We start from the raw sequence: 55,810 nt of genomic DNA, 5'->3' as shown, positions 1-55,810 counted from the left end.
AAGGCCCGTGGCAGCGGCGCAGTCGGGAGCCGTTCTCCGATCGCCTCATAGAGCCGGAAGGTCAAAGGGTCGGGGTTGTCGGGCAAGGGCAGGGGCGGGGCAAGATCAAAAACATCCGGGTTCAGGAACCGGTCCAGCAGATCCAGCTGCGCCTTTGGCAACAGCTCAAGCGCGTGAGCCGATTCAAACATCAAAGCTGCGGTTGGCCAATCGCTGCGACGGGCCGCGCAAAAAATGCTGGTTCGGTAATCCGGCGCCAGAAACGGGGCTGCAACCAGAGCAGCGCAGGCCCTGTCCTCGTCGCCGCTTAGAAGGGTGGTGAAGAACCAACGCCGAAACCGCGCTGTCGTGGCGGACGGGCCTGCCTGTTCCACCAGTGCCTGCGCCGGATCAGAGGCGCCCAGCGAGATCAGCCGATCCAGGCGCGCCAGCAATATGACATCGCCCTGAGGCTTTAGCGGGCGGCTTTCAGAAAGCAGCAGGGTAAACAATAGCGACTGCATCGCCGGGTTGCCCTGCACGGAAACGGTGCGGATGAGCGCAGCAATATCGTTGGGATCACTGCCGTGCCACAGATCAATCGGCAGGCCAGTGGCAGAGGGCGCCACCAGTCCAATAGAGGGCAACAGCGCCTGAAGCGGCGTTACGGTGATCGCGGGCCGGGCCGCACTGCCGGTGACCGGGGGCTCCAGCAAGACCGTGCTTGGAAGCGGCGCCGCGCTGTCGGGCTGGCCGAGCCAATCAATCACCGTCAGTGGGGCCTGCGTCAGTGCAGGGCCGCCATAAAAAGTGCTGATAAGGAATGCCGAAAGGGCCGCCTTTTGTCTGATTTTATGGCGCTGCCTATTCTGCATCTAGCAACACCGGTTTGCGAATCTCCTGCACCGGAACGCTAAAATCTGCTCCGAACCAGGGGCCGATATAGGCATAGGCCACCAGTCCCAGCACTGCCAGAACACCGAAGATTACTAGATATTTGATCAATCGCACCATTGCGCACCTGTTGCCTGCTTCTTTGTATTTTGCTCAAGTTATATATGGCCTTTTTTGCAATATCACGTCATTCACGGAAGAATGAGCGAAAAAGAGCAAATAGCCGAAGTGGATGTCGCAGCTTCTAAGCCTGGGCGACTGAAAAAGACCGTTGTTATGGTGGGCATGATGGGAGCTGGCAAGACGGCCGTGGGGCGCGCTTTGGCGGCGCGACTGCAGGTGCCGTTTTTAGATAGCGACCACGAGATCGAAGCGGCCGCCAATAGGACAATACCTGAGATTTTTGCCCGCGATGGAGAGGCCTTCTTTCGATTGAAAGAGCGTCAGGTGATTGCGCGGCTGCTGACTGAGGAATGTGGCGTGCTGTCCACCGGAGGCGGCGCATTTCTGGCGGCGGAGAATCGCGAGACCATTACCCGCAATGGGGCGTCGATCTGGTTGCAGGCGGATCTGGATGTGTTGTGGAATCGGGTGCGATACCGCGACACTCGCCCCTTGCTGCAAACCGCAGATCCCCGCGCCACCCTGGCGCAGCTTTATGAGGCCAGAGTGCCGCTCTATGCCAAAGCGGATTTGGCGGTGGTCTCGGACGGCAAGGCCTCGATTGAAGAAATGGTGGACCGGGTGTTGGAGGCCTTGCGGTCTCGCCCCGATGTATTGGAGAGCTGAGGATGGAACAGATCGTGCATGTCCCCCTGGAGGGGCGGGCCTATGATGTGGTGATCGGGCCTGGATTGTTGCAGACTGTTGGAACGCGGATCGCGCCCTTCCTTACACGGCCCCGCGTTGCGGTTCTGACAGATGAGACAGTTGCGGATCTGCACCTTGAAACCCTGCGGCAGGGGCTGCGCAGCGCCGGGATCGACATGGTATCGTTGGCTTTGCCTGCGGGGGAAAGCACCAAGGGCTGGCCGCAGTTCACCCGCGCAGTGGAATGGCTGCTGGAGCAAAAGGTGGAGCGCAACGATGTTGTGGTGGCTTTTGGCGGCGGTGTGATTGGCGATCTGGCCGGATTTGCGGCATCGGTGCTGCGCCGGGGCGTGCGGTTTGTGCAAATTCCCACCTCGCTATTGGCGCAGGTTGACAGCTCTGTTGGGGGCAAAACCGGTATCAATGCACCGCAGGGCAAAAACCTGATTGGCGCTTTTCACCAGCCCACCCTGGTGCTGGCAGATACCGAGGTTCTGGGCAGCCTTACGCCGCGGGATTTCCTTGCGGGGTACGGTGAAGTGGTCAAATACGGCATGTTGGGCGATGCCGAGTTCTTTGCCTGGCTCGAAGACATGGGGCCCAAACTGGCCTCCGGCGATATGGCTGCTCGGGTAGAGGCTGTCGCCCGTTCGGTGCAGATGAAGGCCGATATCGTGGTGCGTGACGAAACCGAACAGGGCGATCGGGCCCTGTTGAACCTGGGCCACACCTTTGGCCACGCGCTGGAAGCGGCCACCGGCTATTCTGACCGGCTGCTGCATGGGGAAGGCGTTGCCATTGGCTGCGCGCTGGCGTTTGAGCTCTCTGCCCGGTTGGGCCTGTGCAGCCAGGAAGACCCAAGCCGGGTGCGCGCGCATCTGAAAGCCATGGGAATGAAAACGGATCTGGCGGATATTGCAGGTACTCTGCCGGATGCGCAGACACTGCTGGATCTGATGGGGCAGGACAAAAAGGTGGTGGATGGTCAGCTGCGCTTTATTCTGGCGCGCAGCATTGGCGATGCTTTTGTGACCGCCGAAGTGCCCGAAGCGGCGGTGCTTGCGGTGTTGCAGGATGCCTTGGCGGATTGTTCAGGGGCCTAGAGACGCGCCCCAGAATTTTGCAGCAATTTTACGGTTCTGGCTGAGCTGTCGACTGAACTGTCCCAAGGGCTTTTGAAATTGCTGCCAGCAAGTCACTGCGCATGATGGGTTTCATCAGCCGGATGTCTTCTGGGCGCAGGCCGTTTCCATGCACAGTGGCCTCGGCCGCGTAGCCAGACATGAAGACAACCGGGAGGTCGGGATTGATGGTACGCAGCGCAGTCGCCAGGGCGGTTCCTTTTAGCTGACCCGGCATGACAATATCCGTGAGCAGCAGATCAAATTCCTGATCGACTTCAAAGATCTCTTTTGCCTCATCCCCACTGGCGGCGGTGGTCACAGAATACCCGGCCTTTTCCAGAATGGATTTCAGAACCAGCAGCACTTCTTCCTCATCCTCGGCGAGCAAAAGGCGTTTGCCCTGGAGTGTCGCAGCCTCGGCAGTTGCGCTATGGGCTGGGGCTTTGCGTGGGTCGGGGGCCATGGCAGGGAAATAGAGCTTGAAAGTGGTGCCAACGCCAGGCTCTGAATAGACTTGGGCGGTGCCTTCGGATTGGCGCATAAAGCCGAGAACCATGGAAAGCCCCAGGCCTGAGCCCTCGCCGGAAGATTTTGTGGTGAAAAACGGGTCAAAGATATTGTCCAGAATCTCGGCGTCTATGCCGTCTCCGGTGTCTGAAACAGCAATCATCACATAGCGCCCTGGCTTCAGGACTTCGTGGCGACTGTCCTGATAGGTGTGGTCAATCCTGACATTTGAGGTCTCGATGGTCAGTTTGCCGCTGTCCGTCATTGCATCGCGGGCGTTCAGGATCAGGTTCAGCAGGGCGCTTTCGGCAAGGCCGGGGTCCACTTCGACATTCCAAAGCCGTGCCAAAAGTGAGGTTTCAACCTCAATATGCGAGGGCAGGGTGCGCCCGGCCCAGTTTTTTGTTTCCAGTACCAGCTTGTTGAGGTCCAACACCTCCGGCTGTAGGGGCGTGCGCCGGGCGTAGCTCAACATGCTTCTTGTCAAGTCCGCCCCGCGCATGGTGGCACCGATGCAGGAAGCTATGTAATCTGTCCGCTTTTCTGTGTCTGGCTCCTCTTGTAGCAGCTCAAGGTTGCCCAGGATGACCGCGAGAAGATTGTTGAAATCATGCGCCACCCCTCCTGTCAGTTGGCCAATGGTTTCAAGCCGTTGCGAGGCGGCCAGCTGTGATTGCAAATCTTCACGTTGCTTTTGATCCGCCAGCCGTTTGGAAATGTCGGCGATATTGGCCCGGATGAGTTTTTGCCGAAAGGGCGGCATACGGGTTAGAGAAATTTCACAGTCTATTTCCTCACCGGAAGCCTTGAGGTGACGCCAATGGAAAATGGGGTTCTCGCCGTTAAGGGCAGCCTGTAGGCGTTGCTGGGCTAGTGTCGCGCTTTCCTCGCCTGAAGGTTGCTTTTCTGGACTAAGTTCCACCAGGGTAAGTCCGCGCACCAATTTGTCTCTGTCGTACCCAAAGAACTCTGCCGCCCGGGCATTGGCCAAGATGAAATGGTTTTTCTCGATGTCATAAATCACAATGGCGTCCGGGGCATAGTCGACCAGGGTTTCAAACTGCTGGGACTTGTCGGTCGCCTCATTTTGGGTCTCTTTCCAGTAGCGACTGAGATTGGACACCAGCGTAATGATCAACAGGTTGGTGGCCATGAGCGCGACGAGCAGGACCACCCAGTTTCCGACCGCCCGATTCCATTCCGCGACCTTGGGATCGGGGGAGACCAGGACCCCTGTGACAAACAGATAGGCAATAAGCGCAATTGCGCAGCCGAGGGCCCCTAGGAGCAAGAGTGACAATTTTCGGCTGAACATGGCCGCACAGAGTGCCATGTAGAAGGGGAAGGCCAAGATGGCTGCCGCACCCAACCCAAGGTGTGTCATGCTGAAAAAGTTGGTGACGACAAGCCCTGCAACGGTCAGGCCCCCACTCAGAGCCAGGTATTTGCTGTTACGCAGGAAAATAGCCGGAAGAATACTGAGAGCGACAAGGAGTAGGGTGGTAACAATAAAGGCGGGACTAAATTGGCCCAGGCGAAAGAGGTTCACCATCGCCACCAGGCCGGCAATGATCGCCAACAGGTCAATAACCGCCCGTAGTGTTTTGCGAACGCCTTGGCGATAGGTGACAGGGATTTCAGTGCTCATGTCGTCTGTCATGGGGAGCCGCTTTTATGTTGTCTTTACGCACCATAGCCTGAAATGGCCCACTGGGGATACTGAAACAAAAACCTGTTTGCCGATTTTTTGAGCACCCTTTCCAGAGCTGGATTTGTTCTGCACGGGTTGCTTGGACTTGGGTCTGGGGGCGTGCAGCAGGAATGGGGCCGGGCCTCTTGCCTTGGGCGCCTGTTGGTCTTGCGGCATATGCACCCCGTCTTGGCGCGGTCTTGGCTCCGTTTTGGCCCGTCTTGCAGCGTACGCAGGGCTTACCTCCTCTCAAACCCCGCTCCCTAAAGTGTCCGGTCACTGACCTGGATTTTTCTTGGAGGAAACGGATGAAGCTCATTTTCAATTGGCGAGCTGTGCTCACCAGAGCTGCGAGCGTCTGGTTTATTCTGGCTGGTCTGCTGGCGCTCATTGGGTTTTTCTTTGCCACACTCAGCCCGGACATGACCCGTTGGTCGCCTGTCTACTTTGCGGTGGCCTCGGCGGTGTTTCAGACCTTGGCGATTCCGGCGCGGATTGTGTTTCAGGCGGGGCTTGCGGATCTGGGAGAGTTTCGCCGCAGTCAGGCGGGGGCGATGCGGAACCGCAGTTTGGGGATCATCGCCGGCAGCGGTATTGCGCTTTCCACTGCCCTTGCCTTTATCGGCGGTTGGGAAGGGCTGCGCCAGGAGGCCTACCGCGATGTGGTTGGTGTCTGGACCGTCTGTTACGGCAAAACCCAGCAGGTGGCGCCTGGCGACCGCTACAGCAAGGCGGAATGCGACCAGTTGCTGGCGGCTGAAATTCTGTCCTATGAGGCCGCGTTGGATCGCTGTCTTAAGGTGACAGTGCCGCTGGGTATGAAGATTGCCCTGGTGTCCTGGACCTACAATGTGGGGGCCAGGGCGGCTTGCCAATCAACCTTGCTCCGGCTTGCAAATGCAGGGGACCTGGAGGGGGCCTGCAATGAGTTGCCGCGCTGGAACCGGGCAGGTGGCAAGGTCTGGCGTGGCCTGACCCGGCGCCGGTTTTCGGAAATGGAAATGTGCCATGCAGCTCTGAAAGACGCCAGATGACCCTGGTCTGGCTGCTGCGGAATCTGCCTGTTTTGGCGGTGGCACTGGGGGGCGCGGTACTGGTCCTGTTGGTCTTGCGGCTTATGCAGGAGCGAACCCGGCTGAGTGCTGAACTGGGACAGCTGCAAAGGCAGTTGTCCACGGCCCTGATTGAGCTGGACCGCGCACAAGAGGCCGCGCGCATTCACCGCGCCCATTTGGCCCGTGCCGAAGACGCGGCGCGGCGCTGGTCTGGAATTGCCAATGATCTGCAACGGATGGAGGGCCAGGATGCGCCTTTGTCACCTCTGCTTGGCCATACTGCTGAGCGCCTGTACCAAACCCGCCCCTAGGGCCATTCTCGCCCCGCATCCGGTACCGCCCGACCTGTTGCGCCCCTGTGCCGGATATCAAGGCCCGCTGCCACACACCGAAGGCGCCCTTGCCAAAGCGATCATTGCCGAAGCCCAGGGGCGGGCCTGTGCAAATGCCAGACTGGCGGCGGTGGCAGAGATCCTGTCGAAACCGGATCCAAAGGACGGTTGAAGTTTTTTTGCCTGAACCGGCTGAAATAAAGCGCAGCGCAGGCCCAAAGAAACGGGGCACCTACCGTTGTGGGAAAACAAAACGATTCCGTGATCGGCGAAAAAAAAACTGATCAATTCACAGTGCGTCTCGCTGGGCGCAATGCTGCTTTGATCTGAGTGCAGGCGCTAAGTGACATAGTTCACTTAACTGTGTTTGGCATTTGCAAAAAGTGACCGAATATATTGGCAGGAAAGCAAAATATTGCCAATTTCTGCCCCCTGGCAAAGCGAAATTAATTTCAAGACTGCGCGCCAAAAAAACTGATTGTTATATGTCAGGCGAGGAACGGATCCCTGGGATGGGGGGAGTACGGGCCACATACGTTCAACCAGGAGACTCTAGATCCATGAGCACCAAATTCGTATTGCGCAGCAGCGCGGCTGTCGCCGCAGCTTTGCTCGCAGCCCCGGCATTTGCGGGCCCCACCTACACCAATGACAACGGCGGCAGCTTCCGCTGGTATGGTCAGTTTAACCCATCCTTCCAGTCTTTCGACGATGGCGTCGAAGAGTACAACCGCCTGTCTGACAACTCATCGTCGAACTCGCGGATCGGTTTCTGGGTTGAACAAGCCTTTGGCGAGAACACCCTGAAGTTCCGTTTCGAAACGGCCTTTGGTTTCCGCGCCTCCGATGGCACTGACCAGACCTCCAAAGGGGATGTTACCAGCTGGAGCCGCACCAACCTGCGTCACGTTGATCTGCAGTATGAGACAGCCAACTTTGGTACCTTCTCGGCTGGTCAGGGCTCGATGGCCTCTGACGGCATCACCGGTGCTGACTATTCTGGAACCGGTCTTGGCGCCAACGCATCGATCGCTGACATCGGCGGTGGCTACCTGTTCCGCGACGGCGCCGGTAACCTGACCAGCGTGTCCGTGGGCGATGTCAGTGCGACATATGACGGTCCGCGTCTGGGTCGTGTGCGCTATGACAGCACCAACTATGGCGGTTTCACCTTTTCGGCTTCCTACGGGACCGATATCTTGAAAACCAATAACGACCGTGAAACCTACGACATTGCGGTTCGCTACAACAATGATGAGCTGGGCGCCTTTGCTCTGGACGCAGGGCTTGCTGCGGCCTGGACCGAGGAAACCGGCAAACAGGACAGCCGTGACATCTCTGGCTCTGTTGCGCTTTTGCACAAAGACACAGGTATCTCCCTGGCGCTGGCTGCGGGTGAACGCGATATCGCTGGCACCTACACCTATGCCAAGCTGGGCTATTCCGCTGATCTGATCGCTGCAGGTAAAACCTCCTTCTCGGTGGACTACTATGATGGCTCCGATCAGGTAACAGCAGGCGATTCCTCTGAATCCTGGGGGATCGCTGCGGTTCAAAAAATCGACCGTTTCAACGTGGAAACCTACATTGCCTACCGCGATTACTCCTACGCGGATACTTCAGCCACCGCCTATCAGGATGCAAATGTGATCCTGGCCGGCGCGCGCTGGAAGTTCTGAAGACAGATTTTCCCCTCGGGTCTTCAGCTCGGTTTTCAAAACAACACGCACGTCCCCTTCCTGGGGGCGTGTTTTTTTGTGGGAAGATAAAAAAATTCCTAACGAATTGCACCTTTGAGAGGGGGAAACCGGCAATGGCTCTTGCACCGCGCCGCCAGTAACAATAGAAGGCCACAAATTGTCTGGGGGCGGTGCCTGCGCACGCGCTCCGAATCTCTATGGGGTATAACATGCAGGTCACCGAGACGCTGAACGAAGGTCTGAAACGCGGCTACGCCATCACGGTTACGGCGGCCGAGCTGGACGCCAAGGTCAATGAAAAGCTGGTCGAAGCCCAGCCGGAAATCGAAATGAAAGGTTTCCGCAAAGGCAAGGTGCCTATGGCGCTGCTGAAAAAGCAGTTTGGCCAGCGCATGATCGGCGAAGCCATGCAGGAAACCATCGATGGTGCCATGAACGAGCACTTCGAAAAAACCGGTGACCGTCCCGCGATGCAGCCCGACGTCAAGATGACCAATGAAGATTGGAAAGAAGGCGACGACGTTGCCGTTGATATGTCCTATGAGGCACTGCCAGAAATTCCTGAGGTCGACCTGTCTGGTGTGACCCTTGAAAAGCTGGTTGTGAAAGCCGAAGACGAAGCTGTCACCGAAGCGCTGGAAAACCTGGCTGAAAACGCCCAGGAATTCGAAGCCCGCGATGAAGCAGCGGCTTCTGAGGACGGCGACCAGGTTGTCATCGACTTCCTGGGCAAGGTTGACGGCGAAGCCTTTGAAGGCGGTGCGGCTGACGATTACCCACTGGTTCTGGGCTCCAATTCCTTCATCCCCGGCTTTGAAGAGCAGCTGGTTGGCGTCAAGGCTGGCGACGAAAAAGACGTCTCCGTGACCTTCCCCGAAGAGTATCAGGCCGAGCACCTGGCGGGCAAAGAAGCCGTGTTCTCTTGCACCATCAAAGAGGTCAAGGCGCCTAAAGCTGCCGAGATCAACGACGAGATGGCCAAGAAATTCGGCGCCGAAGACCTGGAGGCTCTGAAGGGTCAGATCCGCGAGCGTCTCGAATCTGAATATGCCGGTGCAGCCCGCGCTGTGATGAAACGCGCCACCCTGGACAAGCTGGACGAGCTGGTCTCCTTTGATCTGCCCCCATCGCTGGTCGAAGCCGAAGCCAAGCAGATCTCGCATCAGCTGTGGCACGAGGATCACCCAGAGGTCGAAGGCCACGATCACGGCGAAATCGAAACCACCGAAGAGCACACCGCCCTGGCTGAGCGTCGCGTTCGCCTCGGTCTGCTGCTGGCAGAGCTGGGCCAAAAAGCCGAGGTCGAAGTGACCGATGCGGAAATGACCCAGGCCATCATGGCACAGGCCCGTCAGTACCCAGGTCAGGAACGTCAGTTCTTTGAATTCATTCAGCAGAACGCTCAGATGCAGCAGCAGCTGCGCGCGCCTTTGTTTGAAGACAAAGTCATCGACCATCTGTTTGATCAGGCGACTGTCGCTGAAAAAGAAGTCTCCAAAGAGGAACTTCAAAAAGCTGTCGAGGCGCTGGAAGAAGAATAAACTCAATCCTTTTGAGTATTACGGGGTCGCCTTTTGGCGGCCCTTTTTTGTTTTAAAGGAATAGAACTGTTTGATGTTTCGGATTTTGGGCTCACGCTAATTTCGTAATGGAAAAATATCTTCACAACCCTTGCGGTAAATAAGACTATCGTAATTCTTTTATCCGATCGTGAATCCTATATTGATTCACACGGGATGAAACGATGGTTGGTAGTTCTGCGAAGAGATTGCGGAGATTTTCTCCTGCCAATGCGAAGACCAAAACAAAGGTCATGTCTGTGGCATTGTTTCCTTTGGCTCTCATTGCTGCAGTAGGCGCATTGGCGGTTTATGATCTGCAACGGATGGAAGAGACCTCTCATAAGGTCGATCATTCGCAACAAATTGTGGACCAGGTTGCGACCCTCAACGCAGCGGCGTTTGAGATGGAGGCAGGTCTGCGCGGCTATGAGTTGGCGGGTCAAGAACGCTATCTGGAACCCTATGAAAAAGGTTCGGCCGAGACCTTTGCCGCCCTTGAGGAACTGTCTGTATCCGTCCGTGACGATCCCGCGATGGCAGAGCGTTTGAGCGAGGCTGAAAACACACTGCGCGCCTGGCAGTCCGATGTTGCTGAACAGGCCATCAATCTGCGACGTGACATTGGCGATGCCATGACCATGAATGACATGGCCTCAGAGGTTAAGATGGCCAAGGGGACAGTGTTCTTCGACGCGTTTCGCTCTGAAATCGAACAATTCATCGAAGAGGAAGAGGTTCGTCTGGCTGATCGCCGTCAGGTTTTTATGACCATGGTTAAAACTGGCATTGCCAGCCCAGATTTCATGAACAGTTCGCTGATCGCCGTTGAACAGGCCCATTCAATTATCAGTGAGGCCAAGGATCTCTTGGCGGTTGCTGTGGATATGGAATCCAGCATGCGCGGCTATCTGTTGACCGGAGAAGAGGCTTCTCTGGAGCCGTATAACATCGGCATTGAGACCTTTGATCGCTTGGTCGCCAGCCTGACTGAGAAATCCAGTGAGAGCCTGATGCAGGAGATCCGCATCACCAAATTGGCAAAGATCATAGCGGATTGGCGTCAACAGGCGGTTGAGCCCCTGCTGGCGCTGCGCCGTGAAATTGGCGATGCCAAGACCATGGATGATATGGCTGATTTTGTAGCCGAGGGGCGCGGTGCGGCCTATTTTGCAGAGTTTTCCGAAATCATGGCTTCTTTCGAAGCAGAGGTGCTGTCCACGATGCGGGCGCGACAGGCTGAAAACGCCGAAATTTCAGCGCTGACCCAAACCATGATTCCTGCAGCGATCTTTGTTGCCATTCTGCTGGGCGGTGCCTTTGCCTTGATCGTGGGCGGCAGCCTGGCCCGCGCGGTCAATCGCATTACGGTGTCGATGAAAGGTCTGGCCGATGGGAACAACACGGTCGAGATCCAGGGGCAGGATCGTGGTGACGAGATTGGCCAGATGGCCCGGGCGCTGGATGTTTTCCGCGATGCGCTGGTCGAAATGCAGGCTCTGGAGAAGAAAAAGGCCGAAGGCCGTGATGCAGAGCTGAACCAGATGGTAGAGCACCTGAGCCGGGTGTTGTCACAGCTGTCGGATGGCAATCTTATGGTACAGATTGAGGAGCAGTTCCCAGAGGGATATGAAAAGCTGCGCGGTGATTTCAATCAGACTGTCATAACCTTAAAGAGCATCGTTGGAGACGTTATGGCCACCTCCAGCAGCATCGGTAATGGCGCCGTTGAAATCAGCCAGGCCTCGACGGACCTGTCCCATCGCACCGAGAGCCAGGCGGCAACCCTGGAAGAAACCGCGGCTGCCTTGGATGAGCTTACACAGTCGGTGAAATCCGCCGCCGAAGGGGCAAAAGCGGTCGAACAGACCATGGAGGCGGCCCGCGTCGAGGCTGAAAGCAGCGATGTTGTGGTTCAAAAAGCGGTCGCGGCGATGACCAAAATCGAAAGCTCCTCTCAAAGCATAGCGCAGATTATTTCTGTGATTGATGACATCGCCTTTCAGACCAATCTGCTGGCGCTGAATGCCGGGGTGGAAGCCGCCCGTGCTGGTGAGGCGGGGCGTGGGTTTGCCGTGGTGGCGAGCGAAGTACGTGCCTTGGCTCAGCGGTCTTCGGCTGCAGCGATGGAAATCAAAACGCTTATAGAAGACAGCGGAAAACAGGTCGGTGAGGGCGTGGATCTGGTGGGGCAGGCGGGCGACGCGCTGCAAACCATCGTGAAACAGGTGAGCCGGATCTCGACACAGGTTTCCGATATTGCCGAAGGTGCCGTCGAACAGTCCACAGGGCTTAACGAGATCAATACTGGCATGATTCAGCTTGATCAGGTGACGCAGCAAAATGCCGCGATGGTGGAAGAGGCCACAGCGGCCAGTATTCTGCTCAAAACCGATGCGGGAAAACTCGCTGATTTGATGGGGAATTTTCAGATCTCGCATCAACCCCGCTCCTTGGGGGCGGACGCCAGCCCTGCGGCTGCTGCGGCAACTGCGCTGCGGGATGTTGAGCCGACAGAGAGCTGGGACAGTGTCGCCGAGGTCGCGCCGATGATGGCTGCAACCGGGACGGATGGCATCCGGGCGTAGGGGGGTCGCTGATATCCAGGATTGCACCTGATAAATAATAAGGGCCCGCCAGATCTGCGGGCCCTTTTCTATTTTGTTTACTGGCGGGGTCAGCCGCCCGGACGGTCGCCCCTATTAGAGGTCAATGCGGAAGCGGGCAAAACCGTCGGGACCGTCGCCTGCGGCTGACAGGGTGACACCCTGAACATCCTTGGCGTAGTCGCTTGCTTTGGGGCCGGTATCGAACAGAACACTGGTGCCGGGCAGGGGCGCAAAGCTCCAGTTGGCATCGGCGCGGGGGCTGATGGTGCCCTTCTCCACAATGTAGCGCACAATCACATCGCGGTTGGTGTCAGGCCCTTCAAAGACGATGGTGTCCCCCATAGCGCCGGGGAAATCGCCGCCGCCGCCGGCACGGTAGTTGTTGGTGGCAATGATGAACTTGGCCGCTGGGTCGATTGGCGCGCCGTTGAAGGTCAGGTTGACGATACGATTGGCTTCCGGGTTCTGCAGAACGCCCTTGCTGCTGAATTTTGACGGCTGGCTCAGGTCGATCTGGTAGCGCACCCCATCCATCACATCAAAATTGTAGCTTGGGAAGTCAGGGTTGAGCAGGATCTGGTCTGCCTTGCCCGGCTCTACCTGATTGAACATGCCGGCCGAACGCTCCAGCCAGTCCTTGACCTGGGCGCCGGTTACCAGAACCGCGCGGGCGGTGTTGGGGTAAAGATATAGGTCCGAGACATTCTTGATCGCCACATCGCCTTTTGGCACATCGGTGAAATACTCAGGCCCGCCACGGCCACCGGCCTTGAACGGTGCAGCGGCTGATAGAATTGGCAGGCCTTCGTATTTGGTGCCCTTTAGCATCTGGGCGATGTACCAGCTTTGTGCAATCGACACGATCTGCACCGAAGGGTCATCCGCAACCAGGGCAAAATAGCTATGCAGCGGCGCATCGGTTTTCCCCACCGCGCGGCGCACATAGGCCAGGGTTTCCTCGTGCTGCTGGGCGACAGAGGCCAGCACCTGTGCGTCGCTTTCCACCAGCGCGGAGATCGAGCGATCCTCATTACGTTTGGAAATGGGGCGGGCTTCAGCGGCATGGCCGACAACGCGCCAGCCACCTGCGTCGCGTTCCAGCATCAAATCAATCAGCCCCAAGTGGCTGCCCCAATAGCCGCCCATGGTGGCGGGTTTGCCCTGCAGGGTGCCTTTGGCCACGTCGATACCATCCAGCCCGTCATATTTGGAGGAGGGAAACACCAGGTGGCTATGGCCAGTCATGATGGCGTCAATGCCGTCCACACCGGCCAGTACCAATGAGGCATTCTCCATGCCATCAGTTTCCTGCCCCCCGCCAATGCCAGAGTGGGACAGCGCGATGATGATATCGGCGCCTTTCTCCTTCATTTCCGGCACATAGGCACGGGCGGCCTGCAGGATATCACGGGCCTGGACGCTTCCCTCCAGATGGCGGCGATCCCAGTTCATCACCTGCGGCGGCACAAAGCCAATGAGGCCAATTTTGATCGCATGTTTAACGCCGGCACCATCGGTCAGTTCGCGGTCCATCAGCACATAGGGGGGCAGCAGGGTTTTATCGTCACGCGGGCCAGCCCCGGTTTCTTTGGCGATATTGGCGCAGACCACCGGGAACTGCGCCCCCGCAAGGGATTTCATCAGGAAATCAAGGCCATAGTTGAACTCGTGATTGCCCAGCGTCGAGGCGTCAAAGCCCACGGTATTCATTGCGGCAATCACTGGATGCAGATCTCCTTCGCGCATTCCGCGTTCATAGGCGATGTAGTCCCCCATCGGGTTGCCCTGCAAGAAATCGCCATTGTCCAGCAACAGCGCATTGGTGGCCTCTGCCCGGATGTCATTGACGATCGAGGCGGTGCGGGCCAGCCCTACCGTATCGCGTGGTTTGTCGGCGTAATAATCATACGGAAAGACATGCACATGCAGGTCGGTGGTTTCCATCAATCGCAGATGCACCTGGTTCGAGGCGGCCTGCAGAGAAAACGGGTGCAGCGCGATGAAGCCGGCGCTGCCAGCGAGAAAAGACCGGCGGTCAAGTGAGATCGGCATGAAGAAACTCCCAGTGTCAGTTTGCAGCCTAGCTATCCGGTAACGATAACAACAAAATGACAGGAGTCCCGGCGAATTTGAGCCACAGTACCGACCAAAGCTTGTTGAACTGGGAGGCGGGTTATTTCACCAATCCGGTCTCTTTCAACATGCCGCGCCGTTTGGCCTCGTAGTAGTAGCCGCGCGAATAGTGTTTGACCGCAGTATCAAAACTGCCATCCGACAAGAGCCAGGCGCCGCGCAGGTATTTCACTGAAAACTCAAGGTTTGTATCCGCATCCAGCAAGTCCTTCGGCGCGCCGGAAAACCCCATGGAACGTGCGGTGGCCGGCAGGATCTGCAACAGGCCATAGTAGGGGCGGTTGATGGCCTTGGGGCGATGGGTGCTTTCGCGGATTGCCAGGCGATGTACCAGGGCGCGCGGAACCTCATAGTGGTCTGCCCAATGGTTGATGCTTTGCCGCAGTTGCGGTGTTTCATTGGGGTAAAGCGGCGGGGTGATTTGGGTTTCTGCCCCACTTGGTTTGACCGGGCTGCAGGCTGTAGATGCCAGCGGCACGGCCAAGCTCAGCAAAAGAACCATAGTTTTGCCGCTGTTTCTGAATGTCATCATGCAGAGAAATCCACCAGTTGGAATGAAGTGTCGGGGGGGGCATTTGGGCATCCTAGGCATTCCATTGGGAAAGGAAAGAAAGCCCCGCCTGGATCGGCGGGAACTTACTCATTCAGATACGGAGCGGGGTTAGCCGATAACGGGATGGTCCCGGTTCTGCATGCAGCGAATGATCATCTCGCGTTGCTTTTCTTCCTTGTCCATTGTGCCTTCTGCGGCGCCGATCAGCCCGCCAATGGCGGCTCCGGCAATGGCATCCTCGTGGGATTCCCCGGCGCCGGTTGCGGCGCCAATCAAAGCGCCGATCATGGCCCCTTCTGATGTCAGCTCATTGTCGTATCGCATCGCGATTTGGCGGCACTCCACCAGATCACTGTTGTAGCTGGCTGAGATCGGGCCACTGGTGCGCAGCGGTTGCGCGGCCGGCGACAGGCCGCAGGCGCTCACGCCTAGGCCCAGGGCGGTGACGGCGGCGGTCAGGATCAGTTTTGGGGTCACAAATTTGTCGGTCATTACCAGAGTCCTTGTTTGAAATTCAGCAGCAGGTTGCCTGCTGTTGCGATCGGCCTGGAACATAGGAGGGAATTTTTAATCTGCAACAAAATTTTACTGTAAAACGATAAAAGATACCAGTTAAACAAAAAACTCTTGCCATCGACTGTGTCGGCTGCGATGACCGCAAGACAGGACGGAGATTGGAAGGGAAAGCCGATGGCCTTGGTCGCACGAATATTGATGGGGGTGACCAGCGTTCTGATGGTGGCCTATATGGTGCTGATCTGTAGCCTGGTGATGATCGGAAACTATGACGAGATCTGGGAGCTGGCAGATTTCCCGCCGCAGGATTTTGCCCCGTCGTCGATTGGCATCGCTCTGGGATTGTTTTTTGCTGTCGTTGTGGTCGGCGGACTGCTGATGACCTTTTGGCAATCACATCTGTTGCTGAAACTGGGACGCACGCATCTGTTTCGCGCCTTGGCGCACCGGCTGCGTCTTTGCGGTGTTGGTCTGACCCTGATGTGGGTGGGGCTCTATGCCTTTATGAACCTGGTGCCGCTGACCCTGTCGATGGGACGTGTCGCACCTGATCTTATGGACATTGAATGGTCCCCGTTTGAGATCGAAACAGTGTTTCTGGTTCTTGCGGTGGTGATGGTTGCCTTGTCAGAGACCTTGACACGCGCGGCAGAGATTGAAGACGAAAACAACCAGTTCCTATAAGGGGATAGGCATGCCGATCCGTGTGAACCTTGATATGATGCTGGTCCGTCGCAAAGTGAAATCCCGGGAACTGGCCGCCGCGGTTGGCATCACCGAGGCCAATCTGTCCCTGCTCAAATCCGGCAAGGTCAAGGGCGTGCGCTTTGCAACGCTGGATGCGATCTGCCAGTTTCTGGAGTGCCAGCCCGGCGACATTCTGGAATATCTGCCGGAAGAGGACGGGTAAAGCTACCGACCGCTGAGAGCCAGCGCCAGGCCGGAAAGCCAGCCCAGGGGAGGCTAGCCCGTTACGGGATGACCGCGCTGCTGCATACATCGAACCAGGTAGTTGCGCTGCGCCTGCTTGACTTCTGCATCGCCAATCGCAGCTCCAACGGCCGCCCCGACGACGGCACCTGCCAGTGCCTTGTCGTGGCCTTCAAGCGCACCGCCCAGAGCGCCACCTGTTCCGACGATGGCTGCGGTCTTGCCGATATGGCCCTGGCCAACTCGGCGCGCTTCGGCGCGGCACTGGGTCTCATCATTTGCATACCCACTTGGCAGAGCGCCGCTGACCTGCAGCGGAGCCTCCAGCGGAACGGTGTCGCAGGCGGAGACTGCCAGGACAAGAAAACCACCACAAAGACCAGTCCAAATTCGGCTATTCATCTGTTTGCTCCCTGAAAATCCAAAGGTGACACAGCCCCAGCGTAGGGCGGAGCAGTGGATTGAGCCAGTCCAAAAACAAAAAGGCCACACCGCAGGGGCATGGCCTTTTCTAATTGATGTCTGATCAAAGAGCTGATCAGGTCGCAGACTCTTCGTCAGCGGCCGCTGCGGGGGCATCGCCCTCGTCATCGTCGTCAGATGCGGCAGAACCGATATCGTCAAACAGTTCAGAGATTTCGAATTCAGCAGCAGCTTCCTCTTCGGCAGCGAGCTCCTGGATCGATTTACCAGAGGCCTGCAGCTCAGCTTCTTCGGCCGAACGGGCTACGTTCAGTTTGATCTGAGCTTCGACTTCTGGGTGCAGTTTGACCAAAACGGTGTGCAGGCCGAGGTCTTTGATCGGGTCGAGCAGAACAACCTGCTTTTTGTCGACCGAGAACCCGGCTTCGCTGGCGGCATCGGCGGCGTCACGAGTGGTGACAGAGCCATAAAGCGAACCGGCATCCGAAGCGGAGCGAATCACGACGAACTGCTGACCGTCCAGCTTTTCAGCCAGAGCGGCGGCTTCTGCCTTGGTTTCCAGATTGCGTGCTTCCAGCTGCGCTTTCTGTTCTTCAAAGGCGGCCAGGTTGGCTTCCGATGCGACCTTGGCTTTCGCCTGGGGCAGCAGGAAGTTGCGGGCAAACCCGGGTTTGACGTCTACGACGTCGCCCATCTGGCCCAGCTTGGCCACACGTTCAAGAAGGATAACTTGCATTGCTCAGGTCTCCTTACTTAACAGCATAGGGCAGCAGGGCGAGGAAGCGGGCGCGCTTGATAGCACGGGCCAGTTCACGCTGCTTCTTTGCCGAAACGGCGGTGATACGCGAAGGTACGATCTTGCCACGCTCAGAGATGTAGCGCTGCAGAAGACGGGTGTCTTTGTAATCGATCTTTGGCGCGTTGTCGCCCGAGAAGGGGCAGACTTTACGACGGCGGAAAAATGGTTTGGCTGCCATGGTTTAGCGTCCTTTTCTCAAGCTAGATCAGCGGCGCTCGCGACGGGTGTCGCGTTCGTCACGTTTCTGCATCTGGACCGAAGGTCCTTCGGCGTGCTCGTCGACCTTGATGGTCAGAACGCGCATCACGTCATCATGCAGGCGCATCAGGCGTTCCATTTCCTGAACAGCCGCTGCAGGTGCATCGGTGCGCAGGAAGGCATAGTGGCCCTTGCGGTTTTTGTTGATCTTGTAGGCCATCGTTTTGACGCCCCAGTATTCACTGTCAACGAGCTTACCTTCGTTGTCAGCCAATACGGCACCAAAATGTTCGACGAGACCTTCAGCTTGCGAGTTGGACAGATCCTGACGCGCAATCATAACATGCTCATAGAGGGGCATGCGAACTCCAGTTTGTTTCAAGGCGCATTTCATAGACCGGGCGGTTGAGCCTTCCGCTGCCCTGTCACGAGAGTCTGCGCGGATCGAATGTGTCGCGGAAGGATGGCCTCATATAGCTGCTTTGACGCAAAGAGCAAGGTGAAATAGGTCACAAAGACATCTCAGGCGGGCAACATCAGCTGCCGCGGCAATTGCAGGGCTGGGTGAGATGCTATTTTACCAAATACGTCGACCAAAAGATAAGGGAAATCAACAATTCCCAGCTCTCGCCCCATTGTCGCCCCATTCCTCGCGTCAAGCTTGGTTAATAAAACGTTAATCCGCACCGGGTTGGTGACGGTTCAGCAGATTGAGGCATATAATGAGCATTTCCAGCCAGGCCCCGCTGCCCTATGGGCACCAGTACCGTTCCAGATTTATGGGCAACGCGCGCACCGCTGGAAACCTGGCGACGGCGATGCCACTGGTTTTGAGCTTTGAGGCAAATTGGGGAGTGCGTATCCTTATGCTGCGTGGTCTGGGACTTGCCACACTGGTCAGCGCCAGCGGGTTGTGGCTGTTTCCAAGAAATGTCGCCGATCCTGAACTGAGCCTGCTGAAGGTTGGTGTTTCGGTATTGTTTTGTGTGCTCGGCCTGGTGTTGATGACCACCCGTAACCAGACCCAGCCGCCAGAGGCCTGTTTTGATCCGGTGCGCCGTGAGTTGCGGGTGCTGCGCTGCGATGCCTATGGGCAGCCCAAAACGGTTCTGCGCCGCAGCTACGATACCATTGGAGGTGCCCGGTTGAATGACGGAGCAGTGCAATTGTTTGAAAATGACGGCAGCCTACTGATCGAGATTCCCCTGGGCAGCACGGCGGCGCGCAGCCAATTGCGCGACCAGCTGAGCGGCGCCGTGCAATTGTTCAATTGATTTGTTCACGCCTGCGTGAGCAGATATGATCCCTCCCTCCGGAAAACCTTGATAAATAAGGGGCTCTGCGTCACCGCGCAGGGCCTTTGTTCTTTTCTCAACAGATGATGTTGGAAAATGCCGGTTTCAATTTGGCCGCCCAGACCACAGGTTAAGCTCACAAGTTTTGACCACACTGAAACACCACTCTTCACCAACGGAGCGAAAACTAATGAAAAAGATCCTTGCTGCTGCAGCACTTGTCGGCCTGAGCACAACCGCAGCCTTTGCTGCCCCCGAGAAATATGTCCTGGACTCCAGCCACAGCCAGATCGTGTTCAGCTACAACCACCTCGGGTTCTCGACCGGCGTTGGGATGTTCTCGGGCTTTGAAGGCGAAATCATGTTTGACCAGGAAGACCCTGCAAACTCCAGTGTTTCCGTTTCCATGCCGCTGAACTCCATGTTGACCGGCTGGCAGGCGCGGTTTGATCACTTCATGTCCGCTGATTTCTTTGGCGCCGAGGGCGACGAGCAGATCACCTTCACCTCCAGCAAGATTGAAGTGACAGGCGACACCACAGCTCACATCACCGGCGATCTGACCCTGAATGGCGTCACCAAATCCGTGGTTCTGGACGCAACCCTGAACCAGGTTGGCGATCACCCAATGGCGGGTAAGCCCTGGGCTGGTTTTGATGCCACCACCACGCTGGTGCGGTCTGACTATGGCCTCGGCAAATTTGCGCCATATGTAGGCGATGAAGTCTCTGTGCAGATCTCTGTTGAAGCGATGAAAGCTGAGTAACAGCTGTTTTCCTTCTGAAAGCAATGACATGAAGGCGCCGCTTCCCTGAGGGAGGCGGCGTTTTTTATGTGAGAAACCCTGGTGGCACTCAAAGGCTGCTGTGGCGTCGACTGGCGATAAAGCCAGCAGGTCGTTCTGTGATATCATCCCCCTGATCCTGCAGACCAGGAGAGAGTGCGTTGAATTCGGCGGTTGAGAGTGCGAGGCCCTGTATCTGGGGTGTCCGCAACCTTTGGGTGGTGATCTTTGATATCCCACAGCACCCGCAACAGGCTGTCTTCGGGGCGCTCGTCGTTCTTCAGATAAAAGACGGCGCTTCCTTGCGCGAGGGTGCTTTGCTGCGCGAACCACTTGGCGTTTGCGACTGAGTAAACAAGCCAGAGCGGGCCAGTCCATTTGCTGGTGTGGTTTATATCATAGGAGATGCAGGCCAACATCCCGTCAGGATGGCGCCGACATGGCAGGCGGTCGAGGCGTGCCTAGCCCCCCAATCCATAAACCACTACCGATGGGCCAGGCCACGATCCGTAAAACGGAAAACCTCCCCAGGTTTCCCCGGAGAGGTTTGCTGCGTGGTGTGAGTGGTGGTTTAAGAGTGGGGCGCGGCGTTAGTTGGTCTGTTGGGCTGTGAGGGAAATATCCAGAACAACCTCAAAGCCCAGAGTGCCTGCGTCCTGGGTGCCCGCTCCGATGTCAAAATCAAGCCGGTTCACCACAGTCTGGCCCTGCATCTGAGCCGTGTCGCCATTGATTTGCAGGGTGAAGGGCAGGGTGAGGGGCTGTGTCTTGTCACGGATCGTAAGCTCTCCAACCGCTTGGTATCCGGTCTCCAGCTTTTCCAGCTGAGCCTCAAACCGGGCCTTTGGGTAGGTGGCGCTGTCAAAATAGTCCGCGCCCATGGCCTGATCTGTGACGGTCCCCAGGGTGAGTGAGGTAATGTCGATCTCAACCGCGACCTGGCCTGCGGGGCCGGGGGCATCCAGGTTATCAAAGGTGATATCTGCCTGCCAGTTGGCAAAGGAGCCGCTGACGCTGCTGCCCATTTGTTGAATGGTCAGGGCGAGTTTTCCGTCCTGCACGGTCCAGTTGCCTGTGCCGTTGCTGGCCTGGTTTTCACTTTGCGCCCCGGCCTGAGCCGCAGGGCTTGCCTCGGCGTGGCTGTGGCCATCGTGATCATGCGGTGTGCTCTGCGCCAGCATAACGCCACCGGTCAGGACCGCCGCCCAGATTACAGCTGCGATAGCTGCAGGAACTAGACTGTGCTTCTGCGCCGGCGGTGTTGGCAGATCGCCGGAGTTGGGCAACATGCGGCGCAGGGTTGCGTCGCGGTCGATCACCACATGCTTCAGCGCGCCCGCCACATGCAGGCCAAAGGTGACCATCAGTGTCTTGGTTGAAATCCAATGCAGCGCGCCAAACAGAGCTGCGGTGGCATCAGACTTAGCCACAAAAGGCAGCTCCTGGCCAAAGGGCCACCAGATAGGGGCAAACCCGGTGCTGGCGGCATGGTGGATCCAGCCGGTCAGAGGGGTCGCCACCATGGCGCCGTAAAGAACCCAGTGCACCACCTCTGCGGCCAGGGCTTCGGGTTTGTTTTCAGGGTGCAACAGCCCCGGTTTGGGCTGGGACAGCGCCCAGACTATGCGGGCCAGCCCGGTAAAGAAGGCAGCAACGCCGATGGTCTTGTGGATGGAGAACAGCAGCACGGCACGCGACAGGGTCTCGGCAGAGCCATCAAAGCTGGGGCTTTGAATGTCATGGGCCAGATCGTTGGCAATCAGGCCCATCAGAAAGGCGGAAATCAGCAGGAGCGCTGTGAGCCAATGGAAGCTCTTGGTGACGCTGCCATAGCTGGAGGTGGTGTTTTGGGCTGGCACTGGGTTGGTTCCTTGAACAGGTGCGTTGCTGTTACTTTAGTCTTGCATCAGATCCATGCAATGGGGGGCTCTGTCCACCTGCGAACAGAGTTTGTGCAACAGAGTCTGTGCATAGGGATCGCTGGCGCAGGATCCTGCGGCGCCGAGTGCCAATCTGGCCGCCACCAAGGGGCCAGTTTCGGTGGGGTGGGATCGCGGCGGAACTGGGAACTGGGGTCAGTTCTCTTGTGCGTTGGGTCGGCTGCGTCTAAACCGGGGAAAACGATAGCGAAGGAAGTGACCCTTAATGACGATCGCATTTGTATTTCCGGGGCAGGGCGCCCAGGCCATTGGAATGGGCCAGGCATTGGCAGAGACTTATCCGGCCGCAAAGGCTGTCTTTGATGAGGTTGATGCGGCGCTTGGTGAAAATCTCAGCAAATTGATCTGGGAGGGCGACATCGAGACCTTGACCCTGACCCAGAACGCCCAACCAGCCCTGATGGCGACCTCTTTGGCGGCCCTGCGGGCGCTGCAGGCCGAAGGTATTGCAATTGATCATGCGGGTTTTGTTGCCGGGCATTCGCTGGGGGAGTATTCGGCGCTGGCCGCAGCCGGTGCGATTTCCATCGCAGATACTGCGCGCCTGCTACGGACCCGGGGCGAAGCCATGCAAAGCGCCGTTCCGGTAGGCATTGGTGCCATGGCTGCCCTTCTGGGGCTGGATTTTGCCACCGTAAAAGAGGTTGCCGCCGAGGCTGCAGCCGAGGGCGAAGTGGTCCAGGCGGCCAATGACAATGACCCCACTCAGGTGGTTGTCTCCGGTCACAAGGCCGCCGTGGAACGGGCCGCAGAAATTGCCAAGGCCCGTGGCGCCAAACGCGCAGTGATGCTGCCTGTCTCGGCGCCGTTTCACTGTGCGCTGATGCAGCCCGCCGCGGATGTGATGGCAGAGGCCCTGACAGCGGTTGAAATCAAAGCCCCAGCCGTGCCGCTGATCGCCAATGTGCGCGCAGATGAAGTGAGCGACCCGGCTGAAATCCGCCAGCTGTTGGTGGAACAGGTCACCGGTTCGGTGCGCTGGCGTGAAAGCGTTCAGGCCATGGCCGCCAAAGGTGTGACAGAATTTTGGGAAATTGGCTCTGGCAAGGCCCTGTCCGGCATGATCCGCAAGATCGATCGCAGCCTGACCTGCCGCCAGTTTGGCACGCCTGAGGCGGTTGCAGCCGTCACAGAGGCCTGATCCCCACGCGCGTAAAAGCGGTGCGACCGGGGCCGAGCACGGCCCTGATGGTCCTGCACACGGAAACAAAGGAAGAGTTATGTTTGATTTGACTGGTAAGACGGCCCTGATCACCGGGGCATCGGGTGGTATTGGTGGCGACATCGCCCGCAGCCTGCATGCAGCGGGTGCGACCGTTGCGCTGTCTGGCACCCGCGAGGCCCCGCTGCAGGAACTGGCAGCTGAGCTTGGCGAGCGCGCCCATGTGCTGACCTGCAACCTGAGCGATCCAGAGGCGGTGGAGGCGCTGCCCAAACAGGCTGCCGCTGCTATGGGCAGCGTTGATATTCTGGTGAACAACGCCGGGATCACCAAAGACAATCTGTTTATGCGGATGAAAGATGAAGAGTGGCAAAGCGTGTTGGACGTGAATCTGACCTCGACCATGCGTCTGTGTCGTGGGGTGATGCGCGGTATGATGAAAGCCCGCTGGGGCCGGATCATCAACATCTCTTCGATTGTGGGCGCCACCGGTAACCCAGGGCAAGGCAACTATGCTGCCTCCAAGGCCGGGATGATCGGTATGTCGAAATCCATCGCTTATGAGGTCGCCAATCGCGGCATCACGGTGAATGCGGTAGCACCTGGGTTTATTGCCACTGCGATGACCGAAAAACTGACGGATGCGCAGAAAGACGCCATCCTGACACAGATTCCTGCCGCCCGGATGGGAGATTCGAAAGAAATCGCCGCAGCGGTGCTGTATCTGGCCAGCCCCGAGGCTGCCTATGTCACCGGAACCACCCTGCATGTGAACGGCGGCATGGCGATGCTGTAGGCGGGTTTGGCTTTGATAATTCCTGGGCTTGCTGCAAAAAACATTGCAGAATCGAGGTAATCGAAGCACAAAACACCCTAGAACTTTGTAAATATCGTATTGATTTCAACAGGGTTTTAGAAATCTTCGGTGCCGCCCCTTGTCCTTGGGGCAGGGCGGCGCCATCTGCTCGACTTGGGCGGCCAAAACCGTGCATAGACTGGAACCGCAGATGCAGCGAAACCATTTGCCTCTGCGCTGGTCTGTGCTATAGGCGGCCCATATTCGTCCTGACGTTTTCCTCGCAAGGGAAAGCGATCGGGCAGCTCTCGTTTGTGAGAGCAGAACCGCCCGCATTGGGCAAAACCATGCCACCCCAAGCGGGTAAGGGCAAAAACCGGGCAGACTGCCCTGAAGAACGAGGAAATGACATGAGCGACGTCGCAGACCGCGTAAAAAAGATCGTTGTAGAGCACCTGGGTGTTGAAGAAGAAAAAGTGACCGAAAACGCGTCCTTCATCGACGATTTGGGTGCTGACAGCCTCGACACCGTTGAGCTGGTCATGGCATTTGAAGAAGAGTTTGGCATCGAGATCCCTGATGATGCGGCCGAAACCATCCAGACATTTGGCGACGCTGTGAAGTTCATCACCGAAGCTTCCTAAGTCCCGCTCACAGTAATGTGATTATCGAAACGGCGTTTTCCACCTGGGAAGCGCCGTTTTGCGTCTCGCAGCCCTGACTGTTCTGAGGAAGGTTGCCCCTACACCGCTATGATATGTGTTATCATGCAAAGGCTGAGCAACGAGGAGGGGATTGAGGATGCAAATTTATCCAACATTGGAGCTGCTGGACGGGCACTGTGTGACCTTGGACAAGGGGCGCCTGGACGAGCCCCAAATCTGGCACGTGGATCCTATTGAAAAAGCCAGGGAATTCGCCGCCTCCGGGGCGGAGTGGATGCATCTGACTGATTTCAACGCTGTCAAAGGCGACGATCAAAACAGCGACCTGGTTAAGGAAATAATCCGCACCGCAGGTATTCCGGTGCAATTGGGCGGCGGCATGCGCAGCCGGGACAGCGTCGAAGCCTGGATCGACCAAGGCGCTGGTCGTGTTGTGGTTGGAACGCTGGCGGCGCTGGATCCTACTTTGGTGTGCGAGTTGGCCAAACAATATCCCGATCAAATTGTTCTGGCAGTGGATATCTGGCAGGGGCAGGTTATGACCGAAGGCTGGCTGAAAGCCGGCGCTTTTGAGCCGGAAACCTATATTGCTGCCTTTGGCACCGCCCCCTTTGCTGGAATCATTGTCACCGATATCGACAGCGATATGTCTGATATCGAGGCGCAATTGGGATTGATCTCAGGCTTGGCGTCTGTGGCTCACTCTCCAGTGATCGCAAGTGGCGTTGTGCGCAGTGCGGACGATATTTCCCGCCTGAACTACATCCCCAATATTGCCGGTGCCCTGGTCGGGCGGGCCCTGTTCCGCAAATCCTTGAGCTTGGAGGACGCCCTTGCGATGGCGCAGCCTCAGGGCGAGCAAGCCGCTGAATTCATTTGACCTAAAATGGAAGCCCCTGTCGTCCCCTCCCTGGGATCGAACAAGGGGCGACCAGCACAGAGGGCTGTCCTGAGCCGGATACATTTGGCTCAAGGGCAGTCGGCCCCGATTGTGATGGCAGCCGGAAACCCTGCAGTTTGGAGCGGGCTGAGTGGCGAGCTTTCACCACTTTTTGGTTTCCCCTGCCAGAGGGTGCTATTGGCGCACTTGCACCCCTAGGGCAATCCAAGCTATCTGGTTGCGAATTGCCGAGGCAGAGGAGATCAAGGAATGCGTCGAGTCGTTGTAACTGGGTTGGGATTGGTGACACCATTGGCAACCGGAGTTGAAGAGACCTGGTCGAGCCTGTTGGACGGCCAATCTGGCGCCGGACCGATCACTCTGTTTGACGCAGAGGCCAGTGGTGTCGCCACCACCTATGCCTGCGAAGTCTCTCGCGGTGACGGCACAAACGGCACCTTTAATCCGGATGACTGGGTGATCAAGAAAGATCAGAAAAAGATCGATGACTTTATCCTCTATGGTATCGCTGCTGCTGAGATGGCGGTGCGCGATGCGGATTGGACACCGGAAGACACCGAAAGCCTGGAACGCACCGGCGTGATGATCGGCTCTGGCATCGGCGGGTTGAGCTCGATCGCGGATACTGCGGTGATGATCAAGGAAAAGGGGCCGCGCCGGGTCTCTCCTTTCTTTATTCCAGGCGCGCTGATCAACCTGATTTCTGGCCAGGTCTCAATTCGCTTTGGCTTCAAAGGTCCCAACCATTCGGTTGTGACGGCCTGCTCAACCGGGGCCCATGCCATTGGCGATGCGGCCCGGCTGATCAAATCTGGCGATGCCGATGTGATGATTGCAGGCGGCGCCGAAGCCGCCATTTGCGAAATTGGCATTGCTGGCTTTAACGCCTGTAAGGCCTTGTCGACCAAACGGGCAGATGACCCCAAATCGGCGTCGCGCCCCTATGACGCCGATCGTGACGGATTTGTCATGGGCGAAGGCGCCGGTGTTGTGGTGCTGGAAGACTACGACCATGCCGTGGCCCGTGGCGCCAAAATCTATGCCGAAGTCCTGGGCTATGGCCTGTCGGGCGATGCCTACCATATCACTGCCCCCTCCGAAACCGGCGAGGGCGGCGAGCGCTCCATGCGCGCGGCGTTGAAAAATGCCGGGCTTGAGCCCAAAGACGTTGATTATATCAACGCCCACGGCACCTCGACCATGGCCGACACGATTGAACTGGGCGCGGTTGAGCGGATGCTGGGGGATCACGCGGGCAATGTCACCATGTCCTCGACCAAATCCTCCACCGGCCACCTTTTGGGCGCGGCTGGCGCAATTGAGGCGATCTTCTCGATCCTGGCGATTCGCGATCAGGTTGCACCGCCCACCATCAATCTGGACAATCAGGCGGTTGAAACCCCAATTGATCTGGCACCAAATGCCAAGCGCGCGCGCAAGATTGACGTGGCCCTGTCCAATTCCTTTGGCTTTGGCGGAACCAATGCCTCGGTTGTCTTTGGGAAGCCTAAATAAATGTGGCGCAGCCTGGCTTCGAATATGCTGACCGTTCTGGTGGTGCTGCTGTTCCTTTTGGGCGGTGTCATCCTCTGGGGTAAGTCGCAATACACCGCGCAAGGGCCGCTGGAGACAGCGATCTGTCTGCAGGTGCGCCCTGGGTCAAACATGACCCGGGTCAGCGCCGAGCTGGAACAGCAGGGGGCGGTAAGCTCCGGCATGTTGTTCCGGGTCAGCGCCAAATACACCGAGAAGTCGAACCAGCTCAAAGCTGGTAGCTTTCTTGTCCGTCCGGGGACCTCGATGGAGCGTATTCTCGATCAGATCACCATTGGCGGCGCCAGCACCTGCGGCACTGAAGTGGTGTACCGTGTTGGCGTGACCCGCCTGCGGGCCGAGGTGCGTGAACTGGACCCGGCCTCCGGGAAATTTGTCGAACGGGCTGATTTTGAGCTCGGCGCGGACGATGTTCCGGCAATCTTTACCGAGTTGAAATCTGCCACAGATACCCGTTTCCGGGTTGCCTTGGCCGAGGGTGTGACCAGTTGGCAGGTGGTGAATGCCCTGCAAAACATCGACATTCTTAGTGGTGATCCAGGCGAGCGTCCCGCAGAAGGCATGTTGGCACCTGACAGCTATGAAATTGTCAAAGGGCAGCCCCGCGACGAGATCCTGGCACAGATGCAGGACCGCCAGGAACTGCTGATCGCGGCCGCCTGGGAAAACCGCAGCGAGGATGCGGCGGTTGAAACCCCTGAGGAAATGCTGATCCTTGCCTCGATCATCGAAAAAGAAACCGGCATCGCAGAAGAGCGTGGCCAGGTGGCCAGCGTCTTTACCAATCGGTTGAATCGGGGCATGCGCCTGCAAACGGATCCCACCGTGATCTATGGCGTCACCAAGGGTGAAGGCGTGCTGGGCCGGGGCTTGCGTCAAAGCGAGCTGCGCAAGGTAACGCCTTGGAATACTTACGTCATTGAAGGGTTGCCCCCAACACCCATCGCCAACCCTGGCCGCGCGAGCCTGTTGGCGGCGGTGAACCCGACCGAGACGGATTTCCTGTTCTTTGTGGCGGATGGTTCTGGTGGCCATGCCTTTGCTGAGACGCTGCAACAGCACAATCGCAACGTTGTGAAATGGCGCGAGATCGAAGCGCAGCGTAACAATAACTGATTGACCACCGCGCCAAGATCTTAATGATCTTTGACCCCGTCCTCATCACCTGATTGGGGGCGGGTTTGCTTTGCTCAGGGGCAGTGATCCGCGTCAGTTTGTTAATGTTTCCTTTTATTCTCGGACGCTTGGCAACCCAGGCACATTTGACTTTTGCCCAGGGCTTCGCCTAATTTGTCGCGCAGCTGGTAAAAGATCGAAGATCACTTTCTTGCCCGTCGCGCCAGGTGCTTGGCGCCAGCGTTTGATCCTCTCAGTCTTTAGTAGTGTCGGGGGCCCTTTGGATGAAAGGCCCAGGCCCAGATGTCACAGACAGAGCAACCCCCCAAAACTCAAACCACGCAGGATCTGTTTCAGTCGCTTCAGCGTTCGATCCTGCGCCTGCGTCAGGAGGCCGAAGACCTCCAGGAGCGGCTTGCCTCTTCCGAGGAGGAGGCATTGAACGCCGCGCTTCCCCGGATCGCAAAACTTGAGGGGCTTATCAGAGATTGCCAGAAAGTGGAGAAGACCCTTGTCGAGCAAAACCCCCAAGAGACCTGTGATCAACAGGGGCTTGATCTTGCCGCAGCCCGGGCTGAAATCAGCTGCCGCCTGGATCGCCTGCGCCACGCCCATGGTGCAGGAAACCCTGATGCAGGAGATGAGTGACAATGCTACCCGCTGCTTGCCCTATCTGTTTGAAGTCTGGGCCCATCCGCACCAGCTGGCGCCCACGGGAGACTGGCGGAGCTGGGTTATCTTGGGGGGGCGCGGCGCAGGCAAGACCCGCGCCGGGGCGGAATGGATCCGCAACCAGGTCGAAGGTGCCACCCCCCTGGCCCCCGGTCGCGCCCGCCGCTTGGCGCTGATTGGCGAAACCTACGATCAGGTCCGGGATGTGATGATCCAAGGAGACAGTGGCATCCTGGCCTGCACGCCGCCGGATCGCAGGCCCCAGTGGAAATCAGGGGAACGCAAGCTGATCTGGGCCAATGGGGCCATGGCCCAGGCGTTTTCTGCCCATGACCCCGAAGCGCTGCGGGGGCCGCAGTTTGATACCGCCTGGGCGGATGAACTGGCCAAATGGCGCCGCGCGCGCGAGGCCTGGGACATGTTGCAGTTTTCCTTGCGACTGGGAGAGGACCCACGGGTTTGTGTCACCACAACACCGCGCAACGTGGCGGTGCTGCGTCAACTGCTGCAAACGCCCTCTACGGTGCAAAGCCACGCCGCAACAGAGGCCAACCGCGCCAATCTTGCCGGCTCTTTCCTGAGCGAAGTGCGCGCCCGCTATGCAGGCTCGCGTCTGGGGCGGCAGGAACTGGACGGTGTGTTGCTGAGTGATGTCGAGGGGGCCATCTGGCGGGCGGCTCAGCTGGCTGAGCTACAGGTGGCTGCGGCGCCGGTGCTGGACCGCATCGTGGTGGCGGTGGATCCGGCTGTGAGCTCGGGCAAGGCGTCGGATGCCTGCGGGATCATCGTCGCCGGCGCCTGCCTGCAGGGACCGGTGCAAAACTGGCAGGCCTATGTTCTGGCGGACCGGACGGTTCAGGGGGTGGGGCCGCTGACCTGGGCCAAAGCGGTGATTGCCGCCCATCAGGAGTTCGGCGCTGATCGGGTGGTGGCAGAGGTCAACCAGGGCGGGGCGCTGGTTGAAAACCTGCTGCGGCAGATTGATCCGCTGATCGGCTTTCAGGCGGTTCATGCCAGCCGCGGCAAGGTGGTGCGCGCCGAGCCCGTCGCTGCCCTCTATGAACAACGGCGGGTGCACCATCTGCCAGGGCTGGCCGAACTGGAAGAGCAGATGTGCCAAATGGCTGCGCAGGGGTTTCAGGGGCAGGGCTCCCCCGACCGGGTCGATGCGCTGGTCTGGGCCATTCATCAGCTGATTTTGGATCCCGCCAGCCAAAAGCGACTGCCACGCGCCCGAATGGTCTGACGCTCAAACGGGGGATGCAACACCTCACCATCTGTATTTGTGTAGTGAATACTAGGTGTTAGGCCCTTTGTTTCCTCTGTGGGGAACGGTTGCCTTGGGGAATGTTCAGGTCAACAGGTCATATCTTTTCTCCAGCAAAGGGCACGATGCCCGGATGATGGATCAAAGGAGCCGCCCATGAGGTTTGACCTACCCTCGCGCAAGAAACAGTCCAGCGAGCCCCAGGCCTATGACTATACTGTGGGGGGGGCGCAAACACCGCTTTGCCTGCGAAGACGGGCGCGCTGCGGTGCTGCATCTGAAAAACTTCCACCCGCAGGATGATCACTACGGGCTGGCACCGCTGCAGGCGGCAGCGCTGTCGTTGGATGTGCATTCGGCAGCTTCGCACTGGTCAAAGGGGCTGTTGGACAATGCAGCTCGCCCGTCAGGCGCGCTGGTTTGGGCCGGGACCGATGGCCAGGGCAGCCTGTCAGACGACCAGTTTCGCCGCCTCAGTGAAGAGGTGGAGGCCAATTTTCAGGGTGCGCGCAATGCCGGGCGACCCATGGTGCTGGAGGGCGGGTTGGACTGGAAACCCATGGGGTTTTCGCCCTCGGATATGGAGTTTCAAAAGACCAAAGAGGCTGCCGCGCGGGAGATTGCCCTGGCCTTTGGGGTGCCGCCGATGCTGTTGGGCCTGCCAGGAGACACGGCCTATTCCAATTACCAAGAGGCAAACCGGGCCTTTTACCGCCTGACAGTGGTGCCTCTGGTGACCCGGATCGCGGCGGGGCTGTCGGAGTGGATCTCTGGCTATGGCAACGAAATCATCGAGTTGAAGCCGGATCTTGATCAGGTTTCAGCTCTGTCAGAAGAGCGCGAGCGACAATGGCAGCGGGTTTCGGCTGCTGATTTCCTCAGCCAGACCGAGAAGCGCAAATTGCTTGGCCTGCCGCCATTGCCCGAGGGTGAGTTGGATGGCTGAGTATCCAATGCCGCCATTTGACTGTGCGCCGGGGCTGAGGTTGTCGGCACATGAAAAGGTCATCGAGATTCAATTGCAGGCAGTTGAACGGCAACAACAGCAGCTGGAGCAACTGTTGGAGCGGCTGGAGCGGCGCCTCTGGCTGACACTCTATGGCGTGGCCGCTGTGATACTGACACGGGTCTTTCAGTCTTTTTTGGCGATGAATTGACGTGGTTTCAATCTGTTATGTGAGGTTCTTCAATGGGTATTGAAGCAGGGTTTGAACATAAGTTTTCTCGCTTTGGGGAGATGCTGACGGTTCAGGATGACAGTGTGATCCAGGGCTATGCCAGCCTGTTTGGCGAGGCCGATCAGGGCGGAGACCGGGTCGCACCGGGGGCCTATGGGGCCTCGTTGCAGCGCCTCCATGCCTCAGGCTGTCGGGTAAAGATGTTGTGGCAGCACGATCCAGCCCAGCCGATTGGGGTCAGGGAGGCGCTGCGCGAAGACAATCGCGGGCTGTGGGTCAAGGGCCGCCTGCTGACGGAAATCGCACGCGGGGCCGAAGCCGCAGCCCTGATTGCCGCAGGCGCCATTGAAGGCCTGTCGATTGGCTACCGCACCAAGCGCGCGCGCAGGGGCGAGGATGGCGGACGCGTGCTGACCGAGGTTGAGCTTTGGGAGGTCTCTTTGGTGACCTTTCCGATGCTGCCAACCGCGCGGGTGATGGGGCAGAAATCCGACGCCGAAGAGCGCAAGCTGCGGCAACTGGCGGCTGATCTGCGCCGCGCCAGCCGCGATCTGAGCCGTATGACCCTTTCCCCAACCTTGAACAGAACAGGACAAAAGAAATGACGAAAAGGGATACCCCGGACTTGGCCAATCAGGCAGTTCCTTTGACCCAGGAAGTCACCCAGGCGATGTCAGGGTTTCTGCGAGAGTTCAAAGGGTTTCAGGACGTTGTGAAAGTGAAACTCAAACAGACGGAAGAGCGAATGACCATGCTGGATCGAAAGACAAACCGGGCTGTGCGCCCGCATCTTGCAGCCGCAAGCACAGAGCAAGCCCCCCACCAGAAAGCCTTTTGCGGCTATATCCGCACCGGCGACGATAGCGCGCTTCGCGGCCTTATGAAGGCTATGACTGGTATTACCACTCATCCGAGGCGGCTGCGGCGCAGATCCGCACGCCGATCACCGATGGCGCCCATGATGAGCCCTGGATCTGGCGTTACAAAGATCTGAAAAACTGGTGGAGCAACCAGCATTTTGAGCGCATAGACGGGATCCGCCAAGCACTGCCCACTGCCTGGCAGCCGCAGAAAAAACCGATCTGGTTCACCGAGCTTGGCTGTGCCGCCATTGATAAGGGGACCAATCAGCCCAATAAATTCCTCGATCCCAAAAGCTCGGAATCGCAGCTGCCGAACTATTCCAATGGCCAGCGCGATGATCTGATTCAGCTGCAATACCTGCGGGCGGTGCTGGGCTATTCGCAGCAGGATGAAAACAACCCAGAGTCCAGCGAATATGAGGGGCGGATGCTGGATATGAGCAACGCCTATGTCTGGGCCTGGGATGCGCGTCCCTTTCCTGCTTTTCCAAATCTCGATAGTGCCTGGAGTGATGGGGCGAATTACCTGCGCGGCCATTGGCTCAACGGGCGGGCAGGGCGGCGCAGCCTGGCCTCGGTGGTGCGCGAGATTTGCTGGGCGGCGGGACAAAGGCAGATTGATGTCACCCAGTTGCATGGGATCGTGCACGGCTACGGGGTGAGCCAAGTGGCCGAGGCGCGGGCCGCGCTGCAACCGCTGAGCCTGCGCTATGGGTTTGATACAATCGAACGCAACGGGGTGCTGCAGTTCCGCCTGCGTCAGGGGGACAGCGCCTTTATGCTACCTGCGCAAAGCCTGGTTGATGATGACGAACTGGACGGCCCTGTTGAGCTGACCCGCGAGGCCGAGGCCGAACTGGCGGGCCGGGTGCGTCTGCGGTTTATCGAATGGGGCGCGGGCTATGATATTGCTGCCGTAGAGGCGAGCCTGCCGGATGAGGAAACCCATGCGGTGAACACCAGCGAGCTGGCCCTGGTCCTGACGCAAAGCGAGGCGCGTCAGGTGGTGGAACGCTGGTTGGCCGAGGCGCGGGTGTCCCGTGACACCGCCCGCTTTGTCCTGCCGCCCTCCTTGCTGCACCTTGGGGTGGGCGATGTCATTGCACTGCCAGACACCGCGCCGCTTTCGCCCCCGGCAGAACCGGAGACGGGCACAGAGCCGGTGCCGCGTTATCGTCTTGACCGGATGGAGCTGGGCACCGCGCAGAGCGTCGATGCGGTGCGGATCGACCCGGAGATTTATCTGCCGCCGGATATTCCGGAAACGCTGCCCACCGGTCAGGAATTTGAGCCGCCGCTGCCGGTCTTGCCGCTGTTTATGGATCTGCCCCTGCTTACCGGCGAGGAAACACCCCATGCGCCACATCTGGCGCTGACAGCCGCGCCCTGGCCCGGAACCGTTGCGGTTTATAGTTCGGGGAGCGATTCGGACTATGCATTGGAGCAGATCATTGCGGCGCGCAGCACAATTGGCCTGACGCAAACAGATCTGGCGGCGGCAGCATCGGGGCGCTGGGATCTCGGCCCCGATTTGCAGGTGAAGCTGATCTCTAGCGCCTTGCAAAGCCGGGCGGCGCTTGCGGTGCTGAATGGGGCCAATGCGGTGGCTATCGGCGATGGCAGCACTAACAACTGGGAGATCTTCCAGTTCCGCGAGGCCGAATTGGTTGGCGACAATACCTATATGCTGCGCGGCCGATTGCGGGGGCAATTGGGCAGCGACGGCTTGATGCCGCTGCTCTGGCCTGAGGGGTCTTACGTGGTGCTGCTGGACGGCAGTTTCTCACAGCTGGAGCTGTCTTTGGCCCAACGCCGCATGGCGCGCCATTACCGGATTGGACCGGCACGGCGGGGCTATGACGATCCGAGCTATATCCACCAGGTTGAAGCTTTTGATGGCAATGGGTTACGCCCCTATGCTCCGGTACATCTGCGGCTCAGTGGCGGGCTTGGCAGTGACATTTCTGTCCGCTGGATCCGCCGCAGCCGAGTGGAAGGCGACAGTTGGGATCTGGCGGAAATCCCCCTGGGGGAGGCGCGGGAAGCCTACAGAATCCGCATCCTGCGGGGCACCACCCTGCTGCGCGAACAGGAGGTGAGCGCCCCGATCTGGACCTATTCCTTTAGTGACCAAAGCACAGATGCGGCCCTGCCGGGGGATATCATCGAGGTGGCCCAGCTGTCAGACCGCTACGGAGCAGGCTTTGCAGCCAGGATGCCAATTGCGTGACAGTGCCGCGCGACCGCTTGGCAGCAAATAGTGGCAGGTCCCCCAGTCGCCTCCGGCCTGTGTTACCACAAGATCTCAGCAGTCTTGCGCGGGCTTTGTTGTTGGTGCCTGCTCCGCAGCGATCAAATTTTTGTCAGCACCTGTTTGATCTGGCAGAGCAGGCAGCAGGCCATGTGGCGCGCACAGGTCAGCTGCATCCCCAGTGGGGCAATGGCACGTTGGATGCGGCAGCACGGCAGTGTTGCGGCCCGCTTGGCGCTGAGCCGTTTTGGGATGATCTGAACTATATCAACTGCTTGCGCATAGCTCTTGCGGAACTGGAGCACCGCCTGGCCCGGTGAGTGAGGCGCAAAAAACCGGAAGCGATCCGGCGGCAAAATCCACACCAGTTAGATCCTCTGGCGAGGGTCCGGGGCAATAGGCCTGGGGCAGAGACCTGACTCATTCTATTTAGAAATCTTCTCCATCAAGGGTTTGCGCTTGGGTTTTTCTCCCCTAAATGCAAACCTAAGGGCAAGAAGAGGACGCCATGCCATGATCAAGACGCGCACAGCCGTTTCGCCCCTGGACCCGGTCTGGGAACAAATCACCACCGAGGCTCAGGAGGCCGTTGCCAAACAGCCGCTTATGGGCGGATTGATCCACGCCTGTATCCTGCACCACCCAACGCTGGAGAAGGCGCTGTCGTACCGGATTGCTGCAAAGCTCTGCTCGAATGAGATGTCGATGGTGATCCTGCGTGAAATCGTCGATACCGCCTATGCGTCTGACCCTGACCTGATTGCCGCTGCCCGTGCCGATCTGATGGCGGTTTATGACCGCGATCCCGCCTGCCACCGGCTGTTGCAGCCGATCCTGTATTTCAAAGGCTATCAGGCGGTGCAGGCTTATCGCGTGGCCAACTGGTTGTGGCGGCAGGGGGATTTTGACCTCGCCTTCTTTTTCCAGATGCGGATCTCCGAAATCTTTGGCGTTGATATTCATCCAGGGGCCAAAATTGGCCGGGGCATCATGATTGATCACGCGCATTCCATCGTCATCGGGGAAACCGCTGTGGTGGGAAACAACGTGTCCATGCTGCATTCGGTGACCCTGGGTGGCACCGGCAAGGAAGAAGAAGACCGTCACCCCAAGATCGAAGACGGGGTGTTGATCGGTGCCGGGGCCAAAGTGCTGGGCAATATCCGTATTGGTCATTGCAGCCGTATAGCGGCGGGATCGGTCGTTTTGTCCGAGGTTCCCCCCTGCAAGACCGTCGCTGGCGTGCCGGCCAAAATCGTTGGTGAGGCTGGCTGCGACCAGCCTTCGATCAGCATGGATCAGGTGGTGCCAAACGGTTCTGATAGAGGACGCCAGTAGGCGCACTGCACAGACTGATAACCAGCTGATTGAGCAAGAGAAAAGGGGCATATTCTGCCCCTTTTTGATTCAGGCTGCGTATTCTGTAGGGCTGGCTGTCAAACGGCTGGTGGAGCATGGGCGGTCGCCGAGGCCAAGCTTGCGGTGGAACCAGTCGCGCCAATAAATCTATCCGTCCCGGTGAAACCAACAGGGCCGGTGAAACCAACAGGGCCTGTGAAACCAACAAGGCCTGCGAAACAGAAATCCCCTGCCGCAGGGATAATCTGCGGCAGGGGCGTCGAGGCAATATTCGCCTCGGATTTTACTGTCAGCCCCGGTTGGGAGACGGCCCGTTTTCGAGCAGACCGGTTTGCAGAGTTACGCCAACATGACCATGGGGTTTTCCAGGTTCTCGACAATGGCCTGCAACAGCTGCGCGCCCAGGGCGCCGTCAATGACCCGGTGATCCACGGACATGGTGACAGACATCACAGTGGCCACTTTCAGCTCGCCGTCGGCGCCAACAACCGGCTTTTTGCTGCCCGCGCCAACCGCAAGAATGCCGGCATGGGGGGGATTGACGATGGCGTCAAAATTATCGATGCCAAACATGCCCAAGTTGGAGATGGCAAAGCTGCCGCCCTGATATTCATGCGGGGCCAGTTTGCGATCCCGGGCGCGGGCGGCCAGGTCTTTCATCTCTGCCGAGAGCGCCGAGAGGGATTTGAGCTCGCTGTCCTGCAGCACCGGCGTGAACAAGCCGCCCTCGATGGCAACCGCAACGGCCACATCCGAGGCTTTCATTTTCAGCACACGATCTCCGGCCCAGACGGCATTGGCATCAGGAACCGTTTGTAGCGCCAGCGCGACGGCTTTGATGATGAAATCATTCACCGAGAGTTTGACGCCCCGGCCTTCGAGCTGTTTGTTCAGCTGGGCGCGGAACTTGAGCAGCGCATCCAACTGGATGTCGCGGCGCAGGTAGAAATGCGGCACCGTCTGTTTTGCTTCGGTGAGGCGGGCTGCGATGGTTTTGCGCATGCCGTCGAGTTTGACCTCTTCAAAGCTGCGGGTTTCATACATCTTGGCGACCATATCCGCCGAGGGGCCAGCGGGGGCGGCGGCTGCCGGGGCAGAGGCTGGCGCTGCTGGTTTGGCCTCGGCTTTGGGTGTGGCACTGGCGTTTTCCACGTCGGCCTTGACGATGCGGCCACGTGGGCCGGAGCCGCTGAGCGAACTGAGGTCGAGCCCTTTGTCGGCGGCAATGCGACGGGCCAGGGGCGAGGCAAAAATGCGCGCGCCATCCGCAGCGGTGGGGGCTGCGGGCGCCGGTGTGGCGGCAGCAGCGGGCGTGTCGGAGCCTCCGCTGGAGGCCGCCTCCGTGCCCGCGTCAGCGGCTGGTGCCGCCTCCGGGGTTGCTGCCGATGCTGTGATATCACCGGCGCTTTCGCCCTCTTCCAGCAGTACCGCGATGGGGGTGTTGACCTTGACCCCTTCGGAGCCTTCGGCGATCAGGATCTTGCCGACAGTGCCTTCGTCCACGGCTTCAAATTCCATGGTGGCCTTGTCGGTTTCGATCTCGGCAATCAGGTCGCCAGACTGGACGGTATCGCCTTCCTTGACCAGCCATTTGGCCAGGGTGCCTTCCTCCATGGTGGGGGAAAGGGCGGGCATCAGAATTTCAGTGGGCATCTTGTGGTTCCCCTAGCTCGCCATGTCAAAAGACATGGAGTCTATGTCAAAAGTCCCATAGGCGCCGAAGGGCAGTTCGTGCTCTTTCAGGGACATCGGAAAAAGTTTGTGGTGCGCGGTTGCACTCGAAAACGGTGGGTGGTCACCGGTCTCATTCTCGCAGAGGTCTTCACCGGGTATCCGCCCGCTGTTGGAGCCGCAGATATTCTCGGCTCTGGTCAGGACCATGACCTCTTTGAACTGAGTATTGAGGCCATCCCGCTTCCCGGCTGTCCAATACTGAACAAGGCGCTTGTCTCCCTGGATGCAGTTGCGTTCCAAAAGAACCAAACTGCCGTGTTCAGTCGCAGAGCTTAGGGGGAAGGTGATGGCCTCAAACATGACTTACCGATAGGTTACTTGCTTCACGGCGGCCACAACCTCGTCGGTGGTGATCAGCGCATGGCGTTCCAGGTTGGCGGCATAGGGCATGGGCACGTCCTTGCCGGTGCAGGTAATGACCGGGGCATCCAGATAATCAAAGGCCTGCTGCATCACCTCAGAGGCGATATAGCTGCCAACAGAGCCCTGCGGCCAGCCTTCCTCGACGGTGACCAGGCGGTTGGTCTTCATCACCGATTTGATCACTGTGGGCAGATCCATCGGGCGCAGGGTGCGCAGGTCGATGACTTCGGTAGAGATGCCCTCTTCGGCCAACTTTTCTGCCGCTTCAAGGGCGTATTGCATGCCGATACCAAAGGAGACGATGGTGGCGTCAGAGCCTTCGCGCCAGATCCGCGCCTTGCCAAAGGGAACTGTGAAATCATCCATCTTGGGCACGTCAAAGGACCGACCATAGAGGATCTCATTTTCCAGGAATATCACCGGGTTGGGATCGCGGATCGCGGATTTCAGCAGGCCTTTGGCGTCAGAGGCCGAATAGGGCATGACAACCTTGAGACCAGGCACCTGCATATACCAGGCGGCATAGTCCTGGCTGTGCTGGGCGCCAACACGGGCGGCAGCGCCATTGGGGCCACGGAACACCATAGGTGCCCCCATTTGACCGCCAGACATATAAAGCGTCTTGGCCGCCGAGTTGATGATTTGGTCAATCGCCTGCATGGCGAAATTGAAGGTCATGAACTCAACAATGGGGTTCAAGCCGCCAAAGGCCGCGCCAGTGGCGATCCCGGCAAAGCCGTGTTCGGTGATCGGGGTGTCGATGACCCGCTTGGGGCCAAATTCGTCCAGCAAGCCCTGGCTGATCTTGTAGGCGCCCTCGTATTCGGCGACCTCTTCGCCCATCAAAAAGACGTTTTCATTGCCACGCATCTCTTCGGCCATAGCGTCGCGCAGGGCTTCACGGACCGTGGTTTTAACCACCTCGGTGCCTTCCGGCCAGTCGGGGCTGTCATCCACGTCAGGCGCCTCTGGAGCCGCGGCAGCAGCGACGGGGGCTGCGGGCGCCGCAGGTGCCCCGGCCGTCGGCGCTTCCTTGCTCGCCGCAGGTGCTGCGTCCAGGCTCTCGCCTTCTTCGACCAGGACCGCAATTGGCGTATTCACCTTCACGCCCTCAGAGCCTTCAGAGATCAGGATCTTGCCGATGATACCTTCATCAACAGCCTCAAACTCCATAGTTGCCTTATCGGTTTCGATCTCAGCCATTACATCGCCAGATTTGACGGTATCGCCTTCCTTGACCAGCCATTTGGCCAGGGTGCCCTCTTCCATAGTGGGCGACAGGGCGGGCATCAGAATTTCAGTTGCCATATCTTTTCTCTTCCCCTCAAGCGTAGATGTCGGTCCAGAGCTCTTCGAGCGCTGGTTCCGGGCTGGTACGGGCAAATTCGGCGGATTGGTTCACCACCTCTTTGATCTCTTTGTCGATCGCTTTCAAATCCTCTTCGGTGGCATGTTTGCCAGTCAAGAGAAGATCGCGGACCTGTTCGATGGGATCGCGCTCGCTGCGCATCTTTTGCACCTCTTCGCGGGTGCGGTACTTGGCCGGGTCCGACATCGAATGGCCCCGGTAGCGGTAGGTTTTGACCTCTAGAATATAAGGCCCCTTACCAGAGCGACAGTGGGCTGTGGCCCGTTCGCTGGCATCCTTGACCGCCAGAACATCCATGCCGTCAACGGCTTCACCGGGGATGCCAAAGGCCTCACCGCGGGTGTAGATGTCGGGGGTCGAGGTCGAGCGCGCCTGCGCCGTGCCCATGGCGTATTGGTTGTTCTCGATGACAAAAACCACCGGCAGATCCCAGATGGCGGCCATATTGAAGGTCTCATAGACCTGGCCCTGGTTGGCCGCACCATCGCCAAAATAGGTAAAGGTAACCCGGCCATTGTCTTTGTATTTATCGGCAAAAGCCAGACCGGCCCCCAGTGGCACCTGGGCGCCAACAATACCGTGGCCGCCGTAGAAATGCTTCTCTTTCGAGAACATATGCATGGACCCGCCCTTGCCTTTGGACAGACCACCTTCGCGCCCGGTCAGCTCGGCCATAACGCCATTTGGATCCATGCCACAGGCCAGCATGTGACCGTGATCGCGATAAGAGGTGATGCGCTTGTCGCCCTCTTGTGCGGCGGCCTCCAGGCCGACAACAACGGCTTCCTGACCGATATAAAGGTGACAGAACCCGCCAATAAGGCCCATGCCATAGAGCTGACCGGCCTTTTCTTCGAATCGACGGATCAACAACATGTCGCGGTAATATTGGGTCAGTTCCTCGGCAGAAACATTTGTTTTCTTTGTGCTTTTCCTAGCTGCCATCGGTGCGGGCTCCCCCTTGAGGCTAGATAGTTTAGTGTTAAACTATTTAATAGTTGAATTTGGCGTGGCTGGCGAGACTTATTCTGACCTCAGGTCATTTCACCGCAGTACAGGCCCAGAAGCGGGCAAAACTGGCGCGCTGGATGACCTGCTGCCGCAGAGCATTTATTCTATGGTTGCATGATGATCAGCCCTGTTCAACAGCCAGATCCGTTAGCTGTGACACAGGAGGGGTGCAAAAAGCGTTTAACGGATAACGATTTCGTCAGCGCGCAACAGGCCGAGCACCGAGCGCGCCTGTTCATCCAGCAGGTCCAGATCGAGATAATCGTCGGACAGGCGATGGGTGAGATTTTCGATCTCGGCAATCTCCAGGGTCAGGCGATCAAGATCCAGACGAAGCTCATCGGCTCCGGCCTGGATCTCAACCCTTCTGAACAACCCAAAATCACCCTGCACCGCCGCAAAGGTAAAATATGCGCCCAGCGCAAATGCGACGACAAAAAAGACGAACGAACCTAGGGAAGGCTTGTGGCTTCGGGTCAATGGAAGTGCCTGTATGTTTACTGCTCAAGTCTGCTGTTGGGCCAGTTGTTCCGGCCTCTGACTTTGTTATGGCATATGTGATTCGCTTTGTGAATCCCCTTTTAACGCCGCGGGTACAGAATTTTTCGCCTTAAGGTTTTGTTAAGGATTTTGCCTTGCAGACCAAATCGATAGCCGCAAAAGACAAACCACCGATCCCAGGGAAATCCCGGATCGGTGGTCGTAGCCTTGCCTTTGCTGCGGTGGGGCGCAGGGTGCCTTAATCGTGCCGGCTCAGCGCGGCAACACCGGGAAGGGTTTTGCCCTCCATCCATTCCAAAAAGGCGCCTCCGGCTGTGGAGATATAGGTGAAATCCCCCGCCGCGCCCGAAGCGTTCAGCGCCGCGACCGTGTCGCCACCGCCTGCCACAGCTGTCAACCGGCCTGCACGGGCCAGCGCTGCGGCTTTCAGGGCTGCTGCATTGGTGGCGGCATCAAAGGGCTCAAATTCAAAGGCGCCAAGCGGGCCATTCCAGATCAGGGTTTTGCTGTGTTCAAAGATGTCATTGATCACCTTCAGGCTTTCGGGGCCTGCGTCCAGGATCATGCCATTGTCTGGGCACTGATCTGCGGGCAGCACCTGGTGCGGCGCGTGGGATTCAAATTTTTCGGTGACCACAATGTCGCTGGGCAGGATGATCTTGCAGCCGGTCTTCTCGGCCTTGGCCATGATCTGCGCGGCCGTGTCTTTCATCAGCCGCTCGGCCAGGGAAATGCCCACGGACAGGCCTTTGGCGACAAGAAAGGTATTGGCCATGCCGCCACCAATGATCAGATAATCGACCTTTTCCACCAGATTGCCCAGCAGCTCCAGCTTGGTCGAGACCTTGGCGCCACCAACAACAGCCGTCACCGGGCGGTTCGGCGCACCAAGGGCGCTTTCAAGGGCCTGCAGCTCGGCCTGCATCAAGCGGCCCGCGCAGGCGGGCAGCAGTCGCGCCAGGGCCTCGGTGGAACTATGGGCGCGATGCGCTGCAGAAAAGGCATCATTGCAATAAATGTCGCCCAGCTCTGCCATGGCAGCGGCCAGATCCGGGTCGTTTTTAGTTTCAGTGGCGTGGAACCGGGTGTTTTCCAGCAGCAGCACTTCGCCAGGCTGCAGGGTGCTTGCGGCCTCCTTGGCGCCTTCGCCAACGCAATCGGCAGCAAAGCGGACGCGGGTTTCAAAGGCACGCTCCAAGGTTGGGATCAGCTGCTTCAACGACAGGTTCTCGCGCCGCTCGCCGCTGGGGCGGCCAAAATGCGCCAGCAGGATCGGCCGACCTCCGGCTGCCAGAATGTCTCGCACGGTGGGCGCAATGCGGCGGATTCGGGTGGAATCGGTCACCACGCCCTCCAGAAGAGGGACGTTGATGTCCACACGCACCAGGACGCGTTTGCCGTTCAGATCCATATCGTCGAGTGTTTTCCAGCCCATCAGAGGCTCCTCTGTGCAAATATCGCGGGTAATCACGCTGTTCTTTCAGCGCTTTTTGGCCGTCAGTCAATGCTCCCTTGGCAATTGCGAGCGCTACCCTTAACTATCGTTGCAAATTTTGCAGACAGGAGGGCCTCATGGCCGATATCAAAGATCCAGAAAACACCGTGATTGTTGAGCTGAAGGATGGCAATGTTGTCATCGAATTGCTGGCGGATGTGGCCCCCAAACATGCCGAGCGCATGAAAGAGCTGGCGCGCGCAGGTGAGTATGACAACGTCTGCTTCCACCGGGTGATCGACGGCTTCATGGCGCAGACCGGCGATGTGGCCAATGGCGATATGGAAGACGGCTTTAACCTGCGCGCGGCTGGCACCGGTGGCTCGTCGCTGCCAAACCTGCCTGCTGAGTTCTCCAGCCTGCCACATGACCGCGGCACTCTGGGCGCTGCCCGCTCCGCCAACCCGGATTCGGCCAACTCGCAGTTCTTCATCAATTTCAAAGACAACCATTTCCTCAACAATCAATACACCGTCTATGGCCGGGTGATTGAAGGCATGGAGCACGTTGATGCCATCGTCAAAGGCGAGCCCCCTGCGAACCCGGATCGTATGATCAGCGTCAAGGTGGCCGCAGATGTTTAAGCTGGCAGCCGTCTTTTCCCTCCTGGCCAGCTCGACACTGGCGGCCGGGCTGGAAATCCAGATCGAAGGCGAGGCCAATGGCACCGTCAAAATCGACCTGTTTGAGGATCTCGCCCCGAAACATGTGGAACAAATCACTGCTTTGGCAGCTGCGGGCAAATATGACGGGGTGGTGTTCCACCGGGTGATTGATGGCTTCATGGCGCAGACGGGCGATGTTCAGTTTGGCAAAACGGGCGGCGACATGAGCCGCGCCGGCATGGGCGGCTCTGATCTGGCCGATCTGCCTGCCGAATTTTCTGAACGCCCCTTTGATCGCGGTATCGTTGGCATGGCGCGCTCACAAAATCCCAATAGCGCCAATTCGCAGTTCTTTATCATGTTCAAACCTGGTCATTTCCTCAACGGGCAATACACCGTTGTTGGTCAGGTGACTGAAGGCATGGATGTGGTAGATGCAATCAAACTGGGCACCGGCGGCAATGGCTCTGTTGTGGGCAAACCCGACATGATGAGCAAAGTGACCGTCACCGAGTAAGGTATTGGTTCCCTGGTCCTAATCACCGGGGAACACTCAGATCCTAGCTGATCTTCAAACCGCGCTGGACCTCCTCCAGTGCGGTTTTTGCGGCTGGGTCAGGGTGCCGCTGCCATATTTGGTGATGCCCTGAATGAGGCTGACAAATACGTTGAAATGGCTTTGGGCGCTCAGCTTATAGAGCCGACGTGACAGCCGCGAGGTCGCCTGCTGTGGGCCGCCGCATTCCTGCATGATCCATCGTCCCAGCAGAACCAGCTCTTCGGCATCCTGATGCGGGATCTGCAGTTCTTGGCGCAGACCACGCACCAGGGCTTCTTTTTGTTCGGCGGTGGGATAGTCGTCAAGTTCCAGAAAGCTGGCCCCAAGGGCTGCCAGAGCAATCTGTGGATCCTCAATGGTTTCGGCGGGATGAACATTGCTGCGGCGTTGAAAGCCAAATCGGCGTGCGGCCAGACGAATGTCCTTGGCAACATCGACCAGATCATGGCCCACCTGCGCCGCATTGCGCGCCCGTTGGATCCAAAATACGGCAGCCGCCAAAACGGCCAGTGCACCTAGAATAACCGGCATGTGCCACACCAATTTTCTTTATAGAATACCTGACACCTATTACTCTCAAGGGGTGAGCGCTGAAAACTAAAATTTCTTAATCCAAAGCGGATCTGAGAAAAGAAAACCGCCGCAGAGCCGATCTGCGGCGGTTTTTATCTTTCACTCTGTTCCCCAGGGCCCAGAGCCAAGTCAGCCTATGGGTTAGCTGTCAGCCTTGGCTGCGGCTGTTGCCGCTTTGACGGCCGCCGAGGGGGCTGAAGAAGTCGAGGCAGGAGCTGCTGCTGTAGGCGCAGCAGCTGGCATGGCCTTTTTGCCGCCAGCGGTCAGCGGGTCATCCTGACGCTGAACCGAGCCTTCAAAATGGGCTCCGCTCTCAATCGCGATGGTCTTGTGGATGATGTCGCCTTCGACACGGGCAGTGGCGGTGAGCCGCACCTTGAGGCCGCGCACCCGTCCAACAACACGACCATTAACCACAACATCATCAGCAATCACTTCGCCTTTGATGGTGGCGGTTTCGCCAACGGTCAGCAGGTGTGCGCGAATATCGCCTTCGACGGTACCTTCGACCTGAATGTCACCCGAGGTTTTCAGATTGCCGGTAATGTGCAGATCCGAGCTCAGCAGCGATGCGGGCGGCTTTGCCTTTGGGGCAGAGGGCTTATAATCGCTTGCAGGTGCAGCAGCAGGTGCGGATGAGGCCGCAGGAGCCGCTGTGGGGGTTGCCTCGGCCTGTTTAGGTCCGGGCTCGTTGATTTTGCTTTTAGAAAACATTTCTTGCAGCCTTGATATAGATCATCGGGTTTACGGGTTTGCCATTGACCCTTACCTCATAGTGGAGGTGGGTTCCGGTGGACCGTCCGGTCGTACCCATATCAGCAATGTGATCGCCGCGCGAGACCCTTTGGCCCACCTTAACGCGCAGATTTGAGTTATGAGCGTATTTCGTCTCAATCCCAAAGGCATGCTGAATGGTAACAAGTTTGCCATAACCGGATTGCCAGCCGGCATGGGTGACGATGCCATCGGCGGTGGCAAAGATATCGGTGCCGGTGCGGCCGGCAAAATCAGACCCTTTGTGCAGGCGACGGCCGCCGGTTTTAGGGTCACGCCGGTAGCCATAGCCCGAAGACTGACGCACCAGGTTCAGATTGACAGGGGTGGCAAAAGGCGCCTGCTGGGCTGCCATCCGGTAGAGGTTCAACTGGTCCAACTGATTGAGAATCTGGTTGGCGCGCAGCTCATCCGCGGAGGGTTCCTCACCGCGGGTGGACAGGGCTAAAGGGGTGAGCGGACCGCCCTGACCGCTATATCCGCGACGCACCTGTTCCAGAATACGATCTGGCGGCATGCCGGCATTTTTAAACATCTTGTCCAGGGGGGCCACCGATACGGCAACCGCCTCTTCCAGTTGGCGGAAAATCTGGTCGTTGCGCTCGTTGAGCAGCTCCAGCTCCAGCTCCATTTCGGCGCGCTGTTCCAGGGCTTCGCGGGCGTCGTTTTCTATCTGATCACGCTCAGTTGCCGTTTCCGACAGGGCAGTAGAGAGGAAATCCATCTGCAGGGGGGCAGCTGCTGCCGCCATGGGCGTGTCCCAATCTGCCTTGGTGTCCTGGCGCAATTCTTCCAGTTCGGCGCGGGTTCCGTCACGCTGGGTCATGGTCTGTCGTAGGGTTGTCTGAATGACCTCGATACCGGTTTCCAGCTCCTGGCGCCGGGTTTCGGAAGTGAGCAATTCTGATTGCATCATGGAAATCTGCGCCAAGGCAGCGTTGAACCGTTGCTGCGCCGCCAAGGCCTCTTCGGCGCGTGTGTCACGTTCGTGCGCGATATCGTCAATCCGGGCACGATAGGTGAGCTGGTCTCGCTTGGCCTGTTCGCGAAAGTTGCCGGAACCAATGCTATCCATCAGGACAATCGCCGTGGCGACAATAGCCCAGGCAACAAAGGCCACCATCCCGGTGACGGCGACCAGCTGTGTGCCCGGTCGCAACCGGATAAAGCGGGTATCGGTATCCGATTTCAAAAAGACCCGGCGTTCTGGAAAAGTGCTTTCCAGAAATGAGTGTATCCTAATAGCCAGACGTGTTCGCACGTGCGGATCCTTGTCCCATCCCTATTTCGCAGAGCCGTTGCCATCCCCAGCTGCAGAACTCTGCGCAAAATCATTAGCCATGCGGCAGCCCGTGGGCAAGTGTGAAGGCGGTTTTTGGATGTGCTCCCATCGGTTTGTCCCGATGGGAGGCGGATTTGGGCGGAATATTGCCAGTGGAACAGGCGCTGTGGGCGGCTATCTCTGCGGCTGTGGTTGACCCGAATTATGCTGCTAGAGAGCAGCCATTAGGAGCCTTGCCTAAGCTTTTGCGCAAGATGGCTGTTGCAGCTGTTGTCGATTGACGCGGTCAGACCCCGGCAATTGGTTTGATCTGATCTGCAAGTGGCCAGTAGAAATCTGGCGGAATACCGGCATCGGCACGCTTTTCTTCATTGAAAGGCGGCTTCAGCGTGCTGCGGAAATATTTCCTGACCAGGCTGTGAAAAACCTCCTTGGGATCCAGATTGTCCCGACCACACAGGAAATAGAACCACTTGGACCCATAGGCCACATGGCTGACTTCCTCTGCATAGATCACCTCCAGCGCCTCCACCGCCTGGGTGAGTTTTGCCTGGCGGAAAATCTTTATCATGCCGGGGGTTACATCAAGCCCGCGCGCCTCCAATACCATCGGCACCACGGCCAGGCGCCCCATCAAATCCTCGACGGTATCTTCAGCGGCCTGCCACATGCCCCGGTGGGCCGGCAGGGCACCGTAATAACTGCCAAGTCTTTCCAGACAGTCGCACATCAGGCCAAAATGTTTGGATTCCTCATCCGCTGCCTTGACCCAATCATCAAAGAACCCCATCGGCAGGGCGACATGGGAAAAGCGCGCAATGATATCCCAGTGCAGATCAACCGCGTTGAGCTCAATATGGGCAACTGCATGCAACAGGGCGATGCGACCGGCCTCAGATCCGGGCTTGCGCTTTGGCACGTCGCGCGGATTGAGCAGCTCAGGCTTTTCCGGGCGGGCCGGGTGTAGCGGCGGATTGGCGGTACCGATCTCTATTGCACAGGGGTCCTGTTTGCGGGCGGCAAACCAGGCTGCGGCATGGCGGCGTGACAGGGCGGCCTTTGCGGCGCCATCGGCGGTGGTCAAGACCTCATTGGCCATCTGTGCGAGGGTAAGTGGAGCGGTCATATGAGATCCTTACAAACAAAAGGCGAAGGGCACAAAAGTGCCAGAGAGTTTCAGAGAAAGTTCCATAGGGAAGCTGTCGTAAATCCGCGCCACTGCAGCGCGGCTGCTACCCTTTCATCTTACGACAAATACCTCGGAGTGTGAGGCAGAGCCTCACGTACCTTGGGGGCGCGCTTGACGCCAGCCAAAGCCTGGGCAAAACAACAGCAAAACCAGGGCGGGCCGGGCGCAAATCCATTGACCCCAGCTTTTCTGAACTGCACAAGATTTAGCCGCAGACCTAAGGAGACCTGATAAATACCCGGCTGTTACACCGGACTATAACAGGGACTGGGCTATTGCAGAGGCTGACCTATGGCAGACTGGGCTATTGCAGAGATTGGGCAGCCTCCAGCACCTCTTCCACATGACCAGGAACCTTGACCCGGCGCCAGACGCGGGCAATGCGCCCGTCGGCGTCAATCAAAAAGGTCGAGCGCTCAATCCCCCAGTGCTTTTTGCCGTACATGTTTTTTTCTTTCCAGACCCCGTAGTCTTCACAGGTACTGGCTTCCGCATCGGACAATAGCGGCGTGGTCAGCTCGTGTTTTGCGATGAATTTATCGTGCTTTGACACTGTGTCTTTGGAAATTCCAAAAACCAGGGTGCCGGCATCGGCAAAGCCTTGCAGATGGGCAGAAAACCCGATGGATTCTTTGGTGCAGCCCGGGGTATCATCGCGGGGATAGAAAAACAGAACAACGGCTTGGCCTTTTAACTCTGCAAGAGAGACGTCACCGCCGCCATCACGGGGCAGGCAAAACAGAGGGGCCTGATCAGTTGCATCGAGCATTTATGTGGTCTCCTGAACATGTGGGGGCGCAAACCCTTGGCTCCAGATGAGTGGACCCCGAACGGTTTGGCAAGGGCTGTCTGATATAGTTAGGCTATCGTGGCCAAAGGATAAACACTGATCGAACCAGTTGGGGAAAATGAAGATCTCGTCGCGCGTTCTGTCGATGAGCTTGTGGGGCAGCCCGCGCAGCGGCGCAGGCCGCGGCGTCTGCGCGCCCTGCGTTGGGCTATCCGGTTGCTGGCCTTTTTGTGCTTTCTGGGGGCCGGGGCGATCTATTTTGGTATCGGCACCCGAATGGATGCGCCACAGTGGCTGCGACAGCGCCTTGAAACCCGTATTGCGCAGGATTTGAATGGGCTGACGCTTGAATTTGGCGATCTCAACTTTGTGGTAAATCACGGGTGGAGACCCCGTATCGGGATGCGGGATGTTACCCTGCGTGCGGCGGATGGTACGGCGATCGTGCAACTGGCCGATGCCGAAATTGCCATGGCAATGCGGCCCCTGCTGCGGGGCAAGATCCAGCCCAAACGCATTTTTCTCAGTGGGCTCTATGCCAGTCTGCGGCGCGAAACCGATGGGATTGCGCTCAGCCTTTCCCAGGAAGGCTCGCCGCTGCGTCAGGCCGCCAACCTGCCGCAATTGATCGAACAATGGGACAGCCAGTTCGAATTGCCGGTGCTGTCGTCTCTGACCGAGATTTCCACCGATGGGGTAACCCTGCGCTATGAGGACGCGCGGCTTGGCCGGGTCTGGACCCTGGATGGCGGCCATGTGCGCTTTACCCGCCAGGCCCAGGCCTTGACCATTTCCTCAGGCTTTTCAGTGCTGAGCGGGCGTCAGGACGTGGGCGCGGTTGAGGCGAATTACAAATCCGATATTGGCGATGCCGCCGCCGAATTTGGGATTCTGGTCAGCGATATCGCCAGCGAAGACATCGCGGTGCAGGCGCCGGCTCTTGGCTGGCTGCAGGTGCTGCGGGCGTCGATCTCGGGGTCCTTGCGCGGCGGCATCACCAGCGAGGGCACTTTGTTGCCTCTGTCAGCCAGCCTGCAAATCGGCGAAGGGGTGATCCAGCCCTCGCCGGAAACCCTGCCCATTCCGATCCACGGGGCCCATAGTTATTTCACCTTCTTTCCTTTGGAACAGCGCCTGCAGTTTGATGAGTTGAAGATCAACAGCGGCTGGGGCTCTGGCACCATGGAGGGCGATGCCGAGCTGGCGGGGATCTCGGACGGTCGGTTGACCGATCTGGTGGGGCAGTTGCGGTTCACCGATCTCACCCTCAATTCGCGCGGGCTTTACTCGGCACCGCAGGTTTTTGAGGGCGTGACGGTGGATTTCCGGCTGCAGCCCGATCCCTTCCGTTTTCAGCTCGGCGAGATGCTGGTCGAGCATGAGGGCCGCCAAATCCGTTTGAATGGCAAGTTTGAAACCGGTCCCGAAGGCTGGGAATACGCCCTGGATGCCCGGTCTGACCACTTGGACCTGGCGCAGGTGAAATCGCTGTGGCCCACTGGGGCTGCGGAAAAGCCACGCCAATGGGTGCTGCAAAATGTTTTTCAGGCCCAGGCTCAGGACGTGAATTTTGCCCTGCGCGGAAAAGGCCGGGCAAAACCGTTTTACGCGCTGGATGCCAATTTCACCAATGCCGATGTCAAATTCCAAAAACACATGCCACGGGTAAAGGACGGCGCCGGTCATTTTAATCTCTATAACACACGAATGGTTGTTGTTGCCTCTGCGGGTACGGTGACCGCAGATGAGGGGGGCGAGGTGCAGGTCGCCGGAACCTCGTTTATTATCCCGGATACTTCGGTGCGCGATGGCACGCCGGGGATCGCCCGGGTGGTGGCTGAAGGCACTGTGACAGCAGGGCTGTCGTTGCTGAACCGTCCGCCGCTTTCCATTTTGGACAAGGCGCAGCTGCCGGTTGATCTGGCTGACGGGCGGGTGCATGTGGTCGGTACTTTGGCCCTGCCGCTCAAACCAGAGGTGCTGCCCGAAGAGATCAAATACCACTACCAGGGCACCGTCAGTGCGGTGCAGAGCGACACTTTGGTCCCCAACCATGTGGTGGCAGCGCCGGTTCTGGTGCTGCGCGGCGATCAGGGGCGTGTGGCGCTGTCGGGGGCGGGCAGCCTGTCGGGTATCCCGGTCACCGCAAACTGGAGCCAGGCCGTGGGACCAGAGGCCAGCCCGGCCAGTCGGGTGACCGGCCAGATCGAGATCAGCCCGCAAGCCATTGACACCCTGCAAATTGGCCTGCCCAAAGGCACGGTTACAGGCCGGGGGCAGGGGCGGTATCAGCTGGATCTGGTGCCCGACCAGCCGCCGCAGCTGCAGTTTAGCTCCGATCTCGCTGGGTTGGATCTGCGCATTCCCCAGATCAGTTGGCGCAACCCCCCGGAGCGCCGGGGGCAGCTGGATATGGATGTCACCCTGGCAACGCCCGTCAAGGTCGATCGGCTGAGCCTGCAGGCGCCGGGATTGCAGGCTGAAGGCTGGATGACCACCAAGGAGAGCGGCGGGCTGCAGCAGGCGCATCTGAGCGCGGTAACCGTCGGCAACTGGATGCGGGGGACAGTGAACTTTATTGGCCTGCGCAATGGGCTGGCAGAAATTCAGGTGACCAGCGGCACGCTTGATCTGCAAAAGGCGCCCTTTTCCGGTGAAAGTGGCAGCAGCACCGGGGCGGGCTCTGGGGGCGGTGCACCGTCCGGGCCGATCTCCATGCGGCTGGAGCGTCTGCGGGTCACCGAAAGCATCGCCTTGAGCGGCTTTGCGGGGCGGTTTTCCACCCAGGGCGGGCTTAATGGCCAATTCACCGGCAAACTGAATGGCGCCACGCCAGTCTCTGGGGTCGTGGTGCCAAAACCGGGGGGCATCGCCACGCGGATCCGCGCCGAGGATGCAGGTGGGGTTTTTAGGGCCGCAGGCATTTTGCGCCATGGTGAGGGCGGCAGCTTTGACATGACGTTGGTGCCGGCAAAACAGCCGGGTGAATATGACGGCGAGATCAACATCAAGAACACTCGCATCAAAAATGCGCCCTCCATGGCGGCGCTGTTGAATGCAATCAGCGTCATTGGTCTGGTGGATGAATTATCCGGTGGCGGCATCCTGTTTACCGGGGTCGAGGCAAAGTTCCGGCTGGGTTCGACCCATCTGACCCTGCATGAAAGCAGCGCGGTCGGGCCATCTATGGGACTGTCGATGGACGGGATTTATGATCTGAACTCCGGCGCGCTGAACATGCGCGGGGTGATCTCGCCGATCTATATCATCAATGCCATTGGCCGGGTGGTGTCGCGCAAGGGCGAGGGGCTGTTTGGCTTTGCTTTCAAGCTGCGGGGCTCGGCGGATGATCCAAAGGTCAGCGTCAATCCCCTGTCAGCGCTGGCCCCTGGCATGTTCCGCGAGATCTTTCGCGGCAAGGCGCCCACGGTGCCAGGCGCGCCAGTGGAGGAGCCGCAAGAGCCTGCCTCTGAGCCGCGCAGTTTCACCGGCGGTGAGCGGTAAGGGCGCTTGTGACTTTGTCGCGCTGGCGCCCTGCAAGACCCATGGCCAAGCCGGGAGAAACCCCTTAAAGGGGCGGCATGAAACTCAGCGATTTTGATTTTGACCTGCCCGAAGATTTGATTGCCACCCGCCCGGCTTCGCCGCGCAGCGCGGCGCGATTACTGGTGGCCACGCCGGATCAGCTGACCGATGGTCATATGGCGGATCTTGTTGACCTGTTGCAGCCTGGTGACCGGTTGGTGCTGAACGACACCAAGGTCATCCCGGCGCGGCTTTCCGGCCTGCGCCACCGCGACACCGCCCAGGGCAAAATGGCCGCCAAGGTCGAAGTGACGCTGTTGGATCCCAAGGCTGATGGCAGTTGGACTGCGTTGTTGAAGCCGCTCAAGAAGGTCAAGCTCGGCGAGGTCGTGGTGTTTTCCGAGGTACTATCAGCTGAACTGGTTGCCGTCGCGGACGGGCAGGGGCAGTTGCGGTTCAACCTGACGGGCGATGATTTTGACGCCGCCCTTAATGCGGCGGGTGCGATGCCGCTGCCGCCCTATATTGCCGCCAAACGATCCGCTGATGATCAGGACAAAGAAGACTACCAGACCGTCTGGGCCCGCCATTCTGGTGCGGTCGCCGCGCCGACGGCCTCTTTGCATTTTGACCAGGCGCTGCTGGCGGCGCTCAGCGCCAAGGGGGTGCAGTTCACCTATGTGACCCTGCATGTGGGCGCAGGCACTTTTTTACCGGTAAAGGTCGAAGATGTGACCAGCCACAAGATGCATGCCGAATGGGGTCGGGTCAGCCCGCAGGCCGCGGCTGAGATTGCCGCAACAAAAGCTGCGGGTGGCCGGGTCATTCCGGTGGGAACCACCGCCCTGCGCCTGATCGAGAGCGCAGCGCGTTCTGGTGCGGTGCAGCCCTGGGAGGGCGAGACGGATATCTTTATATATCCGGGATTTACCTTCCATGCAGCCGATGCCTTGATGACCAACTTTCACCTGCCAAAATCCACCTTGTTGATGCTGATCTCGGCGCTGATGGGGCAGGAGCGGGTGCGCGAGATTTATGATCACGCGGTAAAAAGCGGCTATCGTTTCTTTTCTTATGGCGATGGGTCGCTTTTATTGCCCCAAGAGACGAATACCGTGCAGAAGTGATGCAAATGACGGTAGACAAGCGCGGCTAGTTTCCGCACTGATGTAAGCCGGAAAACGCACATCATTCGCCATCAATCGCAACCGACACCCGCCTTTGGCTACAAAGGCACCCCGTCAACAACATCAGACGGGCAAGCGACTCTGTTACACTTGTTTCAGGGACACTTGCCCAACGGTAAAGGAGACATCGCTATGCTGCAGGTTTTGTCGAGCGCTTGGGCGCTACTCTTGGGCATGGGCATGCTGATGATCGGCAATGGCATGCAGGGCACCATTCTTGGGGTGCGGGGCGCCATGGAGGGGTTTTCGACCCTGCAGATGTCTTTTGTGATGTCGGCCTATTTTGTCGGCTTTCTGGGCGGGTCGCGCCTGGCGCCAGAGATGATCCGCCGCGTTGGTCATGTGCGGGTCTTTGCGGCGCTGGCCTCGCTGATCTCGGCGGTCATGATCCTGTATCCTGCGGTGGCCAATCCCATTGCATGGATGCTGGGGCGGGCGCTTATCGGCTTTTGCTTTTCTGGCGTGTATGTCACTGCGGAAAGCTGGCTCAACAATGCCTCTGACAATGCCAACCGGGGCAAGGCGCTGTCGCTTTATATGATCGTGCAGACGATGGGCATTGTTGCGGCGCAAGCGCTGATGTTGGTGGGGGATCCGGCAGGATATGAGACCTTTGTTATTGCCTCGGTGGTGATCTCGGTCTCCTTTGCGCCAATTTTGCTGTCGATTTCACCCACCCCGGCTTTTGACACCACAAAACCGATGTCGCTGCGTGAACTGATGAATGTTTCACCGCTTGGCTGTGTCGGTATGTTTCTGCTAGGTGGGGTCTTTTCGGCTCAGTTTGGCATGAGCGCGGTCTATGCTGCCGAGGCAGGGCTGACCCTGTCGCAGATCTCCATTTTTATTGCCACCTTCTATATCGGTGCCATTGTCCTGCAATATCCGCTGGGCTGGATGTCAGACTGGATGGACCGCCGGGTTCTGGTTCTTGTGGTCTCGGCTCTGGGCGGCGGGGCTGCGCTCATGGGGATGATGATGGGCGGGTCGTACAGCTTTTTGTTGCTGGCCGCCTTCTTTATCGGAGGCATGTCCAACCCGCTGTATTCGCTGCTGATCGCCCATACCAATGACTATCTGGAGCACGATGATATGGCGGCGGCCTCTGGCGGGCTGGTGTTCATCAACGGCTTGGGCGCCATTGCCGGGCCGGTGATCACCGGCTGGATCATGAGCGATGCAGTCTTTGGTCCGTCGGGATATTTCCTGTTCATGGCGGTGTTGCTGATCGCCCTCGCAGTCTATGCGCTGTATCGCACCACACAGCGGGCAGCGATTCCCGCGGACGAAACCGGGATTATGTCACCAATGACACCCAGCGGTTCGCCTGTGGTGGTGGAGTTTGCGCAGGAATATGCCATTGAGACCGAGATCGAAGAGCAAGAAGCCGCCAGTGAGGCCGGCTGATTGCGCTAACCATATGGCTCTGTGAGGAATATTTCAGCAAACGGTCCTAAATGTTGCAAATAGTGACCTAACGTCGCTTGTAAACACCATGCAAAATGGTCTGAAGTGAACCTAGGTATTAATACGTGGAGATGGACCAATGTACGGGCCCGAAGATATCCTGAAGTTCTGGTTGGATGAAGTTGGCGAAAAAGGTTGGTATCTGAGCGATGAGGCGCTGGATGAGACCATTACAACGCGGTTCAAGGAGACCTGGGACGCAGCCTGTGAGGGTAAGTTTTCCCTGTGGCTGACCTATCCGTCGGGCACATTGGCCTATATCATCTTGATGGATCAGTTCCCGCGCAACATGTTTCGCGGCACCGGCGCGGCGTTCCGTTCTGATCGTATGGCACTCAGTGCTGCCAAGAACGCCATCCAGAGAAAATGGGATATGAAGATTGACGAACCGGCGCGTCAGTTTTTTTACATGCCGTTGATGCATTCCGAAAACCTCTGCGATCAGGAGCGTTGTGTGCGCCTGATGAAGGAACGGATGCCCGAAAGCGGCGAGTCCAATATGTTGCACGCCCGTGCCCACCGGGAAGTGATCCGCCTATTTGGACGCTTCCCCTACCGCAACGAGGCATTGCTGCGCCACAGTACCGAACCTGAGCGTGACTACGTGAGTGGCGGTGGTTATGGTGCCACCGTGCGGAACCTGCAGGCGACGGGCTAAGGCGTCAAGGCTTGGGGGGCCGCGCTTGCGTTGCTCCCGGCCTTTTGGCGCGCGGGCATCTGGCGCCCCAGCTTACCCCTTGCGGGGGTGTCACTGTTTGCCTGTGCCTGGGTCTTGGAGTGTTAGTGCAACAGCGCTGCGGAACTTGGACGGCAGCTCTCAAGCTGCGGCAGATGTGCGGCAATCTGATCTGAAAAAGCCATCGCCGCAGTCTTGACCGCAGCTGTGACCACCTGCTCCGGCAGTTCACTGATGGACTTGGTTTCTTCTTTCAGTCCTGTCAGCTGCTCTTCCAATCTGGCGAGCCGCAACCGCATCTCTGTACTGTCCGGGGTGTCAGATTGGCTCAGGGCCAGGTTCAAGGCTGAAATTTCCTCATTCATCCGTTGCAACTGGGTCTGAACCGGCACAAAACGCGTGCCGATTTCTCCCAAACGATCTGCCACATCATGGGCCGAGGCAAAGAGTTGCCAGCCCAGAAACAGGCAGAGCGCCAACAACAGCAGTGTGGCATTCAGCAGGGCTTTGATGAGGTCAAAAACAGTCTTCGTCATCGAATGGGATCACTTTACGATTCTAGCGGATATTGCGGGTAGTATAGGCGAAGTTGCAGGGCTATGATTCCGCAAAGACAAAAAGACCCGGCGCCTGTGCCTTTTTCCGCAGGGAAAAGGTTGGGTGGCGGGTGTTTGGCGCTCACCTTCATGTGAGCCCTGACTGAGTGTTTGCAGTTCTTCTGAAAGTAGTTTAACGGTAAACTAAATTATGTTGATCCTTTTGATGAGGGAAGACCATGGCCGCAGAAACCTATGATGTCATCGTAATCGGCGCCGGACCGGGGGGCTATGTCGCCGCCATTCGCTCGGCGCAGCTGGGCCTGAAGACCGCGATCATTGAGCGCGAGAACCTGGGCGGCATCTGCCTGAACTGGGGCTGCATTCCAACCAAGGCGCTGTTGCGCTCTTCTGAGGTGTTTCATCTGATGGAGCGGGCCAAGGAATTTGGCCTGGGCGCGGATAACATCACCTATGATCTTGATGCCGTCGTCAAACGCTCACGCGGGGTGGCCAAACAGCTGTCTTCTGGCATTGGCCATTTGATGAAGAAGAATAAG

The 55,810-nt window shown here is 58.3% G+C and carries 55 protein-coding genes and 2 pseudogenes (2 of these 57 running past the window's edge); 34 read left to right on the top strand and 23 right to left on the bottom strand.

The window, feature by feature from the left end:
* Both JZI28_RS10160 and JZI28_RS10155 read right to left on the bottom strand, forming a co-directional pair.
* A protein-coding gene (locus JZI28_RS10160; protein ID WP_375697484.1) for a hypothetical protein crosses the window boundary here: on the bottom strand, positions 1-854 show its 5' portion. Its footprint begins 790 nt before the window's first position; 854 of the gene's 1,644 nt are visible here — the first part of the coding sequence; its start codon is at positions 852-854; its stop codon lies beyond the left edge, outside the window.
* A complete protein-coding gene (locus JZI28_RS10155) occupies positions 844-993 on the bottom strand; it encodes a hypothetical protein (protein ID WP_295451367.1) in 150 nt (49 codons plus the stop codon). Before JZI28_RS10155 ends, JZI28_RS10160 begins: the two co-directional genes overlap by 11 nt.
* 81 nt (positions 994-1,074) lie before the next feature.
* On the opposite strand from JZI28_RS10155, the gene JZI28_RS10150 reads away from it, so the two are divergent.
* Together JZI28_RS10150 and aroB are read left to right on the top strand one after the other, a co-directional pair.
* Positions 1,075-1,662, top strand: coding sequence for a shikimate kinase (locus JZI28_RS10150; RefSeq protein ID WP_295451369.1), 588 nt, complete (start codon positions 1,075-1,077; stop codon positions 1,660-1,662).
* 2 nt (positions 1,663-1,664) lie between these two features.
* On the top strand, positions 1,665-2,786 hold the full coding sequence (gene aroB / locus JZI28_RS10145; RefSeq protein ID WP_375697483.1) for a 3-dehydroquinate synthase: 1,122 nt from the start codon (positions 1,665-1,667) through the stop codon (positions 2,784-2,786).
* Positions 2,787-2,814: 28 nt separating this feature from the next.
* On the opposite strand, the gene JZI28_RS10140 is transcribed toward aroB, so the two are convergent.
* Positions 2,815-4,962: an ATP-binding protein gene (locus JZI28_RS10140; protein ID WP_375697482.1), complete on the bottom strand. Its 2,148-nt coding sequence runs from the start codon at positions 4,960-4,962 to the stop codon at positions 2,815-2,817.
* A gap of 350 nt (positions 4,963-5,312) precedes the next feature.
* Between JZI28_RS10140 and JZI28_RS10135 the strand changes: the two genes are divergently transcribed.
* The 6 genes from JZI28_RS10135 to JZI28_RS10110 all read left to right on the top strand — a co-directional run bounded on the left by JZI28_RS10135 (position 5,313) and on the right by JZI28_RS10110 (position 12,238).
* Complete coding sequence (locus JZI28_RS10135) at positions 5,313-6,038, top strand: lysozyme (RefSeq protein WP_375700056.1); 726 nt, start codon at positions 5,313-5,315, stop codon at positions 6,036-6,038.
* On the top strand, positions 6,035-6,370 hold the full coding sequence (locus JZI28_RS10130; protein ID WP_375700055.1) for a hypothetical protein: 336 nt from the start codon (positions 6,035-6,037) through the stop codon (positions 6,368-6,370). Before JZI28_RS10135 ends, JZI28_RS10130 begins: the two co-directional genes overlap by 4 nt.
* A complete protein-coding gene (locus JZI28_RS10125; RefSeq protein WP_375700054.1) occupies positions 6,309-6,563 on the top strand; it encodes a hypothetical protein in 255 nt (84 codons plus the stop codon). Before JZI28_RS10130 ends, JZI28_RS10125 begins: the two co-directional genes overlap by 62 nt.
* A gap of 388 nt (positions 6,564-6,951) precedes the next feature.
* Positions 6,952-8,070 carry a porin gene (locus JZI28_RS10120; RefSeq protein WP_375700053.1) on the top strand — a complete coding sequence of 373 codons (1,119 nt, stop codon included), beginning with the start codon at positions 6,952-6,954 and terminating at the stop codon, positions 8,068-8,070.
* Positions 8,071-8,300: 230 nt separating this feature from the next.
* Positions 8,301-9,632: a trigger factor gene (gene tig, locus JZI28_RS10115; RefSeq protein WP_375700052.1), complete on the top strand. Its 1,332-nt coding sequence runs from the start codon at positions 8,301-8,303 to the stop codon at positions 9,630-9,632.
* A gap of 272 nt (positions 9,633-9,904) precedes the next feature.
* Positions 9,905-12,238: a CHASE3 domain-containing protein gene (locus tag JZI28_RS10110; protein WP_375700051.1), complete on the top strand. Its 2,334-nt coding sequence runs from the start codon at positions 9,905-9,907 to the stop codon at positions 12,236-12,238.
* Between the two features lie 114 nt (positions 12,239-12,352).
* Here JZI28_RS10110 and JZI28_RS10105 read toward each other — a convergent pair whose 3' ends face one another.
* From JZI28_RS10105 to JZI28_RS10095, 3 genes are all read right to left on the bottom strand, one after another.
* Positions 12,353-14,311: a bifunctional 2',3'-cyclic-nucleotide 2'-phosphodiesterase/3'-nucleotidase gene (locus JZI28_RS10105; protein WP_375700050.1), complete on the bottom strand. Its 1,959-nt coding sequence runs from the start codon at positions 14,309-14,311 to the stop codon at positions 12,353-12,355.
* Between the two features lie 121 nt (positions 14,312-14,432).
* Positions 14,433-14,924 carry a transglycosylase SLT domain-containing protein gene (locus JZI28_RS10100; protein ID WP_375700049.1) on the bottom strand — a complete coding sequence of 164 codons (492 nt, stop codon included), beginning with the start codon at positions 14,922-14,924 and terminating at the stop codon, positions 14,433-14,435.
* A gap of 129 nt (positions 14,925-15,053) precedes the next feature.
* Positions 15,054-15,437, bottom strand: a complete 384-nt coding sequence (locus JZI28_RS10095; protein WP_375700048.1) for a glycine zipper family protein — start codon at positions 15,435-15,437, stop codon at positions 15,054-15,056.
* A 198-nt stretch (positions 15,438-15,635) separates the two neighbouring features.
* Here JZI28_RS10095 and JZI28_RS10090 point away from each other — a divergent pair, with 198 nt between their 5' ends.
* The gene (locus tag JZI28_RS10090) at positions 15,636-16,145 is read left to right on the top strand and encodes a hypothetical protein (RefSeq protein WP_375700047.1); all 510 of its coding nucleotides are present in this window, start codon (positions 15,636-15,638) and stop codon (positions 16,143-16,145) included.
* A 10-nt stretch (positions 16,146-16,155) separates the two neighbouring features.
* Complete coding sequence (locus tag JZI28_RS10085) at positions 16,156-16,371, top strand: helix-turn-helix domain-containing protein (RefSeq protein WP_375700046.1); 216 nt, start codon at positions 16,156-16,158, stop codon at positions 16,369-16,371.
* 53 nt (positions 16,372-16,424) lie between these two features.
* On the opposite strand, the gene JZI28_RS10080 is transcribed toward JZI28_RS10085, so the two are convergent.
* The 4 genes from JZI28_RS10080 to rpsF all read right to left on the bottom strand — a co-directional run bounded on the left by JZI28_RS10080 (position 16,425) and on the right by rpsF (position 18,172).
* Positions 16,425-16,793, bottom strand: coding sequence for a hypothetical protein (locus JZI28_RS10080; RefSeq protein ID WP_375700045.1), 369 nt, complete (start codon positions 16,791-16,793; stop codon positions 16,425-16,427).
* 136 nt (positions 16,794-16,929) lie between these two features.
* Complete coding sequence (gene rplI, locus JZI28_RS10075) at positions 16,930-17,550, bottom strand: 50S ribosomal protein L9 (RefSeq protein ID WP_375700044.1); 621 nt, start codon at positions 17,548-17,550, stop codon at positions 16,930-16,932.
* A 13-nt stretch (positions 17,551-17,563) separates the two neighbouring features.
* Positions 17,564-17,791, bottom strand: a complete 228-nt coding sequence (rpsR, locus tag JZI28_RS10070) for a 30S ribosomal protein S18 (protein WP_005982441.1) — start codon at positions 17,789-17,791, stop codon at positions 17,564-17,566.
* A 27-nt stretch (positions 17,792-17,818) separates the two neighbouring features.
* Positions 17,819-18,172, bottom strand: coding sequence for a 30S ribosomal protein S6 (gene rpsF / locus JZI28_RS10065; protein WP_295451411.1), 354 nt, complete (start codon positions 18,170-18,172; stop codon positions 17,819-17,821).
* 361 nt (positions 18,173-18,533) lie between these two features.
* Between rpsF and JZI28_RS10060 the strand changes: the two genes are divergently transcribed.
* Positions 18,534-19,085, top strand: a complete 552-nt coding sequence (locus JZI28_RS10060; protein WP_375700043.1) for a hypothetical protein — start codon at positions 18,534-18,536, stop codon at positions 19,083-19,085.
* 211 nt (positions 19,086-19,296) lie between these two features.
* Positions 19,297-19,872, top strand: a complete 576-nt coding sequence (locus JZI28_RS10055) for a YceI family protein (RefSeq protein ID WP_295451415.1) — start codon at positions 19,297-19,299, stop codon at positions 19,870-19,872.
* A 608-nt stretch (positions 19,873-20,480) separates the two neighbouring features.
* On the opposite strand, the gene JZI28_RS10050 is transcribed toward JZI28_RS10055, so the two are convergent.
* Positions 20,481-21,749 carry a cytochrome b/b6 domain-containing protein gene (locus tag JZI28_RS10050; RefSeq protein ID WP_375700042.1) on the bottom strand — a complete coding sequence of 423 codons (1,269 nt, stop codon included), beginning with the start codon at positions 21,747-21,749 and terminating at the stop codon, positions 20,481-20,483.
* Between the two features lie 286 nt (positions 21,750-22,035).
* Between JZI28_RS10050 and fabD the strand changes: the two genes are divergently transcribed.
* The 15 genes and pseudogenes from fabD (at position 22,036) to cysE (ending at position 35,593) form a co-directional block, all read left to right on the top strand.
* Positions 22,036-22,971, top strand: a complete 936-nt coding sequence (gene fabD, locus JZI28_RS10045) for an ACP S-malonyltransferase (RefSeq protein ID WP_375700041.1) — start codon at positions 22,036-22,038, stop codon at positions 22,969-22,971.
* Positions 22,972-23,050: 79 nt separating this feature from the next.
* On the top strand, positions 23,051-23,788 hold the full coding sequence (gene fabG / locus JZI28_RS10040; RefSeq protein WP_295451423.1) for a 3-oxoacyl-[acyl-carrier-protein] reductase: 738 nt from the start codon (positions 23,051-23,053) through the stop codon (positions 23,786-23,788).
* Between the two features lie 410 nt (positions 23,789-24,198).
* Complete coding sequence (locus JZI28_RS10035) at positions 24,199-24,432, top strand: acyl carrier protein (protein ID WP_009808171.1); 234 nt, start codon at positions 24,199-24,201, stop codon at positions 24,430-24,432.
* A 157-nt stretch (positions 24,433-24,589) separates the two neighbouring features.
* Positions 24,590-25,333, top strand: coding sequence for a HisA/HisF-related TIM barrel protein (locus tag JZI28_RS10030; RefSeq protein ID WP_375700040.1), 744 nt, complete (start codon positions 24,590-24,592; stop codon positions 25,331-25,333).
* Between the two features lie 270 nt (positions 25,334-25,603).
* Entirely contained in the window at positions 25,604-26,869 is a 1,266-nt protein-coding gene (gene fabF, locus JZI28_RS10025; protein ID WP_295451428.1) for a beta-ketoacyl-ACP synthase II, read from the top strand.
* Positions 26,870-28,024: an endolytic transglycosylase MltG gene (gene mltG, locus JZI28_RS10020; RefSeq protein ID WP_375700039.1), complete on the top strand. Its 1,155-nt coding sequence runs from the start codon at positions 26,870-26,872 to the stop codon at positions 28,022-28,024. It begins immediately after the preceding gene.
* 303 nt (positions 28,025-28,327) lie between these two features.
* Complete coding sequence (locus tag JZI28_RS10015) at positions 28,328-28,672, top strand: recombinase (protein WP_375700038.1); 345 nt, start codon at positions 28,328-28,330, stop codon at positions 28,670-28,672.
* Entirely contained in the window at positions 28,656-29,942 is a 1,287-nt protein-coding gene (locus JZI28_RS10010) for a DNA-packaging protein (RefSeq protein ID WP_375700037.1), read from the top strand. The genes JZI28_RS10015 and JZI28_RS10010 overlap by 17 nt, the downstream gene beginning before the upstream one ends.
* Before the next feature lie 219 nt (positions 29,943-30,161).
* Positions 30,162-30,909: pseudogene (locus tag JZI28_RS10005) on the top strand (phage portal protein); the annotation flags it as partial.
* A complete protein-coding gene (locus JZI28_RS10000; RefSeq protein ID WP_375700036.1) occupies positions 30,902-31,120 on the top strand; it encodes a hypothetical protein in 219 nt (72 codons plus the stop codon). The pseudogene JZI28_RS10005 and the gene JZI28_RS10000, both read left to right, overlap by 8 nt.
* A 32-nt stretch (positions 31,121-31,152) precedes the next feature.
* The gene (locus tag JZI28_RS09995) at positions 31,153-31,746 is read left to right on the top strand and encodes an HK97 family phage prohead protease (protein WP_375700035.1); all 594 of its coding nucleotides are present in this window, start codon (positions 31,153-31,155) and stop codon (positions 31,744-31,746) included.
* Positions 31,743-32,135 (top strand): hypothetical protein, encoded by a 393-nt coding sequence (locus JZI28_RS09990; protein WP_375700034.1) that lies wholly within the window; start codon positions 31,743-31,745, stop codon positions 32,133-32,135. Before JZI28_RS09995 ends, JZI28_RS09990 begins: the two co-directional genes overlap by 4 nt.
* Positions 32,024-34,234 (top strand): annotated as a pseudogene (locus JZI28_RS09985) (glycoside hydrolase TIM-barrel-like domain-containing protein); the annotation flags it as partial. The gene JZI28_RS09990 and the pseudogene JZI28_RS09985, both read left to right, overlap by 112 nt.
* A 173-nt stretch (positions 34,235-34,407) precedes the next feature.
* Entirely contained in the window at positions 34,408-34,575 is a 168-nt protein-coding gene (locus JZI28_RS09980) for a hypothetical protein (RefSeq protein ID WP_375700033.1), read from the top strand.
* 193 nt (positions 34,576-34,768) lie between these two features.
* Entirely contained in the window at positions 34,769-35,593 is an 825-nt protein-coding gene (gene cysE / locus JZI28_RS09975) for a serine O-acetyltransferase (protein ID WP_375700032.1), read from the top strand.
* 360 nt (positions 35,594-35,953) lie between these two features.
* Here the strand turns inward: cysE and JZI28_RS09970 are convergent, their stop codons facing one another.
* From JZI28_RS09970 to JZI28_RS09945, 6 genes are all read right to left on the bottom strand, one after another.
* Complete coding sequence (locus JZI28_RS09970; protein ID WP_375700031.1) at positions 35,954-37,267, bottom strand: pyruvate dehydrogenase complex dihydrolipoamide acetyltransferase; 1,314 nt, start codon at positions 37,265-37,267, stop codon at positions 35,954-35,956.
* A gap of 12 nt (positions 37,268-37,279) precedes the next feature.
* Positions 37,280-37,648 carry a hypothetical protein gene (locus tag JZI28_RS09965; protein WP_375700030.1) on the bottom strand — a complete coding sequence of 123 codons (369 nt, stop codon included), beginning with the start codon at positions 37,646-37,648 and terminating at the stop codon, positions 37,280-37,282.
* 3 nt (positions 37,649-37,651) lie between these two features.
* A complete protein-coding gene (locus tag JZI28_RS09960; protein ID WP_375700029.1) occupies positions 37,652-39,019 on the bottom strand; it encodes a pyruvate dehydrogenase complex E1 component subunit beta in 1,368 nt (455 codons plus the stop codon).
* Positions 39,020-39,035: 16 nt separating this feature from the next.
* Positions 39,036-40,025, bottom strand: coding sequence for a pyruvate dehydrogenase (acetyl-transferring) E1 component subunit alpha (gene pdhA / locus JZI28_RS09955; RefSeq protein ID WP_297341701.1), 990 nt, complete (start codon positions 40,023-40,025; stop codon positions 39,036-39,038).
* Between the two features lie 246 nt (positions 40,026-40,271).
* On the bottom strand, positions 40,272-40,571 hold the full coding sequence (locus tag JZI28_RS09950) for a septum formation initiator family protein (RefSeq protein WP_295451485.1): 300 nt from the start codon (positions 40,569-40,571) through the stop codon (positions 40,272-40,274).
* 259 nt (positions 40,572-40,830) lie between these two features.
* Positions 40,831-42,027 carry a phosphoglycerate kinase gene (locus JZI28_RS09945; RefSeq protein ID WP_375700028.1) on the bottom strand — a complete coding sequence of 399 codons (1,197 nt, stop codon included), beginning with the start codon at positions 42,025-42,027 and terminating at the stop codon, positions 40,831-40,833.
* Positions 42,028-42,164: 137 nt separating this feature from the next.
* On the opposite strand from JZI28_RS09945, the gene JZI28_RS09940 reads away from it, so the two are divergent.
* Together JZI28_RS09940 and JZI28_RS09935 are read left to right on the top strand one after the other, a co-directional pair.
* The gene (locus JZI28_RS09940; protein WP_295451490.1) at positions 42,165-42,671 is read left to right on the top strand and encodes a peptidylprolyl isomerase; all 507 of its coding nucleotides are present in this window, start codon (positions 42,165-42,167) and stop codon (positions 42,669-42,671) included.
* Positions 42,664-43,209, top strand: coding sequence for a peptidylprolyl isomerase (locus JZI28_RS09935; RefSeq protein ID WP_375700027.1), 546 nt, complete (start codon positions 42,664-42,666; stop codon positions 43,207-43,209). The genes JZI28_RS09940 and JZI28_RS09935 overlap by 8 nt, the downstream gene beginning before the upstream one ends.
* A 54-nt stretch (positions 43,210-43,263) precedes the next feature.
* Here the strand turns inward: JZI28_RS09935 and JZI28_RS09930 are convergent, their stop codons facing one another.
* The 5 genes from JZI28_RS09930 to JZI28_RS09910 all read right to left on the bottom strand — a co-directional run bounded on the left by JZI28_RS09930 (position 43,264) and on the right by JZI28_RS09910 (position 47,838).
* Positions 43,264-43,782, bottom strand: coding sequence for a hypothetical protein (locus tag JZI28_RS09930; protein ID WP_375700026.1), 519 nt, complete (start codon positions 43,780-43,782; stop codon positions 43,264-43,266).
* A gap of 183 nt (positions 43,783-43,965) precedes the next feature.
* Positions 43,966-44,538 (bottom strand): polymer-forming cytoskeletal protein, encoded by a 573-nt coding sequence (locus JZI28_RS09925; protein ID WP_295451497.1) that lies wholly within the window; start codon positions 44,536-44,538, stop codon positions 43,966-43,968.
* Positions 44,528-45,859 (bottom strand): M23 family metallopeptidase, encoded by a 1,332-nt coding sequence (locus tag JZI28_RS09920; RefSeq protein WP_295451499.1) that lies wholly within the window; start codon positions 45,857-45,859, stop codon positions 44,528-44,530. The genes JZI28_RS09925 and JZI28_RS09920 overlap by 11 nt, the downstream gene beginning before the upstream one ends.
* 307 nt (positions 45,860-46,166) lie before the next feature.
* Positions 46,167-47,006 carry a ferritin-like domain-containing protein gene (locus tag JZI28_RS09915; protein WP_375700025.1) on the bottom strand — a complete coding sequence of 280 codons (840 nt, stop codon included), beginning with the start codon at positions 47,004-47,006 and terminating at the stop codon, positions 46,167-46,169.
* A gap of 367 nt (positions 47,007-47,373) precedes the next feature.
* Positions 47,374-47,838 carry a peroxiredoxin gene (locus tag JZI28_RS09910; protein ID WP_375700024.1) on the bottom strand — a complete coding sequence of 155 codons (465 nt, stop codon included), beginning with the start codon at positions 47,836-47,838 and terminating at the stop codon, positions 47,374-47,376.
* A gap of 237 nt (positions 47,839-48,075) precedes the next feature.
* On the opposite strand from JZI28_RS09910, the gene JZI28_RS09905 reads away from it, so the two are divergent.
* From JZI28_RS09905 to JZI28_RS09890, 4 genes are all read left to right on the top strand, one after another.
* Complete coding sequence (locus tag JZI28_RS09905) at positions 48,076-51,363, top strand: AsmA-like C-terminal region-containing protein (RefSeq protein ID WP_375700023.1); 3,288 nt, start codon at positions 48,076-48,078, stop codon at positions 51,361-51,363.
* Between the two features lie 77 nt (positions 51,364-51,440).
* The gene (gene queA / locus JZI28_RS09900) at positions 51,441-52,511 is read left to right on the top strand and encodes a tRNA preQ1(34) S-adenosylmethionine ribosyltransferase-isomerase QueA (RefSeq protein WP_375700022.1); all 1,071 of its coding nucleotides are present in this window, start codon (positions 51,441-51,443) and stop codon (positions 52,509-52,511) included.
* A 192-nt stretch (positions 52,512-52,703) separates the two neighbouring features.
* Complete coding sequence (locus tag JZI28_RS09895) at positions 52,704-53,978, top strand: MFS transporter (protein ID WP_295451511.1); 1,275 nt, start codon at positions 52,704-52,706, stop codon at positions 53,976-53,978.
* Between the two features lie 139 nt (positions 53,979-54,117).
* Positions 54,118-54,696, top strand: coding sequence for a DUF924 family protein (locus tag JZI28_RS09890; protein WP_295451514.1), 579 nt, complete (start codon positions 54,118-54,120; stop codon positions 54,694-54,696).
* Positions 54,697-54,818: 122 nt separating this feature from the next.
* Here the strand turns inward: JZI28_RS09890 and JZI28_RS09885 are convergent, their stop codons facing one another.
* A complete protein-coding gene (locus tag JZI28_RS09885) occupies positions 54,819-55,250 on the bottom strand; it encodes a hypothetical protein (protein WP_375700021.1) in 432 nt (143 codons plus the stop codon).
* Positions 55,251-55,489: 239 nt separating this feature from the next.
* Between JZI28_RS09885 and lpdA the strand changes: the two genes are divergently transcribed.
* On the top strand, positions 55,490-55,810 hold the beginning of the coding sequence (gene lpdA / locus JZI28_RS09880; protein WP_295451519.1) for a dihydrolipoyl dehydrogenase. It continues 1,074 nt past the right edge of the window; 321 of the gene's 1,395 nt are visible here — the first part of the coding sequence; the start codon lies at positions 55,490-55,492; its stop codon lies off the right edge, out of view.

The organism is Pseudophaeobacter sp. TrK17 (assembly GCF_042192375.1).
Lineage (GTDB): Bacteria > Pseudomonadota > Alphaproteobacteria > Rhodobacterales > Rhodobacteraceae > Pseudophaeobacter.
This window is presented reverse-complemented; position numbering and strand designations above follow the sequence as displayed.

What these genes read in the sequence shown, in the direction of transcription:
- JZI28_RS10155 (WP_295451367.1), bottom strand. Translation starts at nt 993, where the DNA reads ATGGTGCGATTGATCAAATATCTAGTAATCTTCGGTGTTCTGGCAGTG.
- JZI28_RS10150 (WP_295451369.1), top strand. Translation starts at nt 1,075, where the DNA reads ATGAGCGAAAAAGAGCAAATAGCCGAAGTGGATGTCGCAGCTTCTAAG.
- aroB (WP_375697483.1), top strand. Translation starts at nt 1,665, where the DNA reads ATGGAACAGATCGTGCATGTCCCCCTGGAGGGGCGGGCCTATGATGTG.
- JZI28_RS10140 (WP_375697482.1), bottom strand. Translation starts at nt 4,962, where the DNA reads ATGAGCACTGAAATCCCTGTCACCTATCGCCAAGGCGTTCGCAAAACA.
- JZI28_RS10135 (WP_375700056.1), top strand. Translation starts at nt 5,313, where the DNA reads ATGAAGCTCATTTTCAATTGGCGAGCTGTGCTCACCAGAGCTGCGAGC.
- JZI28_RS10130 (WP_375700055.1), top strand. Translation starts at nt 6,035, where the DNA reads ATGACCCTGGTCTGGCTGCTGCGGAATCTGCCTGTTTTGGCGGTGGCA.
- JZI28_RS10125 (WP_375700054.1), top strand. Translation starts at nt 6,309, where the DNA reads ATGCGCCTTTGTCACCTCTGCTTGGCCATACTGCTGAGCGCCTGTACC.
- JZI28_RS10120 (WP_375700053.1), top strand. Translation starts at nt 6,952, where the DNA reads ATGAGCACCAAATTCGTATTGCGCAGCAGCGCGGCTGTCGCCGCAGCT.
- tig (WP_375700052.1), top strand. Translation starts at nt 8,301, where the DNA reads ATGCAGGTCACCGAGACGCTGAACGAAGGTCTGAAACGCGGCTACGCC.
- JZI28_RS10110 (WP_375700051.1), top strand. Translation starts at nt 9,905, where the DNA reads ATGTCTGTGGCATTGTTTCCTTTGGCTCTCATTGCTGCAGTAGGCGCA.
- JZI28_RS10105 (WP_375700050.1), bottom strand. Translation starts at nt 14,311, where the DNA reads ATGCCGATCTCACTTGACCGCCGGTCTTTTCTCGCTGGCAGCGCCGGC.
- JZI28_RS10100 (WP_375700049.1), bottom strand. Translation starts at nt 14,924, where the DNA reads ATGATGACATTCAGAAACAGCGGCAAAACTATGGTTCTTTTGCTGAGC.
- JZI28_RS10095 (WP_375700048.1), bottom strand. Translation starts at nt 15,437, where the DNA reads ATGACCGACAAATTTGTGACCCCAAAACTGATCCTGACCGCCGCCGTC.
- JZI28_RS10090 (WP_375700047.1), top strand. Translation starts at nt 15,636, where the DNA reads ATGGCCTTGGTCGCACGAATATTGATGGGGGTGACCAGCGTTCTGATG.
- JZI28_RS10085 (WP_375700046.1), top strand. Translation starts at nt 16,156, where the DNA reads ATGCCGATCCGTGTGAACCTTGATATGATGCTGGTCCGTCGCAAAGTG.
- JZI28_RS10080 (WP_375700045.1), bottom strand. Translation starts at nt 16,793, where the DNA reads ATGAATAGCCGAATTTGGACTGGTCTTTGTGGTGGTTTTCTTGTCCTG.
- rplI (WP_375700044.1), bottom strand. Translation starts at nt 17,550, where the DNA reads ATGCAAGTTATCCTTCTTGAACGTGTGGCCAAGCTGGGCCAGATGGGC.
- rpsR (WP_005982441.1), bottom strand. Translation starts at nt 17,791, where the DNA reads ATGGCAGCCAAACCATTTTTCCGCCGTCGTAAAGTCTGCCCCTTCTCG.
- rpsF (WP_295451411.1), bottom strand. Translation starts at nt 18,172, where the DNA reads ATGCCCCTCTATGAGCATGTTATGATTGCGCGTCAGGATCTGTCCAAC.
- JZI28_RS10060 (WP_375700043.1), top strand. Translation starts at nt 18,534, where the DNA reads ATGAGCATTTCCAGCCAGGCCCCGCTGCCCTATGGGCACCAGTACCGT.
- JZI28_RS10055 (WP_295451415.1), top strand. Translation starts at nt 19,297, where the DNA reads ATGAAAAAGATCCTTGCTGCTGCAGCACTTGTCGGCCTGAGCACAACC.
- fabD (WP_375700041.1), top strand. Translation starts at nt 22,036, where the DNA reads ATGACGATCGCATTTGTATTTCCGGGGCAGGGCGCCCAGGCCATTGGA.
- fabG (WP_295451423.1), top strand. Translation starts at nt 23,051, where the DNA reads ATGTTTGATTTGACTGGTAAGACGGCCCTGATCACCGGGGCATCGGGT.
- JZI28_RS10035 (WP_009808171.1), top strand. Translation starts at nt 24,199, where the DNA reads ATGAGCGACGTCGCAGACCGCGTAAAAAAGATCGTTGTAGAGCACCTG.
- JZI28_RS10030 (WP_375700040.1), top strand. Translation starts at nt 24,590, where the DNA reads ATGCAAATTTATCCAACATTGGAGCTGCTGGACGGGCACTGTGTGACC.
- fabF (WP_295451428.1), top strand. Translation starts at nt 25,604, where the DNA reads ATGCGTCGAGTCGTTGTAACTGGGTTGGGATTGGTGACACCATTGGCA.
- mltG (WP_375700039.1), top strand. Translation starts at nt 26,870, where the DNA reads ATGTGGCGCAGCCTGGCTTCGAATATGCTGACCGTTCTGGTGGTGCTG.
- JZI28_RS10015 (WP_375700038.1), top strand. Translation starts at nt 28,328, where the DNA reads ATGTCACAGACAGAGCAACCCCCCAAAACTCAAACCACGCAGGATCTG.
- JZI28_RS10010 (WP_375700037.1), top strand. Translation starts at nt 28,656, where the DNA reads ATGCAGGAGATGAGTGACAATGCTACCCGCTGCTTGCCCTATCTGTTT.
- JZI28_RS10000 (WP_375700036.1), top strand. Translation starts at nt 30,902, where the DNA reads ATGGCTGAGTATCCAATGCCGCCATTTGACTGTGCGCCGGGGCTGAGG.
- JZI28_RS09995 (WP_375700035.1), top strand. Translation starts at nt 31,153, where the DNA reads ATGGGTATTGAAGCAGGGTTTGAACATAAGTTTTCTCGCTTTGGGGAG.
- JZI28_RS09990 (WP_375700034.1), top strand. Translation starts at nt 31,743, where the DNA reads ATGACGAAAAGGGATACCCCGGACTTGGCCAATCAGGCAGTTCCTTTG.
- cysE (WP_375700032.1), top strand. Translation starts at nt 34,769, where the DNA reads ATGATCAAGACGCGCACAGCCGTTTCGCCCCTGGACCCGGTCTGGGAA.
- JZI28_RS09970 (WP_375700031.1), bottom strand. Translation starts at nt 37,267, where the DNA reads ATGCCCACTGAAATTCTGATGCCCGCCCTTTCCCCCACCATGGAGGAA.
- JZI28_RS09965 (WP_375700030.1), bottom strand. Translation starts at nt 37,648, where the DNA reads ATGTTTGAGGCCATCACCTTCCCCCTAAGCTCTGCGACTGAACACGGC.
- JZI28_RS09960 (WP_375700029.1), bottom strand. Translation starts at nt 39,019, where the DNA reads ATGGCAACTGAAATTCTGATGCCCGCCCTGTCGCCCACTATGGAAGAG.
- pdhA (WP_297341701.1), bottom strand. Translation starts at nt 40,025, where the DNA reads ATGGCAGCTAGGAAAAGCACAAAGAAAACAAATGTTTCTGCCGAGGAA.
- JZI28_RS09945 (WP_375700028.1), bottom strand. Translation starts at nt 42,027, where the DNA reads ATGGGCTGGAAAACACTCGACGATATGGATCTGAACGGCAAACGCGTC.
- JZI28_RS09940 (WP_295451490.1), top strand. Translation starts at nt 42,165, where the DNA reads ATGGCCGATATCAAAGATCCAGAAAACACCGTGATTGTTGAGCTGAAG.
- JZI28_RS09935 (WP_375700027.1), top strand. Translation starts at nt 42,664, where the DNA reads ATGTTTAAGCTGGCAGCCGTCTTTTCCCTCCTGGCCAGCTCGACACTG.
- JZI28_RS09930 (WP_375700026.1), bottom strand. Translation starts at nt 43,782, where the DNA reads ATGCCGGTTATTCTAGGTGCACTGGCCGTTTTGGCGGCTGCCGTATTT.
- JZI28_RS09925 (WP_295451497.1), bottom strand. Translation starts at nt 44,538, where the DNA reads ATGTTTTCTAAAAGCAAAATCAACGAGCCCGGACCTAAACAGGCCGAG.
- JZI28_RS09915 (WP_375700025.1), bottom strand. Translation starts at nt 47,006, where the DNA reads ATGACCGCTCCACTTACCCTCGCACAGATGGCCAATGAGGTCTTGACC.
- JZI28_RS09910 (WP_375700024.1), bottom strand. Translation starts at nt 47,838, where the DNA reads ATGCTCGATGCAACTGATCAGGCCCCTCTGTTTTGCCTGCCCCGTGAT.
- queA (WP_375700022.1), top strand. Translation starts at nt 51,441, where the DNA reads ATGAAACTCAGCGATTTTGATTTTGACCTGCCCGAAGATTTGATTGCC.
- JZI28_RS09895 (WP_295451511.1), top strand. Translation starts at nt 52,704, where the DNA reads ATGCTGCAGGTTTTGTCGAGCGCTTGGGCGCTACTCTTGGGCATGGGC.
- JZI28_RS09890 (WP_295451514.1), top strand. Translation starts at nt 54,118, where the DNA reads ATGTACGGGCCCGAAGATATCCTGAAGTTCTGGTTGGATGAAGTTGGC.
- JZI28_RS09885 (WP_375700021.1), bottom strand. Translation starts at nt 55,250, where the DNA reads ATGACGAAGACTGTTTTTGACCTCATCAAAGCCCTGCTGAATGCCACA.